52 protein-coding genes and 2 pseudogenes (2 of these 54 running past the window's edge) are annotated in these 55,632 nt (G+C 67.6%); 35 read left to right on the forward strand and 19 right to left on the reverse strand.

Annotated elements, in window-relative coordinates:
- On the reverse strand, positions 1–578 hold the 5' portion of the coding sequence (locus PEM_RS00555; protein WP_111174935.1) for a LysR family transcriptional regulator. 322 nt of this gene lie to the left of the window's left edge; the window shows 578 of its 900 coding nt (coding positions 1–578); the start codon lies at positions 576–578; its stop codon lies beyond the left edge, outside the window.
- Between the two features lie 227 nt (positions 579–805).
- Here PEM_RS00555 and PEM_RS00560 point away from each other — a divergent pair, with 227 nt between their 5' ends.
- Positions 806–1,984, forward strand: a complete 1,179-nt coding sequence (locus PEM_RS00560) for a serine hydrolase domain-containing protein (RefSeq protein ID WP_111174933.1) — start codon at positions 806–808, stop codon at positions 1,982–1,984.
- Positions 1,981–3,164, forward strand: a pseudogene (locus tag PEM_RS00565) (MFS transporter). Before PEM_RS00560 ends, PEM_RS00565 begins: the two are co-directional and overlap by 4 nt.
- Before the next feature lie 67 nt (positions 3,165–3,231).
- On the opposite strand, the gene PEM_RS00570 reads toward PEM_RS00565, so the two are convergent.
- Positions 3,232–4,848 (reverse strand): EAL domain-containing protein, encoded by a 1,617-nt coding sequence (locus tag PEM_RS00570; protein ID WP_111174934.1) that lies wholly within the window; start codon positions 4,846–4,848, stop codon positions 3,232–3,234.
- Positions 4,849–5,076: 228 nt separating this feature from the next.
- Here PEM_RS00570 and cycA point away from each other — a divergent pair, with 228 nt between their 5' ends.
- Together cycA and PEM_RS00580 are read left to right on the forward strand one after the other, a co-directional pair.
- The gene (gene cycA, locus PEM_RS00575; protein WP_111129577.1) at positions 5,077–6,450 is read left to right on the forward strand and encodes a D-serine/D-alanine/glycine transporter; all 1,374 of its coding nucleotides are present in this window, start codon (positions 5,077–5,079) and stop codon (positions 6,448–6,450) included.
- 211 nt (positions 6,451–6,661) lie between these two features.
- Positions 6,662–7,438 (forward strand): lytic transglycosylase domain-containing protein, encoded by a 777-nt coding sequence (locus PEM_RS00580; RefSeq protein WP_005415084.1) that lies wholly within the window; start codon positions 6,662–6,664, stop codon positions 7,436–7,438.
- A 7-nt stretch (positions 7,439–7,445) separates the two neighbouring features.
- On the opposite strand, the gene PEM_RS00585 is transcribed toward PEM_RS00580, so the two are convergent.
- Positions 7,446–8,966 (reverse strand): hypothetical protein, encoded by a 1,521-nt coding sequence (locus PEM_RS00585; RefSeq protein ID WP_119706057.1) that lies wholly within the window; start codon positions 8,964–8,966, stop codon positions 7,446–7,448.
- Between the two features lie 167 nt (positions 8,967–9,133).
- Here PEM_RS00585 and PEM_RS00590 point away from each other — a divergent pair, with 167 nt between their 5' ends.
- A complete protein-coding gene (locus PEM_RS00590; RefSeq protein WP_111129575.1) occupies positions 9,134–11,215 on the forward strand; it encodes a gluconolaconase in 2,082 nt (693 codons plus the stop codon).
- On the opposite strand, the gene PEM_RS00595 is transcribed toward PEM_RS00590, so the two are convergent.
- A complete protein-coding gene (locus PEM_RS00595) occupies positions 11,193–11,600 on the reverse strand; it encodes a YciI family protein (RefSeq protein ID WP_053499021.1) in 408 nt (135 codons plus the stop codon). The genes PEM_RS00590 and PEM_RS00595 overlap by 23 nt on opposite strands.
- A gap of 472 nt (positions 11,601–12,072) precedes the next feature.
- Here PEM_RS00595 and PEM_RS00600 point away from each other — a divergent pair.
- From PEM_RS00600 to PEM_RS00665, 14 genes and pseudogenes are all read left to right on the forward strand, one after another.
- Positions 12,073–13,014 (forward strand): annotated as a pseudogene (locus PEM_RS00600) (IS481-like element ISStma12 family transposase); the annotation flags it as partial.
- Positions 13,015–13,356: 342 nt separating this feature from the next.
- A complete protein-coding gene (locus PEM_RS00605) occupies positions 13,357–13,770 on the forward strand; it encodes a YciI family protein (RefSeq protein WP_053500761.1) in 414 nt (137 codons plus the stop codon).
- A gap of 67 nt (positions 13,771–13,837) precedes the next feature.
- Entirely contained in the window at positions 13,838–14,260 is a 423-nt protein-coding gene (locus PEM_RS00610; protein WP_005415090.1) for a VOC family protein, read from the forward strand.
- 40 nt (positions 14,261–14,300) lie between these two features.
- Complete coding sequence (locus tag PEM_RS00615; RefSeq protein ID WP_005415091.1) at positions 14,301–14,711, forward strand: VOC family protein; 411 nt, start codon at positions 14,301–14,303, stop codon at positions 14,709–14,711.
- A 24-nt stretch (positions 14,712–14,735) separates the two neighbouring features.
- Positions 14,736–15,092 carry a DUF1428 domain-containing protein gene (locus PEM_RS00620; protein ID WP_111126871.1) on the forward strand — a complete coding sequence of 119 codons (357 nt, stop codon included), beginning with the start codon at positions 14,736–14,738 and terminating at the stop codon, positions 15,090–15,092.
- Between the two features lie 45 nt (positions 15,093–15,137).
- Positions 15,138–16,400 (forward strand): sigma-70 family RNA polymerase sigma factor, encoded by a 1,263-nt coding sequence (locus PEM_RS00625; RefSeq protein WP_111126873.1) that lies wholly within the window; start codon positions 15,138–15,140, stop codon positions 16,398–16,400.
- A gap of 106 nt (positions 16,401–16,506) precedes the next feature.
- Positions 16,507–17,703, forward strand: coding sequence for a hypothetical protein (locus tag PEM_RS00630; RefSeq protein WP_005415094.1), 1,197 nt, complete (start codon positions 16,507–16,509; stop codon positions 17,701–17,703).
- Complete coding sequence (locus PEM_RS00635) at positions 17,694–18,794, forward strand: hypothetical protein (protein WP_032953880.1); 1,101 nt, start codon at positions 17,694–17,696, stop codon at positions 18,792–18,794. The genes PEM_RS00630 and PEM_RS00635 overlap by 10 nt, the downstream gene beginning before the upstream one ends.
- A 100-nt stretch (positions 18,795–18,894) precedes the next feature.
- Positions 18,895–19,572 (forward strand): hypothetical protein, encoded by a 678-nt coding sequence (locus tag PEM_RS00640; protein ID WP_005415096.1) that lies wholly within the window; start codon positions 18,895–18,897, stop codon positions 19,570–19,572.
- A 16-nt stretch (positions 19,573–19,588) separates the two neighbouring features.
- A complete protein-coding gene (locus PEM_RS00645) occupies positions 19,589–21,241 on the forward strand; it encodes a CsgG/HfaB family protein (RefSeq protein ID WP_111126875.1) in 1,653 nt (550 codons plus the stop codon).
- A 360-nt stretch (positions 21,242–21,601) separates the two neighbouring features.
- Entirely contained in the window at positions 21,602–23,251 is a 1,650-nt protein-coding gene (locus PEM_RS00650) for a M28 family metallopeptidase (RefSeq protein ID WP_111129462.1), read from the forward strand.
- A gap of 285 nt (positions 23,252–23,536) precedes the next feature.
- The gene (locus PEM_RS00655) at positions 23,537–24,796 is read left to right on the forward strand and encodes a histidine kinase (protein ID WP_021204365.1); all 1,260 of its coding nucleotides are present in this window, start codon (positions 23,537–23,539) and stop codon (positions 24,794–24,796) included.
- The gene (locus PEM_RS00660) at positions 24,786–25,556 is read left to right on the forward strand and encodes a LytTR family DNA-binding domain-containing protein (protein ID WP_111129464.1); all 771 of its coding nucleotides are present in this window, start codon (positions 24,786–24,788) and stop codon (positions 25,554–25,556) included. Before PEM_RS00655 ends, PEM_RS00660 begins: the two co-directional genes overlap by 11 nt.
- Positions 25,557–25,589: 33 nt before the next feature.
- Positions 25,590–25,934 (forward strand): hypothetical protein, encoded by a 345-nt coding sequence (locus PEM_RS00665; RefSeq protein ID WP_111129466.1) that lies wholly within the window; start codon positions 25,590–25,592, stop codon positions 25,932–25,934.
- Positions 25,935–25,973: 39 nt separating this feature from the next.
- Here PEM_RS00665 and PEM_RS00670 read toward each other — a convergent pair whose 3' ends face one another.
- On the reverse strand, positions 25,974–26,588 hold the full coding sequence (locus PEM_RS00670; RefSeq protein WP_049411437.1) for a hypothetical protein: 615 nt from the start codon (positions 26,586–26,588) through the stop codon (positions 25,974–25,976).
- A gap of 309 nt (positions 26,589–26,897) precedes the next feature.
- Here PEM_RS00670 and PEM_RS00675 point away from each other — a divergent pair, with 309 nt between their 5' ends.
- Positions 26,898–27,827, forward strand: coding sequence for an oxygenase MpaB family protein (locus PEM_RS00675; RefSeq protein WP_019336401.1), 930 nt, complete (start codon positions 26,898–26,900; stop codon positions 27,825–27,827).
- A 110-nt stretch (positions 27,828–27,937) separates the two neighbouring features.
- Here the strand turns inward: PEM_RS00675 and PEM_RS00680 are convergent, their stop codons facing one another.
- Positions 27,938–30,049: a M13 family metallopeptidase gene (locus tag PEM_RS00680; protein ID WP_111129468.1), complete on the reverse strand. Its 2,112-nt coding sequence runs from the start codon at positions 30,047–30,049 to the stop codon at positions 27,938–27,940.
- 176 nt (positions 30,050–30,225) lie between these two features.
- Here PEM_RS00680 and PEM_RS00685 point away from each other — a divergent pair, with 176 nt between their 5' ends.
- Positions 30,226–33,288: an EAL domain-containing protein gene (locus PEM_RS00685; RefSeq protein WP_111129470.1), complete on the forward strand. Its 3,063-nt coding sequence runs from the start codon at positions 30,226–30,228 to the stop codon at positions 33,286–33,288.
- A gap of 95 nt (positions 33,289–33,383) precedes the next feature.
- On the opposite strand, the gene PEM_RS00690 is transcribed toward PEM_RS00685, so the two are convergent.
- Complete coding sequence (locus PEM_RS00690; RefSeq protein ID WP_111129472.1) at positions 33,384–34,265, reverse strand: LysR family transcriptional regulator; 882 nt, start codon at positions 34,263–34,265, stop codon at positions 33,384–33,386.
- Between the two features lie 95 nt (positions 34,266–34,360).
- Between PEM_RS00690 and PEM_RS00695 the strand changes: the two genes are divergently transcribed.
- The 3 genes from PEM_RS00695 (at position 34,361) to PEM_RS00705 (ending at position 37,358) form a co-directional block, all read left to right on the forward strand.
- Positions 34,361–34,771 carry a DoxX family protein gene (locus PEM_RS00695; protein WP_065186682.1) on the forward strand — a complete coding sequence of 137 codons (411 nt, stop codon included), beginning with the start codon at positions 34,361–34,363 and terminating at the stop codon, positions 34,769–34,771.
- 31 nt (positions 34,772–34,802) lie between these two features.
- Complete coding sequence (locus PEM_RS00700; protein ID WP_111129474.1) at positions 34,803–35,591, forward strand: class III extradiol ring-cleavage dioxygenase; 789 nt, start codon at positions 34,803–34,805, stop codon at positions 35,589–35,591.
- 117 nt (positions 35,592–35,708) lie between these two features.
- Complete coding sequence (locus PEM_RS00705; RefSeq protein WP_005415111.1) at positions 35,709–37,358, forward strand: Na+/H+ antiporter; 1,650 nt, start codon at positions 35,709–35,711, stop codon at positions 37,356–37,358.
- 79 nt (positions 37,359–37,437) lie between these two features.
- On the opposite strand, the gene PEM_RS00710 is transcribed toward PEM_RS00705, so the two are convergent.
- Positions 37,438–37,686 (reverse strand): DUF3297 family protein, encoded by a 249-nt coding sequence (locus PEM_RS00710; protein WP_005415112.1) that lies wholly within the window; start codon positions 37,684–37,686, stop codon positions 37,438–37,440.
- 90 nt (positions 37,687–37,776) lie between these two features.
- On the opposite strand from PEM_RS00710, the gene PEM_RS00715 reads away from it, so the two are divergent.
- Positions 37,777–38,319 (forward strand): hypothetical protein, encoded by a 543-nt coding sequence (locus PEM_RS00715; protein WP_053498070.1) that lies wholly within the window; start codon positions 37,777–37,779, stop codon positions 38,317–38,319.
- A 108-nt stretch (positions 38,320–38,427) separates the two neighbouring features.
- On the opposite strand, the gene PEM_RS00720 is transcribed toward PEM_RS00715, so the two are convergent.
- The 5 genes from PEM_RS00720 to msrB all read right to left on the reverse strand — a co-directional run bounded on the left by PEM_RS00720 (position 38,428) and on the right by msrB (position 41,664).
- The gene (locus PEM_RS00720) at positions 38,428–38,703 is read right to left on the reverse strand and encodes a DUF4031 domain-containing protein (RefSeq protein ID WP_111129476.1); all 276 of its coding nucleotides are present in this window, start codon (positions 38,701–38,703) and stop codon (positions 38,428–38,430) included.
- Positions 38,704–38,716: 13 nt separating this feature from the next.
- Complete coding sequence (locus tag PEM_RS00725; RefSeq protein ID WP_005415115.1) at positions 38,717–39,211, reverse strand: hypothetical protein; 495 nt, start codon at positions 39,209–39,211, stop codon at positions 38,717–38,719.
- Between the two features lie 97 nt (positions 39,212–39,308).
- The gene (motB, locus tag PEM_RS00730) at positions 39,309–40,247 is read right to left on the reverse strand and encodes a flagellar motor protein MotB (protein ID WP_053498068.1); all 939 of its coding nucleotides are present in this window, start codon (positions 40,245–40,247) and stop codon (positions 39,309–39,311) included.
- A gap of 3 nt (positions 40,248–40,250) precedes the next feature.
- Entirely contained in the window at positions 40,251–41,105 is an 855-nt protein-coding gene (motA, locus tag PEM_RS00735; RefSeq protein ID WP_005407915.1) for a flagellar motor stator protein MotA, read from the reverse strand.
- A gap of 91 nt (positions 41,106–41,196) precedes the next feature.
- Complete coding sequence (msrB, locus tag PEM_RS00740; RefSeq protein ID WP_111129478.1) at positions 41,197–41,664, reverse strand: peptide-methionine (R)-S-oxide reductase MsrB; 468 nt, start codon at positions 41,662–41,664, stop codon at positions 41,197–41,199.
- A 140-nt stretch (positions 41,665–41,804) separates the two neighbouring features.
- On the opposite strand from msrB, the gene PEM_RS00745 reads away from it, so the two are divergent.
- Together PEM_RS00745 and PEM_RS00750 are read left to right on the forward strand one after the other, a co-directional pair.
- Entirely contained in the window at positions 41,805–42,176 is a 372-nt protein-coding gene (locus PEM_RS00745) for a classical arabinogalactan protein 4 (RefSeq protein ID WP_111129480.1), read from the forward strand.
- Positions 42,177–42,319: 143 nt separating this feature from the next.
- Entirely contained in the window at positions 42,320–42,493 is a 174-nt protein-coding gene (locus tag PEM_RS00750) for a lana protein (RefSeq protein ID WP_111129482.1), read from the forward strand.
- Between the two features lie 111 nt (positions 42,494–42,604).
- Here the strand turns inward: PEM_RS00750 and PEM_RS00755 are convergent, their stop codons facing one another.
- Entirely contained in the window at positions 42,605–43,084 is a 480-nt protein-coding gene (locus PEM_RS00755) for a winged helix-turn-helix transcriptional regulator (protein WP_005407919.1), read from the reverse strand.
- Between the two features lie 149 nt (positions 43,085–43,233).
- On the opposite strand from PEM_RS00755, the gene PEM_RS00760 reads away from it, so the two are divergent.
- Together PEM_RS00760 and alr are read left to right on the forward strand one after the other, a co-directional pair.
- Positions 43,234–44,538, forward strand: a complete 1,305-nt coding sequence (locus PEM_RS00760; RefSeq protein ID WP_111129484.1) for a D-amino acid dehydrogenase — start codon at positions 43,234–43,236, stop codon at positions 44,536–44,538.
- Positions 44,517–45,584 (forward strand): alanine racemase, encoded by a 1,068-nt coding sequence (alr, locus tag PEM_RS00765; RefSeq protein ID WP_111129486.1) that lies wholly within the window; start codon positions 44,517–44,519, stop codon positions 45,582–45,584. Before PEM_RS00760 ends, alr begins: the two co-directional genes overlap by 22 nt.
- Before the next feature lie 88 nt (positions 45,585–45,672).
- On the opposite strand, the gene PEM_RS00770 is transcribed toward alr, so the two are convergent.
- Positions 45,673–46,236 (reverse strand): DUF3016 domain-containing protein, encoded by a 564-nt coding sequence (locus PEM_RS00770; protein WP_032953886.1) that lies wholly within the window; start codon positions 46,234–46,236, stop codon positions 45,673–45,675.
- Between the two features lie 244 nt (positions 46,237–46,480).
- Here PEM_RS00770 and PEM_RS00775 point away from each other — a divergent pair, with 244 nt between their 5' ends.
- Both PEM_RS00775 and PEM_RS00780 read left to right on the forward strand, forming a co-directional pair.
- On the forward strand, positions 46,481–48,469 hold the full coding sequence (locus PEM_RS00775; RefSeq protein WP_005415123.1) for an ATP-binding protein: 1,989 nt from the start codon (positions 46,481–46,483) through the stop codon (positions 48,467–48,469).
- 43 nt (positions 48,470–48,512) lie between these two features.
- The gene (locus PEM_RS00780; RefSeq protein ID WP_005415124.1) at positions 48,513–48,806 is read left to right on the forward strand and encodes a DUF3247 family protein; all 294 of its coding nucleotides are present in this window, start codon (positions 48,513–48,515) and stop codon (positions 48,804–48,806) included.
- Between the two features lie 70 nt (positions 48,807–48,876).
- On the opposite strand, the gene PEM_RS00785 is transcribed toward PEM_RS00780, so the two are convergent.
- Positions 48,877–49,140: a hypothetical protein gene (locus PEM_RS00785; RefSeq protein WP_005415125.1), complete on the reverse strand. Its 264-nt coding sequence runs from the start codon at positions 49,138–49,140 to the stop codon at positions 48,877–48,879.
- A gap of 158 nt (positions 49,141–49,298) precedes the next feature.
- Between PEM_RS00785 and PEM_RS00790 the strand changes: the two genes are divergently transcribed.
- Genes PEM_RS00790 through PEM_RS00800 form a run of 3 tightly spaced genes read left to right on the forward strand, consistent with a single transcriptional unit; the run spans position 49,299 to position 51,741 of the window.
- The gene (locus PEM_RS00790; RefSeq protein ID WP_111129488.1) at positions 49,299–50,363 is read left to right on the forward strand and encodes a class I SAM-dependent methyltransferase; all 1,065 of its coding nucleotides are present in this window, start codon (positions 49,299–49,301) and stop codon (positions 50,361–50,363) included.
- Positions 50,360–51,061 (forward strand): pseudouridine synthase, encoded by a 702-nt coding sequence (locus PEM_RS00795; protein WP_053498050.1) that lies wholly within the window; start codon positions 50,360–50,362, stop codon positions 51,059–51,061. The genes PEM_RS00790 and PEM_RS00795 overlap by 4 nt, the downstream gene beginning before the upstream one ends.
- Positions 51,058–51,741, forward strand: coding sequence for an HAD family phosphatase (locus PEM_RS00800; protein ID WP_065196188.1), 684 nt, complete (start codon positions 51,058–51,060; stop codon positions 51,739–51,741). Before PEM_RS00795 ends, PEM_RS00800 begins: the two co-directional genes overlap by 4 nt.
- A gap of 95 nt (positions 51,742–51,836) precedes the next feature.
- On the opposite strand, the gene fabB is transcribed toward PEM_RS00800, so the two are convergent.
- Positions 51,837–53,045 (reverse strand): beta-ketoacyl-ACP synthase I, encoded by a 1,209-nt coding sequence (fabB, locus tag PEM_RS00805; protein WP_005415129.1) that lies wholly within the window; start codon positions 53,043–53,045, stop codon positions 51,837–51,839.
- Positions 53,045–53,560: a 3-hydroxyacyl-[acyl-carrier-protein] dehydratase FabA gene (gene fabA / locus PEM_RS00810; protein ID WP_005415130.1), complete on the reverse strand. Its 516-nt coding sequence runs from the start codon at positions 53,558–53,560 to the stop codon at positions 53,045–53,047. The genes fabB and fabA overlap by 1 nt, the downstream gene beginning before the upstream one ends.
- 190 nt (positions 53,561–53,750) lie before the next feature.
- Here fabA and dinB point away from each other — a divergent pair, with 190 nt between their 5' ends.
- A complete protein-coding gene (gene dinB, locus PEM_RS00815) occupies positions 53,751–54,845 on the forward strand; it encodes a DNA polymerase IV (RefSeq protein WP_111129490.1) in 1,095 nt (364 codons plus the stop codon).
- A 293-nt stretch (positions 54,846–55,138) separates the two neighbouring features.
- Here the strand turns inward: dinB and PEM_RS00820 are convergent, their stop codons facing one another.
- Positions 55,139–55,632, reverse strand: partial view of an MBL fold metallo-hydrolase gene (locus tag PEM_RS00820; protein WP_111129492.1) — the 3' portion only. It continues 418 nt past the right edge of the window; 494 of the gene's 912 nt are visible here — the last part of the coding sequence; the start codon falls outside the window, past its right edge — the gene reads right to left on this strand; it ends in the stop codon at positions 55,139–55,141.

Consider the following 55,632-nt stretch of genomic DNA (forward strand, 5'->3'; position numbering starts at 1 on the left):
TAGTGCAGCAACGTGTGCTGCAGCAGGTCGGCCGGCGTGCGTGGAACGCCGCGACGCTGCAGGTAGCCCGGCGAGGCGACGACACGCCGCGGGAATACCCCCAGCCGGCGTGCGTTCATCCGCGAGTCGCTGGGTTCGCCAACGCGCAGCACCGCATCGAAACCTTCCTCGATGACATCGACCAGCCGGTCGCTGAAATCCAGGTCGAGGCGGATGTCCGGATACGCGGCCATGAATTCGGCCATCAACGGCAGGGTAAGGTCGCCTACCAGTGGCAGGCTGATCCGCAGCGTGCCGCTCGGTGCAGCGTGCGGTTGCGCCAGTTCGGTGCGCGCGGCATCGCGTTCGTCGAGGATGCGCCGGCAGCGCGCCAGGAACAGCTGGCCCTCGGCGGTGAGGGTGATGCTGCGCGTGCTGCGGTGGAACAGGCGCACGCCCAGTGCGTGCTCCAGCCGCGCAACGCACTTGCCGGCGGCCGATGCGGAGATGCCCTGCAGGCGCCCGGTCTCGACGAAGCTGCGGGTGTCGGCGGCGTGGACGAAGGTCTGCAGGTTGGCGAGGTTGTCCAGGACTGACATGGGCGTACCGGCAATGAAAACGGCAGGGTAGGGGCGGGTGATCGCGGCACGCGGCGCGGCCATCGCAACACTGTGGTGCGGGGCCTCGGGCAGCCCTTGCGGCGTTGCAGTTCCGGGCATGATGCCGATTGCGGACTGCACGGTCCATGATGCCCGGAGCGGCAACCGGCTTTTTGCAGCGCCGCGCGCTGCCTAACGTGGCGGGCCTCTCCCCACGGATCACCATGATGAATGCCGCTCTTTCCCTTGAACCTGCACCGACGCTGCCTTCGGTGCAGCGGCTGCTGCAGCAGGTCCATCCGTTGCGCCTGGTTGGTGCGGTGGTGCTGGTGCGCGAGCACGGCGTGCTGCGCCATGCCAGCGCGAGCGGACTGGCCGACCGCGAGTCGGCCAGGCCGATGCAGCGCGATCAGCTGTTCCGGCTGGCATCGGTCAGCAAGCCGTTGCTGGCCACGGTGATCCTGCGCCTGGTGGCTGAAGGCGTGCTCGACCTCGACGTGCCGGTGCAGCGCTGGCTGCCGGACTTCCGCCCGGCGCTGGCCGATGGCAGCACGCCGCCGATCAGCCTGCGCCAGCTGCTCAGCCACAGCAGCGGACTGGGCTATCGCTTCCTGGAGGCGGATGCGGAGGGACCCTACGCGCGCGCTGGCGTCAGCGATGGCATGGACGCCAACCCGTTGACCCTGGCCGAGAACGTGCGCCGCATCGCGCAGGTGCCACTGCTGTTCGCACCGGGCAGCCAGTGGCTGTACTCGCTGGGCGTGGACGTGGCCGGTGCGGTGGCCGAAGCCGCGACCGGTGAAACGCTGCAGGCGCTGTTCCAGCGTCTGCTGGCTGCCCCGTTGCGCCTGCGCGACACCGTGTTCGCCACGCGCGATGCAGAACGGCTGGCCACGCCGTATGTGAGCGACGCGCCGCGGCCGCATCGCCTGCAGGAAGGGGAGGTGGTCGCGCCGTTCGAAGGCACGGTGGGCATTGAGTACAGCCTTGCGCGTGCCACCGACGCCAGCCGGTTCGCTTCGGCCGGCGCCGGCCTGGTCGGTACCGCCGATGAGGTGATGGCGGTGCTCGAGGCCTTGCGCGACGTACAGCGCTCTGGCCTGCTGCCGCCCGCGCTGGCGGCAGAGATAGCCAGCCCGCAGGTGGGCGAGCAGGGGCCGCCGGAACCGGCCGGCTGGGGCTTCGGGCTGGGCTTTGCGGTACTGCGCGATGCCGCCGCCAGCGGCACACCACAGCGCGAAGGCAGCTGGCGCTGGGGCGGTGCCTACGGGCACAGCTGGTTTGTCGACCCGTCGCGTGGGCTGAGCGTGGTGGCGCTGACCAACACCCTGTACGAAGGGATGGATGGCGTTTTTGTCGATGCACTGCGCGACGCGGTCTATGCCGACCTGGAGACTACGCGATGAGCGGCCATGCCATCGATGCCGCCAGTCCGGCCGGCGAGGCCACGCGCCTGCCGTGGGCGGGCCTGCTTGCCTTGGCCGGTGGCGGCTTCATCACCCTGTTGACCGAGACCCTGCCGGCGGGTGTGCTGCGGCCGATGGGCGAAAGCCTGGGCGTGAGTGATGCGGCGGTCGGCCAGCTGGTGAGCGTGTATGCGCTGGGTTCGGTGATGGCCGCACTGCCGATGACCGCGCTGACCCAGCGCCTGCCACGGCGTCCGCTGCTGCTGGCGGCCATCGCCGGCTTCGTGGTGGTCAATACGCTGACCGCGTTGAGCAGCAGTTACGCGCTGATCCTGGCTGCGCGCTTCCTGGCCGGTGTGAGCGGTGGATTGCTGTGGTCGCTGGTGGCTGGCTACGCCGCACGCATGGTGGTGCCGTCGCTGCAGGGACGGGCCATCGCAGTGGCGATGGTCGGTTCGCCGCTGGCGCTGTCGCTGGGGGTGCCGGCCGGAACGCTGCTTGGCCAGCAGATCGGCTGGCGCTGGGCGTTCGCGTTGATGAGCGTGCTGGGTCTGCTGCTGCTGGCCTACGCGCGCTGGGCGTTGCCTGCGCTGCCGGCCGCTGGGGCCGGGCAACGCACTTCGCTGGCGACCGTGTGGCGCCTGCCCGGTGTACGCAGTGCACTGCTGGTGATGGCGCTGTACGTGCTGGCGCACAACGTGCTGTACACCTACATCGAGCCGCTGGCCGTCGACGCGGGTGCCGGTGCGTGGCTGGACCGGCTGCTGCTTGCTTTCGGCATGGCGGCGATTGCTGGCATCGCGATGGCCGGCTGGGGCGTGGATCGCTACTGCATGCGCTGGTGTGGGCGGCGGTGATCGGTTTCATCGTTCCGGTGCTGGCCTTGCTGGTGTGGCCAGGCGTGGCGAGCGCGCTGCTGCTGGCGACGATCCTGTGGGGCGTGGCGTTCGGCGCCGTGCCGACCCTGTTCCAGACCGCCTTGGCACGGCGCGCCGGGGCCGCTGCGGACCTGGCGCAGTCGATGCTGGTGACCGGCTGGAACCTGGCCATTGCGGCCGGCGGCGTGGCAGGCGGGGTGCTGCTGCAGGCCAGCGGCCCACGCCAGCTGGGATGGCTGCCGTTGCTGTTGCTGGCGGTGACCGCCGCGTGGTTGCTGGCACGGCCGAAGGCGTGGGCGTAGCTATTGATCAGTGATGACGCGGTGCCGGCGAGCGGCCGGCACTACCGTGGGCCTTGCTTTTGCCTTGCTAATCCAGCGGTACCTGCTCGATCGGCACGCTGCGCGGGTTCTGCATGTGTTCGCGTGCAGCGCCGTACTGCTGTTGCCGCTTCTGATGGAAGGCGACGAACTCATCGCGCGGCAACGGCCGCGAGAACAGCCAGCCCTGTCCGAATTCCACATGCCGGCTGTGCAGGTAGGCCAGCTGCGCTTCGGTTTCCACGCCCTCGGCCACCACCCACAGGCCCAGCTCCTTGGCCATGTCGATGATGTGCGGCGTGACCGGGCTGGTGGCGCTTTCGGTACCGATCGCATCGATGAATGATTTGTCGATCTTCAGCGCATCCAGTGGCAGCTGCTGCAGGTATTGCAGGCTGGAGAAGCCAACCCCGAAATCATCGATGGCCACGCTGTGGCCGGCGCGGCGGGCGGCGGCGAGCATGGTGCGCGCGCGGTCCAGATCGAGGAAGCCACGTTCGGTGGCCTCCATCCAGATCTGCTGCGGCAGGATGCCGCTGCCGGCCATGTGCCGGGAGATCATCTTCAGGGCGCGACCGCTGCTGATGTCTTCGGCGGCGAGGTTGATCGCGATGTGCGCGCTGCGGTCGGCGACCAGCAGCTCGCGCATGTCGCGCACCACGTTCTCGATCACCAGGTCGGTGACGTCGGCGATCATGCCGGCCTCTTCGGCAAGTGGAATGAACAGGTCAGGGCGCACCTGGGTGCCATCCGGGCGTTGCCAGCGCACCAGCGCCTCGGCGCCGACGCAGATGCCGGTGTCCAGTTCGATGATCGGCTGGTAATGCAGGTACAGCTCGCGGCGACGGATGGCGGTGGCCAGTTCGCCGCGCAGGGAAAGGCGGCGCCGCGACAGCCAGATCACCAGGCCGGCCCCGGCGGCGGCCAGCAGCAGGCCGGCCGGCACGTACAGCCAGGCCTGTTGGCGGAAGGCCGCGGCAAGCGCGGTGCGCGGCGTAGTGGCGACGGCCAGCCATTCCTCGTTGCGCGCGGTAGCGAACAGCGTGGTGTGGTCCAGGCCTTCGCCCGGGTCGCGCAGCAGTGCCTGCAGCAGGTCCGGTTCCAGGCCGGGCTGTTTGGCCAGCAGGCGTCCATCGGGGCTGGCCAGTGCCAGCCGCACATTCGGGTCGGCGATGACATCGACGAAGCGGCGTGGGTCCACCAGAGCGTCGTAGGACCCATACAGGATCGCCAGTACCTGGCGTCGCCCGCTGATTTCCGGGCGCACGTCCACTGCGATGCCGGCGCCGTCGCTGGTGACGTGGTCCGGCCTGGGCTGATCCACATCCGACAGGAACGGCCCCCAGGAGGTGCAGCGCAGCTTGCCTCCTTCGAAGTAGCCCATCTGGTCAATCGATGGGGTGGTCATTACCAGGGTCTGCATGCGCCGGATGTGCTCGGGGCTGCAGGACACGTAGGCACCGGCTTCGGCGGATTTCAGCGCCGCCAGCGCCTCCTGGTAGGACAGGTCGGAGCGGCGCAGGGTGCGATCGGCGATGTCGCGCAGGCGCTGCTGTTCGACGCTGACCGCGCGGTCCCAGGTGGCGTAGGCCATGACCGCGATCGGCACCGCAGCGGCCAGCAGGGCCAGTGCGGTACCGCCGATGATGACGCGCAGGCGGCTCATGGCCGGGGCTCCAGCAGGGCGGGCGGGGCAGGGCGCATGGTCGGGCCGGTCCTTGGGCAGGTGCGGCTATCTGAGCATGGCACCGGGCCGGGCGGAATGGGATCAATACGGTATTCGGTCACATTGTGGTGAAAGCGGCCTGATTTGACGCAATGGGGCCGTCTGGCGCTGGCGCTCGGCGCCGCGGAGGACTACCGTCGAACGCTTCGCCCGCCCCTTCCCGCGCCCATGACCGAGCCCGCCACGCCCCCCGAGCACCTGCGCCGCAGCCTGTCCAACCGCCACCTGCAACTGATCGCCATCGGCGGTGCCATCGGCACCGGCCTGTTCATGGGCTCGGGCAAGACCATCAGCCTGGCCGGCCCGTCCATCGTCTTCGTCTACCTGATCATCGGCGCGATGCTGTTCTTCGTGATGCGTGCGATGGGCGAGCTGCTGCTGTCCAACCTGCAGTACAAATCCTTCATCGACTTCTCCACCGACCTGCTCGGCCCGTGGGCCGGGTTCTTCTGTGGATGGACCTACTGGTTCTGCTGGATCGTCACCGCGATTGCCGACGTGATCGCGATTGCCGCCTACGCACAGTTCTGGTTCCCCGGGCTTGAGGCCTGGAAACCGGCGCTGGCCTGCGTGATGCTGCTGCTGGCGTTGAACCTGGTGACGGTGAAGCTGTTCGGTGAAATGGAATTCTGGTTCGCGCTGATCAAGATCGTGGCGATCTGTGCGCTGATCATCACCGGCACCGGGCTGGTGGCGTGGGGCTTCACCTCACCCAGCGGCCACACCGCGTCGCTGTCGAACCTGTGGAATGACGGTGGCATGTTCCCGATGGGCCTGGTCGGCTTCTTCGCCGGGTTCCAGATTGCGGTGTTCGCCTTCGTCGGCATCGAGCTGGTCGGCACCACCGCCGCCGAAACCGCCGATCCCGAGCGCAACCTGCCCAAGGCAATCAACTCGATCCCGGTGCGCATCATCATCTTCTATGTGCTGGCGCTGATCGCGATCATGGCGGTCACCCCGTGGCGCCAGGTGGTGCCGGACAAGAGCCCGTTCGTGCAGCTGTTCGTGCTGGCCGGCATTCCCGCCGCCGCCAGCCTGATCAATTTCGTGGTGCTGACCTCGGCCACGTCCTCGGCCAACAGTGGCATCTTCTCCACCAGCCGCATGCTGTACGGCCTGGCCGAAGAGGGTCACGCCCCGCGCGGGCTGTCGAAGTTGTCACGCGCTGCCGTGCCCGCCCGAGGCCTGCTGTTCTCGTGCCTGTGCCTGCTGGGCGGCACGCTGCTGATCTACCTGATTCCGAACCTGGTGACCGCCTTCACCCTGGTGACGACGCTGGCCACGGTGCTGTTCATCTTCGTCTGGTCGCTGATCCTGGTGGCCTACATGGCCTATCGCCGCCGCTACCCGGAGCGCCACGCTGCCTCGATCTTCAAGATGCCCGGCGGCGTTGCCATGTGCTGGGCCTGCCTGGTGTTCTTCGCCGCCGTGCTGGTGCTGCTGAGCCTGCAGGGCGACACCCGCCAGGCGCTGATCGCCAGCCCGGTGTGGTTCGTGCTGCTGGGCGCGGGGTATTGGGTGCGCCGGAGGGCCGCGAAGTGATCCAACGTCTCCGTTCCATCGATTGATCCATCGTCTCCAGAGAGTTTCATCCACGCATGGCGTGGATCTACTGTCAGCCGCAGGAAATCGGCCGCTGCCGTTGCCGTTGAGGTTGCCGGCCAGCGGCCGGCACTACCGCGGGTGCAGGGCGTAGCCCTGCCGGCCCCCATTCACCCAACATTCGCGGGCGCGGCCGGATCATCCGGCCGCCATGTCCCATCGACCTCTCCTGCTTGCACTGGTGCTGCTGCCCATCCTGTGGCCCGGGATGGCTGCCGCGCGCACGGTCTATCGCTGCGTGCAGGGCAACACCGTCAGCCTGGCCACCGCACCGGAGCCGGGATCGCGGTGCACGCCGAAGGAGATCGACGACAACGCCATCCAGGCCCCGAACCTGTGGGGCAACATGGGCGTGTTCAGTGGTGTGCTGTACGAGCGCGAGCAGGACGGCGTGCTGGTCTATTCCACCCGCAACCTGCCCGGCTCGCGGGTATTCCTGAAGTTCACCGTGGCCACGCCGCCGGGCGAGCCGGCGCACGAGGGCCTGGGCAAGGTCGGCAAGCCGCAGCTCGCGCAGCACGCCAGGCAGTTCAAGGCCGCGGCCAAAGCCACCGGCGTCGATGATGCCTGGCTGCGCGCGATCGCCCATGCCGAAAGCAATTTCGATCCGCTGGCGGTCTCGACCAAGGGCGCACAGGGCGTGATGCAGTTGATGCCGGAGACCGCACAGGAATATGGCGTGCGCGATCCGTTCTCGCCACAGCAGTCGATCGAGGGCGGCGCACGCTACATGCGCGCGCTGCTGCGCCGTTACAACGGCGATCGCCCGTTGGCGGCGGCTGCCTACAACGCGGGCATCGGTGCGGTCACCCGCTACAAGGGCGTGCCGCCCTACGCCGAAACCCTGGCCTATGTGGACAAGGTGATGGCGCTGTACGCGCGCTACCGCGAAGCGATGGGCATCCGCACCGAAGTGCCAGCCCGCTAGCAGGGACTCAGCGCGAGGTGGAAGTGCTGACCAGGTCGTAGCGCTCGATGCGGCCGACGCGTGCCACCTCCGCCTGCACGTCGGCACGCTGCTTGAGTGCACGCCACGCGGCATCGATGCGCACATCGCCCGGCAATGACGGATAGGTGCGCATGTCCTGCAGGCTGGCCAGGGCTTCACCGCGTTCAACCGGCGAGCGCAGCTGTTCGATCAGCACGGCGGCGGCACCGTCCAGGTCGCCTTCCTCCAGCAGCATTTCGCGATGGAACAGGCGGGCATCGTCGCGCTGGGCCAGGATCACCGCGCGTGCTGCATCGCGCGCCTTGGCATCGCCGCGCTCGCGGGCGGCGGCGAACTGCAGCAGCGCCTGTGCGGCCTTGCCGTAACCGGCGAGGCCCGGCATGTCATTCACGGCCTGCGCAGCGTCCTGCATGCGCCCCAGCGAACTGAACACGAAGCCGACATTCATCTGGTGCTCGACACCATCCGGGCCGAGCGCGCCGATGCGGGCGGCCTGTTTCGCCGTGGCCAGTGCCTCATCGGTGCGGCCCAGCCGGCGCAGTGCGGTGAGCCGGCTGTTGAGCAGCCAGGCCACCCATTCCGCCTCCGCGGCGGCAGGCGATTCGCCGTTGCTGGCGGCACCGGCCATGCCCTCGGTCAACGACAGCACTTCCTCGTTGCGGTCCAGCATCAGCAAGGTGGTGCTGAACTCGGCCATGCGCGCGTCCAGTGCGCGGTCGAGCAGGCCGGAAACATGCAGTTCATCGAGGTGGCGCTGTGCCGCCTGCACCGGATCGAAACGCGCGTCACCGCGATCGACATAGCGATCAAAGCGCTTGTCGCTGCGCAGGCGGATGATCTCGGCCGGGCTGTCGATCCGCGCCAGCGTGGCCGGAATGCTGTCGCCACGGCCGTTGTCGGCCTGCAGCGTGGCCAGCGCCAGCCACAGCCCGGTGGGTTCCAGGCCGCCACTCTTCCAGCCGTTGTCAAACAGCGCCTGCAGCAGGTCCATGCGCTTCTGCGGCTGCTCACGCAGGCGGTACTGCAGGTAGTTGATGGCGTGGTGATCGATCGGCAGCGGTGCGTCGGCGTGCTGCAGTGCCTTCACCAGGAAAGTGGTGGCTGCGGCCGGCTGGTTGTCCGACAGTTCCACCGACACCTGGGTGAGCAGGATCTGTGCATCCTCCGGCAGGGCCTCCTGCGCCCGCTGCAGGTAGCGGCGGGCCTGGTCCGGCTTCTTCTGCATCAGCGCGGTCCAGCCGGCGACCTGCGAGGCGCGGCCGCGATGCTCGGCATCGAAGTCGTCCAGCAACGGATCTTCCATCAGCCGCTCCATGCTGATCAGCGCACCCAGCGTGTTGCCGTCGCGTGCCTGCTGGATGGCTTCATCCCAACGCGTGGCGTACGCCGCGTGTACTGCATCGGCGGTGGCCGATGGCTTCTGCGGGGCCACCGTGATCGAAGCGGAGGCGGGCGCACTGGCCAATGCGGCCAGCAGCAGTGCGGTGAGGGGGAGAGCGCGGGGCATGGAGAATCTCCATCCGTGGGAACCGCATTGAACCTGCTACGGCCAGCGAGGACAAGCACGACGAAGCGAATCCTGGCGTTCAGCCGCATGATCGGCCGTGGCGGATCGCACGCGCAGCGTCTATTGTCGGTGCCTCTTCAAGCAGCAGGCAGAGGCAGCGCAACACGATGGCACGGTGGCAATGGATGGCGGCAGGGGTGGCGTTGGCAACGGCGGTGGGCTTGGCTGCAACCTGGTGGGATACCCCGCTGAAAACGCTGGCCGGCCCTGCCGGCCCGGTGCCCACGCCGCTGGCCTGGACCGCGCAGATCGAGCCGCTGGCCGGCGATGGTCACCCCGGCGACCGCGACGGTGCGTCCGCGCAGGCGCGCTTCGCCGACCCGTATGCACTGCTGCGCGGCACCGATGGCAGTGTCTATTTCACCGATGCCGGTGACAACAACCGGATCCGCCGCCGCCTGCCCGATGGCCGCGTTGAAACCGTGGCCGGGCAGGGCGAGGGCCGTGTCGATGGCCCTGCGCTGCAGGCCAGCTTCAATACGCCTTCGGGCATTGCCGGCGATGCGCAGGGCAACCTGTACGTGGCCGACACCGGCAACCATGCGATCCGCCGCATCGGCACCGATGGCCAGGTGACCACGTTGGCCGGTGGTGAACAGGGCCACGCCGACGGCCCGGCCACGCAGGCGCGCTTCGATGCACCGATGGGCGTTGCGGTGGACGCGCAGGGCCAGGTCTACGTGGCGGACACGTTCAATGACCGCATCCGGGTGATCGGTACCGATGGCAGTGTGCGCACCCTGGCTGGTGGTGATCGGCCAGGCTTTGCCGATGGCGTGGGCGCCGCTGCGCGTTTCGATACGCCAGTGGCGCTGGCCTTCGACGCGCAGGGTGCGTTGCTGGTGGCCGATCTGTTCAACAACGCCGTGCGCCGGGTGGGGACCGATGGCACGGTCAGCACCGTGGTCGCCGCCGGTGGCGTGATCAATGGGCCGCTGTCGCTGGCCACCACCCACGACGGCGTGCTGTACGTGGGGGATATGGATGGCCGCATCGTGCAGGTGACGCCGCAGGGCCACCAGATCGCGCTGGTCGGCAATGGCCGCCTGCCGCGCCTGGCCCGCCCGAGCGGGTTGGCGCTGGATGCCGATGGCAGCGTGCTGGTGGCCGACGCCGCAGGCTACCGCCTGCATCGCCTGCGTCCGCTGCCGGTGGGCGAACTGCCGGCGCCGGCACTGGTCGGCCCGGCCGCCGATGCCGCGCTGCCGAAGACGGGCGGCCGTTGGCCGCTCGCACCGCAGGACGGCTGGCACGAAGTGGTCGGCACCCTGGGTGAAGTGCGCGGCAACTTCAGCGGTGAGAGCCGCCACCACCTGCATGGCGGCTTCGACGTGCGCGGTGATGTGGGCCAGACCGTGCTGGCGATTGCCGAAGGCAAGATCAGCAGTCCGGTGGCAGCCTGGAACCTGGGCGAGCAGGCCGAGGGCCTGGCGGTGGACCGCCTCAAGTACATCCACATGCGCGTCGGCCGCACCCCGCGCGATGTGCCGTTCGACGCGCGCTGGCAGGCGTTGTACGACGAGCAGGGCAAGCTGCAGCGGATGCGCGTGCGGCGTGGCATGCGCATCCATGTGGGTGACCGCCTGGGCAGCATCAACAACCAGGCGCACGTGCACCTGGCGGTGGGTACCGGTGGTTTCGAGACCAATGCGGTGGCGCTTGGCTTCCATAACTACGCCGATCACTTCGCACCGCGCATCACTGATGTCGCACTGCTGGACGACAACGACCAGCCGATGGCCGCAGGCAGCGATGGCGTGGTAATGGTCGCGCGGCAGGGGCGTGGCGTGCAGATCGTGGTGGAGGCCTGGGACCAGGTCGACAACAATCTGCCACGACGCCGCCTGGGCATGTACCAGGTGGGTTACCAGATCCTCGATGCTACGGGACAACCGCTGCAGGGCTACGAGCAGCCGCGCTGGAACATCGTGTTCAACCGCATGCCGCCGCAGCGGGAAGCGGTGCGCGTGGCCTACGCACCGGACAGCGGCATCACCGTGCATGGCAGCGCGGTGACCCGGTTCCGCTACCTGGCCACCAACACCGTGCGTGATGGCCTGATGGAAACCGGACGCTGGCAGCCGGCGGCGTTGCCGCCGGGCGAGTACATCGTGCGTGCCAGCGTGCGCGACTACAGCGGCAACGAAGGCGTCGGCCCGCGCGAGATCAGAGTACGGCTGCTGCCATAGCCGCAGCCGGGGCGCCGCAGCGTTCGCGCTCGGCGTCCATGTCTTCCAGCGGCCGCACTTCGATGCTGCCGAAGCGTGCCCACGGGAAGTCGCGGGCGATGCGCATGGCGTCGTCGCGGTCGCGCGCCACGATCAGGTTGAAGCCGGCCAGCAGCTCGCGGGTTTCGGCAAACGGGCCATCGAGCACGCGGCTGTGTCCATCGCGCACGCGCAGGGTCTGTGCGGTATCGACCGGCTGCAGCTTCTGTGCGGCCAGCAGCGTGCCTTCGGCCTGCAGCTTGTCGGCATGGGCCAGGCAGTCGCGCATCAGCGCGTTGAATTCTTCGGTGGGCAGGGCCTGCAGCAGGGCAGGCTCGATGTAGATCAGAAGCAGGTACTGCTGCATGGCATGGTCCTGGCGGGGGCGGGGGTCCATGATCGCGCAGGATTGCGCACGGGCATGTTGCAGCGCAGAAGCGCGCCTTCGGCGGGGATCGGCGAACGGCGGAGCCCCTCCGTGGTGGGGTGGGGTTGGTCGCTGAAAGCGGGTTTGCTGAGGGTGGGCCGGGTGGGTAGGGGGGGCGGGGGACGCCGTAAACCCATCCGTGGGGGCTTAGCCGCGGCATCCATGCCGCGGACTGATCTGGCCCCCTGAAAACGGACGCCATGAAGCCGTTTCAGGCGGCAGCCCGGAGCTGCCGGGCGTAGTTGTTAGGCGAGTGGTAGCCCAGCGCCGAGTGTAGCCGGGCTGGATTGTAGAAGCCGTGGATGTAAGCAGCGATGGACTGGCTGGCTTGTGATCTCTCGGTAGGTTGTTCATCCGGGGCATCTTTGGAAAATGGTGGTTACCACACCTATCCAGTCCCCAAAGAGCCCGGATGAACCATCATAAAAATGCCCGTTTGACGCCGTTTAGTCGAGAACTTCTTGTCCGCCGCATCACTGAGCAAGGCCTTCGGCCAGAAGAGGCCGCCCAGGCTTGCGGGGTGAGTGTACGCACGGCTTACAAGTGGCTGGCCCGATATCGAGCCGAGGGCCTGATTGGGCTGCAGAACCGCAGCTCTCGGCCCAGCCGCAGCCCCCATGGCACCCCCGAGGCACTGGTAGAGCAGATCGTCCAGCGTCGACGTCAACGGCAAACCTACCTGACCATTTCCAAGGCACTGGGTGTGGCTCACAGCACCATTTCACGACTGATGCGCCGACGAGGACTCAATCGCCTGTGCCTTCTGGACCCACCGAAGAAGGCGGTCCGGTATGAGTACGACAGCCCGGGCGGCTTGCTGCACTTGGATATCAAGAAACTCGGCAACTTCCACCGACCCGGACACCGGGTCGATCCGAATCGGCGTGGCAATGCTGGCGGCGGTGGCTGGGGCTATGTCCATGTGGCCATTGATGACCACTCCCGAGTCGCCTTCAGCAGCGTTCACACCGATGAGAAGGGCCCAACGGCCTGCCAAGCGCTGCTGGCCGCTTTGGCGTACTACAAGACGCTGGGGGTCACCTTCCAGCGTGTCCTGACTGACAACGGCGCCTGCTATCGCTCCGGCGTCTTCGCTCGACTCGTCGCCTCGTTGGGCATGAAGCACTATCGGACCAAGCCCTACACCCCGCGAACCAACGGTAAGGCCGAGCGCTTCATCCAGACCAGCTTGCGCGAATGGGCCTACGCCTGCGAGTACGCTTCGTCAGAGCAACGCGATGCCGTGCTACCTGAATGGCTGCATCACTACAACTGGCACCGACCCCACATGGGGATCGGCAGCCAGCCGCCTATTTCCAGAATCCCGCTGAACAACGTGGTGGGTTTACACACGGGTGATACGGGACATAAGGGACCTCCAAGTGCGATCAAAGTATCGCTTCTTGGCGTCCGCTGACGGGGGGCCAGATCAATCCGCGCCATGGATGGCGCGGCTAAGCCCCCACGGATGGGTTCACGGCGTCCCCGCCAACCCCGCCCGCCCGGCCCACTCCCAGAAAACCAGCTTTCCGCGACCAACCCACACCACCGCGGAGGGGCTCCGCCGTTCGCCGACCTCCGCCGAAGGCGCGCTTTCCACGGAAGAAATAATTTTCAGAGGACGTGTCGATTCCCAGCCCCCTGGTTCGTTGTACCCAGTGAAGGGCACGCACCACGCGTCCCACGGGAGACCGAAATGAAAGTGATGGTGATCGTGAAGGCCAACGCCGACTCCGAAGCCGGCCGCATGCCCAGCGAACAGGAACTGTCCGAAATGGGCGCCTTCAACGAACAACTGGTGGCGGCCGGCATCATGCTGGCCGGTGAAGGCCTGCACGCCACCCAGCGCGGCCGTCGCATTCATTTCGGCGGCGGGGCACCCAAGGTCGAGGCCGGTCCGTTCGGTCCTGCCAGCGAACAGATCGCCGGCTTCTGGCTGTGGGAGGTGCGGTCGCTGGACGAGGCCGTTGAATGGGCCAGCCGTGCGCCGTTCGGCGAGGGCGGCACGCTGGAACTGCGTCCGCTGATCTCCGCAGAAGACTTTGGTGAAGCCTTCACCCCCGAATTACAGCAGCAGGAACAGCGTCTGCGTGCACAGCTGGAAGGCTGATCCGATTCCTCTCCCTGCCGGGCACGCCCCGGCACTATCGCCCTGAACCGCACAACGGAGTATTGCCATGAGACTGATTCCCTTCCTCGGCTTCAGCGGCCAGGCCCACGAGGCAATGGCGTTCTATGCCAAGGCACTCGGTGGCCAGGTCACCTCGGAAATGAAGTACCGCGACATGCCGCCCTCCGATGGCTCGCCGGGCTGCAACGAAATGCCGCCGGAAACCCTCGACCACGTTGCGCACAGCCAGCTGGAAATCGGCAGCGCCATCGTGATGGCGGCCGACGGTCCCGGCGGTGGCGAGGGCGGCTCGACCACCATCAATGTCGACGTCGACAGCATCGAAGAAGCCGAACGCGTGTTCGCTGCGCTGGCCGAAGGTGGCCAGGTGCAGATGCCGATCGCCGAAACGTTCTGGGCACATCGCTGGGGCATGCTGATCGACCGTTACGGCAAGCCGTGGATGGTCAATTGCATGAAGCAGCCCTGATCCCTCCCTCTTTCCTCTTCATCCGCAAGGAGCGTTACCAATGAGTGCACCACAACCGCAGATGATCTTCGTCAACCTGCCCGTGCAGGACCTGGAGAAGTCGAAGGCGTTCTTCACCGCGCTGGGCTACAGCTTCAATCCTACCTACACCAACGACGACGCGGCCGGCATGGTCATCAGCGAAAGCATCTACGTGATGCTGCTGACCCAGCCCTTTTTCCAGCAGTTCACCAACAAGCCGATTGCCGACGCGCACACCCACACCGAAGTGATCAATGCACTCTCGGCACCCAGTCGCAAGGCCGTTGACGAGTTGGTGGACAAGGCCCTGGCTGCCGGCGCCAGCGAACCGCAGCCGGCGCGCGACTACGGCTTCATGTACCAGCGTGGCTTCCAGGACCTGGACGGCCATCTCTGGGAGATCGCACACATGGACGGCGAGCCGGGCTGACGGCCGCCGCAAGGGAGGACCCTCATGGCTTACGTGGATGCGTACGTGCTGCCGTGCCCGCAGGACAAGGTGGCGGCCTACCGCCGCCTTGCCCGCAAGGCCGGCGTGGTGTGGAAGGACCATGGCGCGCTGCAGTACATGGAATGCGTGGCCGACGATGTGGAACCGGGCAAGAGCACCTCGTTCCCGCGCGCGGTCAAGGCGAAACCGGGCGAGACGGTGATCGTCGCCTTCGTGGTGTTCCGCTCGCGTGCGGCACGCGACCGCATCAACGCAAAGGTGATGGCCGACCCGCGGCTGGCGTCGCTGGGCCCGAAGGACATGCCGTTCGATACCCGGCGCATGTTCTGGAGTGGCTTCAAGCCGATTGTTGAAGCGTGAGCTGCGGCGCTTGTGCGGGCCGGGCGTGCGTGCTGTGATCGGCGCATGCTCGAGCCCGCACTGACGCAGCGTCTGGAAACCCTCTGGCGGATGGAGTCGCCAGTGCTGATCGCGCGCCTGGCGCGGCTGCTCGGTGGCGATGTCGGCCGTGCCGAGGAACTGGCCCAGGACACCTGGCTGGCCGCGCTGGAGCGTTGGCCGGAGCAGGGCATCCCGGACAACCCCGGAGCCTGGCTGATGACCACCGCGCGCAACCGTGCCATCGATGTGCTGCGCCAGCACCAGCGCGTGGCGCAGCAGCACGCGCAATGGCGCGAGGAACTGCATCCGGCGGCGCTGCCGGCACCCGATGACAACCAGGCGCTGGAGGATGATCTGGGCGATGACCTGCTGCGGCTGATGTTCGTGGCCTGCCATCCCGTGCTGCCGGCCGATGCGCGCGTGGCACTCACCCTGCGCCTGCTCGGTGGCCTGACCACCGTGGAGATCGCACGCGCGTTCCTGCAGCCGGAACCGACCATCGCCCAGCGCATCGTGCGCGCCAAGCGCACCCTGGCGCAGAAGCAGGTGCCCTATGAAGTGCCGCGCGCGGAGGCGATGCCGGAGCGCCTGGCTTCGGTGCTGGAGGCGATCTACCTGGTGTTCAACGAAGGCTATGCGGCCAGCGCCGGCGATGACTGGATGCGCCCGGCACTGTGCGAGGAAGCGCTGCGCCTGGCCCGCATCCTGGCCCATCGGTTGCCGGTGCCGCCGGTACTGGGCCTGCTGGCGCTGATGGAGCTGCAGGCCTCGCGTGCAGCGGCGCGGGTGGACGCGCAGGGCGCGCCGGTGCTGCTGGACCAGCAGAACCGCGCGCGCTGGGATTGGCTGCAGATCGAACGTGGTCAGCAGGCACTGGTACGTGCGCTGGCCGCAGGCGGCGGGCAGGATCCCTACGTGCTGCAGGCACGCATCGCGGCCTGCCATGCGGCTGCGCGTCGCGCTGACGCCACCGATTGGCCGCGCATTGCTGCGCTTTATACACAGCTTCTGCAGGTGCAGCCTTCGCCAGTGGTGGCATTGAACCGGGTGGTGGCGATCCTGCGCAGCGACGGTCCCTTCGCCGCGTGGGCGCAACTGCAGCCCTTGCTGGTCGACGCGCGCCTGCGTGACTACGCGCCACTGCAGGTGGTGCGTGGCGAGCTGTTGCAGGCACTGGGGCGCGAGCAGGATGCGCGTGACGCTTTTGGCGAGGCGGCTCGGCTCAGCCACAACCAGGCCGACCGCGGACTGCTGCGGCAACGGGCCGGCCTGCCCCCCACGGACTGAGCCGACAAGGACAGCACTTGTCGCCGCGCGCCTGAGCGGCTATGTTTCGCGCCCAGCGGACGCATCAGCGCCCGCATTCCGTGCGTATTGACCGAGGAGCGGTTGGATGTATTCAAGGACGAAGAGCGCATCGCGCGCTTTTGCGCGCCTGCTTGCCTGTGCCCTGTGCCTGGCCGTATGGCCGACGGCCGTGCAGGCCGCGGACAAATCGCAGCAGGCCTATTGGGCCGGTTTTGCCTATACCGCTGACGCCGCCGCCGTGCAGGCGACCACGCCGCATGCGCATGCGGTGCTGGAACGGCGTGGCCTGGTCCCGCTGAACCAGACGCTGGCGCAGTCGCTCAAGCGCCGCGCACCGGCCCACCTGGAGCTGATCGACCAGCCGGTGGCGATGCTCGACGGCACCACCAGCGCCACCGTGCTGGCCGCCGCGCTGGACCGCGAACTGGTCTCGGTCGAGCCGATCGGTGACCAGTACAAGGTGCTGGTGGAAGTGGCGCTGCAGGCGTTGTTCTTCGACTTCCGCGAGCGCCAGGTGATCGCGTCCTATCCGCTCACGCTGCAGCGCATCGACGTGCAGGATTACCGACCGGACAACGACGATATCGACGCGATCGTCGCCGATCTGCTGTATGGCGGCGCCGATACCAGCCTGTCGCAGGTGCTGGCGGCCAGCCTTGCCCAGGCCAGGTTGCCCGACGCGGCGGTGCGCCGTCTGCAGGTCGGTGGAGTAACCCTGTCCGACGCGGTCCGCGCCAAGCTGCCCGACCCGAAGTGGGAAGCGCCGCTGCGCGCCACGCTGGCCCATGAACTGTCCAAGACGCTGTCGTCCAACACCGGCGTCGGGCTGCTGCCGCCGGCCTCGGGCCAGGCGATCGGTGGCGCGATGGCTGCCCGCTTTGCCGACGGCAAGGTCTACCAGCTGAAGATTCCCGAACCCGACTACGTCATCAACCTGCAGGTCGATGCATTGAAGAACGGCGTGATCGAGGAAACCCCGGCGATGAAGACGATGCTGTTCGGCGCCTTCTTCACCGCCAAGGTGACCGAGCCGTTCTCGGGGAAGGTCTATTTCGAACAGCCGCTGCGCAAGGGGGCCACCAAGGTGGTTCCGGCCACGCAGTGGCAGGTCGACCAGTGGTCGGCCAGCTACGAAACCCTGCTGGCCGGGCTCGATGCCTTCGCCGGCGCCGCCGCCAAGCGTGCCGATTCGCGCGCCTGGCTGGACGAACAGAAGCCGGGCGGCCGCCCGTTGCAGCAGCAGACCCAAGCCCTCCAGGAGTTGATCAAGTCATGTCGTTGATGCGTACCATCCTGCTCATCCTCATCGCGCTGGTGGTGGCCTCGCCGGTCGCTGCGCAGACCGCGAGTTCGCGCGGCACCGGCTCGGCCAGCTACGGCCTGCGCCTGAGTGCCGATACCCGTGCCCAGGCCCTGAACAAGGCCAAGGTCAATGCCCTGGAGGCGTACATCGCCGAAACCGGTGCGGCCAAGCTGCGCCTGTTCGAAGCGCGCCGCGCCGAGTTCATCGGCGAGATCGACCGCTACGTGCTCAGCGCGGTGCAGCTGTCGGACACCGAAGACAAGAAGGCCAAGACCTACACCGTCACCGTCCGTGCCGAGATCAACACCACCCTGCTGCAGACCAAGCTGGATGCGGGTTCGGCCGTGGCCGGTGCCACCGCCGCGCAGCGCTCGCTGCTGACCTTCCTGTTCATGGCGCGCTCGCAGGACACCGTGCAGTCGTTCCAGGACAAGGAATACCGCCGCGTCGACGCCAGCAGCAGCTACAGCGAGAACACCCGTGAGGGCGACAGCTTCCGCGGCAACTCGGTCAGCACCAACGGCAGCATCAACCAGAATGGTTCGGTGTCGGTCACCAGCGGCGGCAGCACCACCGCGCGCGCCGACAACATCACCTGGAAGGTGGCCAACGCCGCCGAGGTCAACACCGCGATGACCGGGGCCTTCAGCGCCGCGGGCTACGAAGTGGTTGAAGCCGAATACGTGGAAGGCGAATCGCGTGGCCTGCTCAGCATCGAGCGCATCCGCAAGGACTTCAGCACCGGCAACGACCTGGCCCCGGCCACCCTGCGTGACACCGCCAACGGCATCCGTGCGGCCAACATTCCGTACATCGCCGTCGGCACCCTCGACATCGGCATGCGCGACCGTGATCCGGCCAGTGGCAACACCCGCGTGTTCGTCACCGTCACCGGCAAGGTGCTGGATGTGACCGGTCGTTTCCCGCGCACCGTGTCGTCGGTCGGCCCGGTGCAGTTCTCCGGTACCGGCCCGAATGAAACCGTGGCCCGTACCAACGCACTGCAGCTGGCTGCCGAAAAGGCCGCCCAGCAGATGATCAACGAACTGAACGTCAAGGCAGTGCGCTGATCCGCCGCCCCGGTGGGTGCCGAGCGCGCTCGGCATCGCCCCGGGGCTCACCGATTCCCCACGTGCCGCACCGCGGCCGTCTCTCCCAAAGGACTCTCACATGATCCGCAATACCGCTCTTGTCCTGGCCATCGCGGCCGCCACCCTGTCGATGCCGGCGCACGCTGGCCTGGGCAAGCTGAAGGACCTGGCCGGCGCCGCCACCGGTACCTCCAGCAGCAGCGCCTCCAGCGCCGCCGCACCGGATGAAGCCGCGCAGGAAGCACTGGTGCGTCGTTTCGTCAGCTCGCAGTCGCACTCGCTGCAGGCCCAGACCTCGTTCGCCCGTGCCTTCGGCCTGGCCGAGCAGGTGCAGCTGCTGGAAGCCGAGCGCCAGGCGCTGTCGTCGGGTTCGGTCAGCGTCGATGCGATGAAGAAGTCGGTGTCGGTCAGCGAAGCCGCCCAGGCCGCGATCGACGAGCGCCAGGCCGCGCAGCCGGAGCTGAACGCTGAATCCAAGCAGCACTATGCCGAAGGCCTGGTCTCGCTGCTGGCGTCGGCTGCCGAAGCGCAGAAGCTGGGCGGCGAAGCCAGCAACTTCACCGCCGGCATGAAGAACCTGGGCGCCACCCAGATGGCCACCGTCGGCCGCAAACTGGCTGCCGGTGCATGGGTGGCCAAGGAATCGCCGGGCTTCATCCAGGGCCTGTACGGCTCGACCAAGTCGGCCGTGACCTTCGCCAAGAAGAGCAAGGTGAAGGTGCCGTCGAACGCCGATTCGATGCTCGACTCGATCTGATCCGAGGATCAACCCCATGCGTACGACCTCCCGTTTGATCGGCCTGGGCCTGGCCGCCGTGCTGCTTGCAGCCTGCGGCAAGCAGGACACCCCGGCCGCCGATGCGCCCACACCCGCCAAGGACAAGGCAACCAGTGCACTGGCCAGCAATGCGCCAGTGGAAGCAGCGCCCCTGCGTGGCACGCCGGATTTCGGCGGCACCACCCAGGTCGCGCGCGAGGCCGACGGCATCGGCAGCACCCCGGAACTGGCGGTGCTGGCGGCGCTGCAGTCGGCGGTGGCGCAGGTCAACGGTGTACGCGTGGCCAGCCAGATGCAGGGCCTGCGTGCAGGCCTGCATGTGGATGTGGATGACGAACACGTCGGCGATATCCGCGCCGACGCGTTCACCCAGCAGATGATCGCCGGCTCGCAGGGCGCGGTGCTGGGCTATGAAATCCTGTCGCAGGACGAAGTGCGGCAGCTGGACGAGGAAACCATCGCGCGCGTGCGCGCCAGCGATGAAGGCTGGAGCTTCAAGGGTTCGGCCTCTGCCAGCGCCTCTGGCGAAGCCACGGCCAAGGGCGGCGGTGCCTCGGCCAGTGTCAAGGAGCGCTACGACGAGAAGGTCAGCGTCGATGCCAAGCGTGGCGCAAGCTCGTTCGATTCCGACGTGACCCACCGCAGCATGCGCAGCTACTGGAAGGTACGCGTGCGTGCCCAGATCGCCCAGTACCGCGCACCGGACGAGCAGGGCAAGCCGAAGATCGTGGTCGCGCTGCCGCGTACGAAGGCCGGCAGCTATGCCGTGGGCGATGGCCGCGTGAGCGCCGATGAAGTGGCCGACGCGATCCGCGCACGCCTGTCCGACACGCTGACCCAGACCCAGCGCTTCATCGTGCTGGATCGCGAGTTCGGCGACGAACTGCAGGCCGAGATCGACCACATCAACAGCGGCAACGTGCGTTTGCAGGACACTGCCCGCGTCGGCCAGCAGCTGGCGACCGACCTGATCCTGATCCCGACCATCGAACGCTTCGAGTACCCGCGCAGCGTGCGCAACCTGCGCATGTCCGACCGTCAGGTGACCTCATACTCCGGTGGCGGCCGCATCACCCTGCGCCTGGTCAACGCCACCACTGGCCAGGTGGTGATGTCCGACAGCTTCGATCACCAGTTGGCCTCGACCGGCCCGAGCACCCTGCCGCGTGTGGTCAACGGCCGCAACATGGCTGCGGCGATGATGGAATCGCTGTCCGGCCAGATCGGCACCAGCATCGTCACCACGCTGTTCCCGGTGTCGGTGGTGTCGGTGGACGGTGACCAGGTGGTGCTGAGCCAGGGCGGTGACACCGTGCAGGCCGGCCAGCGCTGGCAGGCTGTGCGCCTGGGCGAGGAACTGAAGGACCCGCAGACCGGCCGTTCGCTGGGCCGCAGCGAACACCCATGCTGCACCATCCGCATCGACCGCGTGGCTGCACAGACCTCGTACGGCACCATCGAAGACGGCGTTGACGCGATGCGCGGCGGCTTCCGTCCGGGCCAGATCGAACTGCGCCAGAAGCTGGGCAGCAAGCCGGCTGCCGCCGCTGCTGCGGGCGCGACCGCCCCGGCTGCAGCCGCCGCCCGCCCGGCCGCCAAGCCGAAGCCCAAGCCTGCTGCCGCCCCGGCCGAAGACCCGAACTGGTAACACGCCCAAGCAACACACAGATGGGGTCAGAGCCCTTTCCCGCCGGGAAAGGGCTCTGACCCCTTCGTGTTTCCGTCCGTGTCGACCAAGGTCGACACCCACCAACAGCAGCAGAGATCTGTCGAAGGCGGGGTGGGTCCGGTTGCGGGGGTGTCCGCGGCATGAATGCCGCGGCCAAGCCCCCAAGGACGGGTTTACGGCGTCCCCCGCAACCGGACCCACCCCGCCATCCCACCGAATGCCTGCTTCTGCTGTTGCTGTTGCTCCAGCTGTTGCTGCTGCCCTGGCTTCGGCGGGTGCAGGGCGCAGCCCTGCCGAATCCCATTACACTCCAGAGAGATTTCCCTGCTGGAGAGAGCAATGAAGCGAGTAGCACTGGGCCTGCTGGCCTTGTCAGTGTCGAGCGCACTGATGGCGGCCACCCCGAAATTCGATGGCGCGCGGATCTCCGCCGACGTCAAGGAACTGGCCTCCGACGCCTACGAAGGCCGCTCGCCGGCCACCGCCGGCGAAGAGAAGACCATCGCCTACCTCAGCAAGCAGTTTGCCGACGCCGGTCTGCAGCCGGGCGGCGACCTCAAGGACGGCAAGCGCCTGTGGACCCAGGCCGTGCCGCTGCGCAAGGGCGACATCGTCGGCACACCGCAGCTGGCGCTGCACCAGGGCGGCAAGACTGTTGCGCTGGAGCAGGGCAAGCAGATTGCCGTGCGCGCCGCCATGAACGGCGCCAGCAACGTCGACATCAGCAAGGCCCCGCTGGTGTTCCTCGGCTATGGCGTGAAAGCGCCGGAGCGCAACTGGGACGACTTCAAGGGCGTGGACCTGAAGGGCAAGATTGCCGTCGTACTGATCAACGATCCGGACTTCGAGACCGGCCAGGGCGACTTCGACGGCAAGGGCATGACCTACTACGGCCGTTGGACCTACAAGTACGAAGAAGGTGCCCGCCAGGGCGCGCTGGGCGTGCTGATCGTGCACGAGACCGCACCGGCCTCCTATGGCTGGGCCACCGTGGCCGGCTCCAACACCAACACGATGTTCGACGTGGTGCGCGACAACCCGGCCGAAAGCCACCCGCTGCTGGAAGGCTGGATCCAGCGCGACCTTGCCGTGGAGCTGTTCCGCTCCGCCGGGCAGGACTTCGAGGCGCTGAAGAAGAAGGCGCAGCAGCGCGACTTCACCCCGGTGCCGCTGACCGGCGCCAGCCTGGACGCGAAGTACGCGGTGAAGACCGAAGTGATCACCTCGCACAACGTGGCCGCACGCCTGGAAGGCAGCCGCCATCCGGATGAGACGATCATCTACAGCGCGCACTGGGACCACATCGGCGTGGGCGAGCCGGACGCGCGCGGTGACCGCATCTTCAACGGCGCACTGGACAACGCCAGTGGTACCGCCTCGCTGCTCGAGCTTGCCCGTGGCTTCGCCAAGGAAACGCGCCCGCAGCGTTCGCTGCTGTTCCTGGCGGTCACCGCCGAGGAGAAGGGCCTGCTGGGTTCGGAGTACTACGCCACCCATCCGCTGTACCCGCTGGAAAAGACCGTGGCGGTGATCAACATGGACGGCATGGCGCCGTTCGGCCCGTCGCGTGACTTCGGCATCTACGGTGCCGCGCGTTTCGAGCTGCTGGACCAGCTGAAGGACGTGGCCAAGGGCTGGGACATCCGCTACACGCCGGACCCGAAGCCGGAAGCGGGCCTGTTCTTCCGCTCCGACCACTTCCCGTTCGCCAAGCGTGGCGTGCCGGCGCTGTCCTGGTCGGCCGGCCAGGACTGGGTGGACGGTGGCGTCGCCGCAGGCAAGAAAGCCTCCGAGGACTACACCGCCAAGCGTTACCACCAGCAGGGCGACGAATGGCAGCCGGACTGGGTGTTCGCCGGTGCCGCCCGCGACCTGGAAGTGCTGTACACGCTGGGCAACCAGCTGGCCAACTCCCGTGCCTGGCCGAACTGGAGCAAGGACGAGTCGTTCCGCGCCGTACGCGACGCCAGCGCCGACCAGCGCAAGTAAGGGCGTTCGGTAGTGCCGGCCGCTGGCCGGCAACCGCACTCGGTCCGGGCAACCGTCCCCTGAGTCAGGGGGCGGCGCCATAGGCGCGGGGATGTGGGTGCTGGTGAGATGGGGCCCACGGCTTGCGCAGGCGAGCCGTGGGAGCGCCAGCGCGAATGCGCAGGCGCGTTCCCGGCATTTCCATAGCGGCTTCCATCCGCACTTTCCGGCCCTTCGTCGCAGGCCGCTTGCTTGCCCGGCGGGCCGCCCTATGCTCGGCTCACCCCCTTCCTCCAAGGCGCCGCCGTGTTCGCCAGCCTTTCTCTCCTGTTACGTCATCTGCTGGCCTGGGCTGCGGCGCTGTTCGTCGCAGGCATGGTCTGGAGCGGCATCTTCAGTGGCATGAACGATGGCCCGGGCTGGATTTTCGGCCTGCTGGCGATGTTCCTGATCATTTCCGCGCTGGGCAGTGCCATCACCCATATCCGCCGGGTCTGGCTGGTGGCCGGTCGCCTGGATGCCACCACCTTGTCCGGGCGCCAGCGCCGCCAGATAGAACTGCCGATGGACGCCGGCCACGCGTTCTCGGTAGTGGAAGCGGCGATCGCCGAACTTCCCCGCGTGGAGGATGTGGAAAGCTCGGCCGGCAGCCTGCAGGTGCGCGCCTATGTTCGCCGCGTGGATCTCTGGAATGGGCGTCAGCCCTCGCGCTGGAACCTGCCGGCGCGGCTGGCGATCAAGCGCAACAGCGTGCTGGCCACGGTCACGCCGGGGCAGGGCACCAGCACCGTTACCCTGCTGTTCGAACCCGATGCCGGCTGGTGGGCCGACCTGCTGGCGCTGGACGAGGGCAGCAACTTCGAGAACGCCGAAGCAGTCACCCGCGCGATCAGTCGCCGCGTCGCCGACCAGCGCCGCGACGAACAGGCTGCGGCCGAACAGACCCAGGTGGAAAAGGAACTGTCGGTGGCGCGGCTGAACCTGCTGCATGCGCAGGTGGAACCGCACTTCCTCTACAACACGCTGGCCAACGCGCAGGTATTGACCCGCACCGACCCGGCACGGGCCGAACAGATGCTCGGCCACCTGATCCAGTACCTGCGCAGCTCGTTGCCACAGGTGGACGAATCGGTGTCCACGCTGGGCGTGGAGCTGGAACGCACCCGCGCCTACCTGGAGATCCTGCGCATCCGTATGGGCGCACGGCTGGCGGTGGAAGTGCAGGTGCCCAACGAACTGCATGGCGTGCACCTGCCGGCGATGGCGCTGCAGACGCTGGTGGAAAACGCGATCAAGCATGGCCTTGAACCCAAGCCCGGCGGAGGCACGATCTGGATCCTGGCGCGCGGCTTCGATGACCACGTGACGGTGACCGTGGCCGACGATGGGCTCGGCTTCGGCCAGGGCACCAGTGGTACCGGCATCGGCCTGAAGAACCTGCGCGAGCGCCTGCGCCTGACCTGCGGTGAGCAGGCCGGCGTGGCGATCGTCGCCAACTTCCCCAGCGGCGTGGCAGCGACCATGACCCTGCCGCAGTCGCACAAGGAGCGCAGCCATGCCGCTTGAAGCCCTGATCGCCGAAGACGAGGACCTGCTGCGGCAGTCACTGGTGGAGCAGCTGGGCCGGCTGTGGCCGGACCTCGCGCTGGTGGCCGAGTGCGAGGATGGTGCCAGCGCACTGGAGCAGCTGGCCGAGAAGCAGCCGGACATCGCCTTTCTCGATATCCGCATGCCTGGCATCAGCGGCATCGAGGTGGCGCGCTCGCTGTCCGAGCTGAGTCCGCGCACCCAGGTAGTGTTCGTCACCGCCTACGACCAGTACGCCATCGATGCGTTCGAGCAGGGCGCGATGGATTACCTGTTGAAGCCGGTCAGCGACGAGCGCCTGCTGGCCACCCGCGAGCGCATCCTGTCGCGGCTGCCATCGACGCGCCAGGACGATGCCGTGCTGGAGCGCCTGCTGCAGCGGCTGGGCCCATCGCAGGGCGCTGCCGAGCGCCCGCCACTGGCCTGGATCACCGCCAGCAACGGGCGCGAGACGCAGCTGATCATGCTGGAAGACGTGGCCTACTTCCGCGCGGACAACAAGTACACGACCGTGGTCACCGCCAGCGGCGAAAGCCTGCTGCGCACGCCATTGCGCGAGCTGCTGGAAGTGCTCGATGCGCAGCACTTCCGCCAGATCCATCGTTCGACCATCGTCAACATGAAGGCGGTGGCGGCGGTCAGCCGCGACGATACCGGGCGCGGCGTGCTGCGCCTGCGCGGGCGCACGGAGACGCTGGTGGTCAGCCAGCCGTTCATGAGCCTGTTCCGCGGCATGTAGCCGCAGCAGCATCCCCTTCACCGAGGAACGAACATGCCCCGACTGTTGATTGCGTGCATTGTCGTGCTGGCGTTGGCCGGCTGCGAAAGGTCCCGCAACACCTCGATCACGCGCACCCACGCCAACGGCGTGGACACGCTGTACAGCAAGGCTACCGTCGTCGATGGCGAGGCTCGTTTCCAGTGCATTGCCAGCAGCAGTGGTGCCTGCCACTACCTGGTGCTCGATCCGGGCTGCAGCCCCGATGCGGCGTGTACCACACCGCCGCTGCGCCGGTTCGCAGTTGCGGCAGGCAAGACCGAGGCCATGCGTGGCCTGCCCGGCGGCTTCCGCCAGTGCGTCAGCCAGGACCCGATAGAACACTGCCACCGTGAGTGATCACGGTGGCAGTGTGGGTCCCCCCGCTTCCCTGAAGGCTCAGTAGGCAGGTTGCAGTGTCAGGTCGTGATGGTGCTCGGTCTCGCCCACATGGTTGAGGCGGCCGACCAGTTCGGAGTGCTGCTTCATCCGGCCGATCTCGGTCATGATGCGGATGTCCTCGTGGCGCAGTTCGCGCCTGGCGGTGACCGCCTGCTTGTAGTCCAGCACTTCCGGGTAGTGCTCGGCCAGGTCCAGCGCCTCGGCCACGTGTTCGACGCTGTCGGCCTTGGAACTGATGCGGGCGCGGCTGTTGAACGCCTTCATCCAGCGCTCGAAGCCGGCCTGCTGATCGAACATGTTGGCCATGAACCAGATCACGAACAGGATCGAGACCCACGAACCGAACACGATCACCACGCGGGTGAAGGTGATATGGAAGTCATCGCGCCACAGGTAGTTGGCGATCAGGCCCAGGATCAGCAGCGAGGCCGCCTGCCAGCCGACGATCGAGGCGATCAGCCACTGGCACTTGGCCTGGGCCAGCACCGCCACTTCATCGCGGATCTGCTGCTCGCTCAGGTTGCGCCAGTGCGCCACCTGTTTGTCGAACGGGCTGCTGTAGAGCTCGTTGTCGCGAAGCAGAATTCCCAAACCCTTGAACAAAGCAATCATGGCTGGCTCCTTGTGGAACGTGCGTCGATCAGCATTGGACGGTGTGGCAGGTCCAGTTCTAGCACTTCCAGCGGGCCGTGCAACGGGGGCAATGCCAAGCGGCGCAAGGGTTTGCCCGGCGGGGGTGAAAATTGATGCATTGCATCATCGCAGTCGCAGCCTGCGACAGGATGTCGCAGGGTGAAACGTGCTGCGGCCGCACATGAAACCGTCGCTGAGCGGGGAGGCTCGCCGCCGGAGGCGTGATCGCCGAGAATCGGAGCCAACCGCGCAAGACGCGACTGTTCTTCCGCCTTTCCTGGACCTGTGATGCCGGCTTTGCTGCAGCGACTCTCCCGCCCCGTCACCGCGCCGATCCGACGCTGGGTACTGGACGCCTTCCCGCGCGGCCAGAGCGGCATCGATTACGACCATCCGCAGGGCGACCCGGGCTGGTTCGGCCCGGACAGCGTCACCTGGCGGCTGCACGCCGAATTCCCCTCGATGCTCGCCGGTGGCCTGTGCGCGCTGATGCTGCAGACACTGCACCCACGCGCGCTGGCCGGGGTCTATGACCACTCCAATTTCCGCCAGGACCTGGTGGGTCGGCTGCGCCGCACCACGGCCTTCGTTGCCGGCACCAGCTATGCGCCCAGCGGCGAGGTGGAGGCGCTGGTGGCCAGGGTGCGCCGCATCCATGCGCAGATCCGCGGGCAGACCGCGCAGGGCGAGCCCTACGCCGCCGACGATCCGCAACTGCTGACCTGGGTGCACGTGACCGAAGCCTTCGGTTTCCTGCAGGGTTTCCGACGCTACGGGCGCGAGGTGCCGGCGCACATCGCCGATCGCTATTACGACGAGTACCGTTGCGTGGCCGAGGCACTGGGCGCGGTGGATGTGCCGCGCAGCGAAGCGGAAGTGGCGGCGTACTTCTGTGCACGTCAGCCGGAGCTGCGTGTGGATGAGCGCTCGCGCGAGGTGCTGGAGGTGCTGTCCGGCGTGCGCCTGCCGGTACCGGTGCCGGGGCTGTCGCGCGAGGTGTTCCTCGGTGCGGGCGCGGCGCTGCTGCCGGACTGGGCCGAAGGCATGCTTGAACGCAGTGGCCGCCAGCGCGCGCAGGCGGCGGCGTCTGCGAAGCTGATGCAGGGCATGGCGCCGCTGTTCCGCCGCGCACTGCCCGATGGCCTGGCCAGTCGCGCCTGTGCACGCATGGGCGCTCCGGTGGAGATCCTGCGCGAGTGGCCCGCGGTTGCCTGGTAGGTGCCAAACTTGGTTGGCACGCCTTTCACGCGGTGCCGCGGAAGCGCCAACCAAGGTTGGCAGCTACCCGCAAGTGAAACGGGCGCCTTGCGGCGCCCGTTCCGGTTACATCACCACACCTTGACCCGCTTGTCCGGGGCCAGGTACAGCTTCTGGCCTTCCTTCACCTCGAACGCCGGGTACCAGGCGTCGATGTTGCGCACGGTCAGTGCGCGGAACTGGCCCGGTGCATGCACATCGGTCAGCAGCGAGTTGCGCAGCGCCTGCTCGCGGCTCTTGCTGCGCCAGGCCTGGGCGAAGCCGAGGAAGAAGCGCTGGTCCGGGGTGAAGCCTTCCAGGGTCTGGCCCGGCTTGCCCTGCAGCGACAGCTGGTAGGCATCGTAGGCGGTGCCCAGGCCGGCCACGTCGGCGATGTTCTCACCCAGGGTCAGCTTGCCGTTCACATGCACGCCCGGGAACGGCTCGTAGCTGCTGAACTGCGCGGCCAGCGCATCACCGGCGGCGTTGAACTGCTTCAGGTCCTCGGGGGTCCACCAGTTGTGCAGCTTGCCGGTTTCATCGAACAGCGCACCGGCGTTGTCGAAGCCATGGCTGATCTCGTGGCCGATCACCGCGCCGATCGCACCGTAGTTCACCGCGTCGTCGGCGGCGCCGTCGAAGAACGGCGGCTGCAGGATCGCCGCCGGGAACACCAGGCGGTTTTCCAGCGGTACGTTCATCGCATTGATGGTCTGCGGCAGCATCGCCCACTCGCTGTGGTCGACCGGCTTGCCCAGCTTGGCGATGTTGCGCTGGTACTCGAACAGCTCGGCGCGCTGCGCATTGCCCAGCGGGTCATCACGGCGAATCTCAAGGCCGGTGTAGTCGCGCCACTTTTCCGGATAGCCCATGCCCACGGTCAGGCCGGCCACCTTCGCCTTGGCGCTCGCCTTGGTCTGCGGCGACATCCACGCCAGCGCGTCGATGCGCTTGGCGAAGGCGGCAATGATGTTCTTGGCCATCTCGTCCGCGCGTTCCTTGGTCTTCGCGTCGAAGTGCTTTTCGACGTAACGCTTGCCGATCGCTTCGCCGACGGCATGGTTGGCATCATCCACGGCGCGCTTCCAGCGGTCGCTCTGCTGCGGCGTGCCGCTCAGCGCGGTGCCATGGAAGGCGAAGCGGGCATCGGCGAACTTCTTCGGCAGGTAGGCGGCGGCACGGTCCAGCGCGTGGAAGGCCAGGTAGTCCTTCCAGGCGTCCAGCGGCTCGGTGGCGACCAGCCTGGACAGGCCGGCCACGGCCTTGGGCTGCCACACGATGAAGTCCTGCTGGTTGCCCAGCGCGGCCGCATCGAGGAACGCGCTCCAGTCCATGCCGGGCGCCTTGGCATTGAAGTCGGCCTGGGTCCACGGATTGGCACCCTTGGTCACATCATTGGTTTCTTCCTGGGTGGCATGCGCCTGCGCGATCTTCGTTTCCAGCGCCAGGATGCGCTGCGCCTTGCCAGCCGGGTCGGCCACACCGGCCAGTTGCAGCATCTGCGCGATGTAGGCCTGGTACTGCTTGCGCAGCTCGGCCATGCGGCCATCGCCCAGGTAGAAGTCACGGTCGGGCATGCCCAGCCCGCCCTGCACCAGGTACGGCGCGGTGCGGTCCGGCTGCAGCAGGTCCACCGAGACCCACAGGCCGAACAGGCGGTCGGTGTAGAAGTTGGTGGCGTTGAGCAGGTCGACGTCGGCGCGCAGGTCGCCGCCGAGGGCGCGGGCCAGCCCGGCCTTGTCGGCGATCGCATCGATGGCCTTCAGCTGCGGCTGCACCGGCGCCAGACCGCGCTGCTCGATGCCAGCCTCGTCCATGTAGGCGGCGTAGTAATCGCCGATCAGCTTGTCGTCACCGCTGGCCTTGGTGTTGCCGGCCGCCCCTTCAAGGATGGCGCGGGTGTCGGCCAGGGTCTTCTCGGCAATGACGTTGAAGCTGCCGAAGCGCGAGCGGTCGGCCGGAATCTCGGTGTTCTTCACCCAGGAGCCATTGGCGAAGCCGAAGAAGTCGTCGCCGGCGGCGATGCTGCGATCCATGCCGCTGGCATCGAAGCCGAAACTGCCCAGCATCGGCTTGGCCGCAGCGGGGGCGGCATCGGCCGGCGCGGTGGCACCGGCGGCCGGTTCGGCCGGGCGGTCACAGGCGGCCAGGGACAGGCTGGCAACGATGGCCAGCGCCAGGGTGGGACGGCGCAGCTTGGACATGGACTTCTCTTGCAGCGGAAAACCCCAAGTCTAATCCGCTCCGGCGCCACTGGCCGCGTCCTTGCGCCGCCCGTCCTGTGCAGGATCTGGCTGAACGCGCAGACGCGATCTTCACGCCGTCACCGGGGTGGTGCATGCTGGACCCTGGAGCCCTGCGCGGACACGGGGAGGTGGCCATGCGGGGGCGGGTCAGGCGTCAAGAATGGCGTCCACCGGCCGTTGAGGTCGGGGACGTGGAGGATTCGTTCGCGCATGAAGCCAGCCGACTGCACAAGGAAGATCAACCGATGCCCGCGCTGAAACGGGCGTTGGCCCGCCCGCTGCGCGCCATTACCTGGGGCGGAGTGCTGCTGGGCGTGCTGCTGGTAACCGGCCTGACCCTCATGCTGGTCAATGACTACCACCGCCGCCTGGAAGCGGCACAGCGGCAGAGCCGGGCGCTGGCGGTGGGCAGCGAGCGCCTGCTGGCGCTGGAACTGCGCAACCTGGAGCGCGCCCTGTCCGGCATCGCCGCCGACGCCGCCGAGCTGTTCCGCAGCGTGCCGGCGCAGGCGCCGGCCTTGATGGATGCCTCCATCGGCGGCGTGCTGGGCCGGCATGCCGAACTGCACAGCATCGCCGTGCTCGACCGCCATGGCCGACCGTTGACGGCCGGCGAGGGCGACCTGCAGCTGCCGCTGTGGACCGACCCGCAGCGTCGTGGCCAGGGCAGCGCTTTGTACATCGGCCCGCCGCAGCGGGCCAGCGATGGCGGTTGGGTGGTGCCGTTGGCGCTGCCGATGGCCGGCGAACGCTGGCTGCTGGCACGGCTGCGCTGTGGCGAACTGCAACGCATCGTCGGCGGCCTCGATGTCGGCCCCAACGGACTGGTCTCGATCAGCGATGCCGAGGGTTACATGCTGGCCCGCGTGCCTGATCCGCACGGCACGGTGGGCCGCCGCTACGACCTGCCGCGCCGTGACCTGCTCGGCACGCAGGCGGTGGTCGAGCTGGGAAGCGTGCCGGGTGTGGTCGACGGCGTACCGCGCATCATCACCATCAGCACGCTGGAACACAGCCCGCTGGCGGTGCAGGTCGGCCTGGCCGACGAAGACGTACTGGCGCCGTGGTGGCCGTACCTGCAGGCGTCGGTGGCGATCGTACTGGCTTACATCGCGGTGTTGCTGGTGCTGCTGTACGCCGTGCGGCGCAGCACCCGCAGCCAGCAGGCCATGGCCGAGGAGCTGAAAACAGGCCACGCCGAGCTGCGTCTTGCGCACCAGGTCGGTCGTGTCTGTACCTGGTACGTGGATGAGGACGCCGCACTGCTGCGCTGGTCGCCGCTGGCGCGCGAGATCTTTGGCGTGCAGACCGATGCGCTGCCGGTGGCCGATTTCTTCGCACGCGTGCACCGCGACGATGCCGCGCGCCTGCAGCATGCCTTTGACCAGGCATTCGCCGGCAGCGCCGTGCTCGACCAGGTGTTCCGCCTGGTATTGCCCGGGGGCGAGGTGCGCTGGGTGGGCGCACGTGGGCAGCGGGTGGAAGTGGCCGACAGCGAGCGGCGCATGATCGGCGCGCTGACCGACCTGAGTGAGCGTTACCAGGCGCGCGAGCAGGTGAGCGAGGTCGAGCGCCGCTTCCGGCTGCTGTTCGACCGCAATCCTGCACCGTTCTGGGTGTTCGACCCGGATACGCTGCGCTTCATCGAGGTCAACGACGCTGCGGTGCGCCAGTACGGCTACAGCCGCGACGAGTTTCTGTCGATGAGCATCCTCGACATCCGCCCGCGCGAAGGCTGGGACGAAGTGCGTGGTGCCATCCAGCGCGCACAGGTGGGCGATCCACCCGACGCGACCGTGCGCCTGCACCGGCGCAAGGACGGTAGTGTGTTCGAGGTGCGCGCACACCTGTCCAAGCTCGATTTCGACGGACAACCCGCGTGCCTCGTGCTGGCCGAGGATGTCAGCGAACGGCTGGCCTACGAGCGTGACCTGGCCTATCGGGCACGGCACAACCCGGCCACTGGCCTGCTCAACGTGCGCGCCCTGACCGAACAGCTGGACGAGCAGCAGCAGGGCTACACCATCGCCTTCGTGCAGTTGCGTGGCCTGCAGCTTGTGGCCGATACGCTGGGCCGTGAGATCGGCGATGCGGTGCTGCAGTCGATGGCGACCCGGCTCGGTGGACTGGGGGCGCGTTGCGGCACGCTGGCATTCCAGCCGGCGGAAGACTTCGTGTTCGCGATCGGGGCCGAGCACGATACCCAGCGCGTGCTGGATGACCTGCTGCAGATCGTGTCAGCGCCGATGCGTGGCAAGGATTCACTGCACCAGTTCGAACCGCGCATCGGTGTGGCCGTGCACACTGCCGGTGACGGCCACAGCGCCGAGCAGGTGATCGGCATGGCCGCGCAGGCCGCGCACGCGGCGCGTGCCGAGGGCAACGTGGTGGTCTGGTTCGATGCGGCAGTGACCACGCGGCTGGCCGACCGCCTGCGCCTGGCCGGGCGCATCCATGCCGCCATCGACAACGAGTTCCAGCTGTACTTCCAGCCGATCCGGCACGCCAGCGATGGCAGCCCGGCCGCGCTGGAGGCCCTGCTGCGCTGGCCGCAGGCCGATGGCAGCTTCATCCCGCCCAACGAGTTCATCCAGCTGTGCGAGGACACCGGGTTGATCCTGGCACTGGGCCGCTGGGTGATCCGCGCCGCGGCGAAGGCACAGCGGCGGCTGGTCGAGGCCGGTTGGGGCGAGCTGCCGATCGCGGTCAACGTGTCGGCAGTGCAGTTCTTCAACAGCGACCTGGTGGCCGAGTTCACCCGCGTCCAGCAGGAGTTCGGACTGGCCCGCGGCGCACTGCACGTGGAGCTGACCGAGAGCAGCCTGATGCGCAAGCCGGCGCAGGCGATGCAGACCATGCAGCGCCTGCACGAGCAGGGCATCAGCGTGTCGCTGGACGATTTCGGCACCGGCTATTCCAGCATGTCCTACCTGCAGCACCTGCCGCTGGACATCCTGAAGATCGATCGCAGTTTCGTCGCCGACGTGGAAACCAATCCGCGCAACGCCTCGATCTGCCGCGCATTGCTGTCGCTCGGCCACAGCATGGGCCTGACCATCATCGCCGAGGGCGTTGAAACGCCGGGGCAGCTGGACTGGCTGGCCGCGCACGGCTGCGACCAGGTGCAGGGCTACCTGCTGGGGCGGCCGGCGCCGCTGGAGCGGATCATCGACGCGCTGGATGAGGTGGCCGCCTAGGTGGTAGTGCCGGCCGCTGGCCGGCATTCGCCCAGGACCGGGACGCGCCTGATTGCCGGCCAGCGGCCGGCACTACCGGCAAACGCCAGACTCGGCTACACCCCGGTTTCCACCAGGTGGTCGATGAAACTGCGCACCTTCGGCGCCAGGTGGCTACGGCTGGCATACACCGCGAAGATGCCGATCGGCGAGGCCTCCCATTCCGGTAGCACGCGTACCAGGCGGCCATCGGCCAGCGCGTCTTCCAGCAGGAAGTCGGGTTGCAGGATCACACCCATGCCGGCGATCGCCGCTTCGCGCAGCACGTCGCCGTTGTTGGCGTGCAGCAGGCTGTTCACCGCCACCTTCACTTCACCGCCGGGTCCCTGCAGCGGCCAGTGGTCGCCAGCGGCCCAGTAGCTGTAGCTCAGGCATGCGTGATCCTGCAGATCCTGCGGCGTCTGTGGGGTACCGCGTGCAGCCAGGTAGGCCGGCGCCGCGCACAGGCTCACCCGCGATTCGCCCAGCCGGCGCGCGATCAGCGCCGGGCTCGGCTCGCGGGTGATGCGGATGGCCACGTCGTAGCCTTCCTCGACCATGTCCACCAGGCGGTCGGACAGGGCCAGGTCCAGTTCCACCTGCGGGAAGCGCTCGCGGTAGCTGGCCAGCAACGGGCCAAGGCGGGCGATGCCCCAGCTGACCGGTGCGTTGATGCGCAGCGTGCCCGAGGGTTCCAGCGCTTGCGCGCCGATGCTGGCCTCCAGCGCGTCGAACTCGGCCAGCAGGCGCACGCACTGGGCGTAATAGGCGGCGCCGGTGCTGGTGGGGCTGACCCGCCGCGTGGTGCGGTGGAGCAGGCGGGTGGACAGGCGCTTTTCCAGTGCCGCGACCTGGCGGGTGACGCCGGCGGTCGACATGTCCAGGGCCTGTGCCGCGGCACTGAAGCCGTTGCGCTCGACCACCGCTACGAACACGCGCATCGCCTCGAGGGTGTCCATTGTTGCGCCTTATGAAATAAATACCGTCAGACGATCGTATTTATCGGCTCGTGAAGTAGCAATAACCTGTATCCACTCCCTTCAAGGTGCTTCCCATGCACACCGCCCCCCCTCCCGTTTCGCCGCTGGCCCCGTACGGTGCCACCCTGCTGCGCCTGGCCCTGGGCGTGCTGTTCCTGGTCCATGCGCTGATCAAGCTGCTGGTGTTCACCCCGGCGGGCACGGCGGCATTCTTCGAATCGCTGGGCCTGCCCGGCGTGCTGGGTTACCTCACCATCGGCGCCGAGCTGGTGATCACCACTGCGTTGCTGCTGGGCATCTACGCGCGCTGGGTCGGCCTGGTCGGCGTGCCGCTGCTGCTGGGCACCATCGTCACCGTGCACGGCGCCAACGGCTTCGGTTTCGCCAATGCCGGCGGCGGCTGGGAATACCCCGCGTTCTGGGCACTGGCGCTGGTGGTGCTGTTCCTGGTCGGCGACGGCAAGTGGACCCTGCGTTCGCGCTGATCGCCGCCTGATCCTGCAACTGGAGCATTCCATGTCCCGCCTGCCTTCGTTGTACATCTCCCACGGCTCGCCGATGACCGCCCTGCATCCGGGCCAGGTCGGCGTGCGCCTGGCCGAGCTGGCGCGCGACCTGCCGACGCCGCGCGCCATCGTGATGGCCTCGGCGCACTGGCTGGGTCGGCAGCCGCTGGTCGGCGCGCATCCGCAGCCGCCGACGATCCATGACTTCGGCGGCTTCCCGCGCGCGCTGTTCGAACTGCAGTACCCGGCGCCCGGCGATCCGGCGCTGGCCGAAGAAGTGGCCCGCCGCATCGCCGCTGCCGGCCTGCCGGTGGCGCTCGACCCTCAGCGTGGCCTCGACCATGGCGCGTGGGTGCCGCTGCGGCTGCTGCGCCCGCAAGCCGACATCCCCGTGGTGCCGCTGTCGATCCAGCCGTTGCTCGGCCCCGGGCACCAGTTCGCGCTGGGCCGCGCGCTGGCGCCACTGCGTGAGCAGGGCGTGCTGCTGGTCGGCTCGGGCAGCATCACCCACAACCTGCACGACTGGGGCGACTACCAGGACGGCAAGGAAGCGCCGTACGTGCGGCCCTTCATCGAGTGGGTCGAGCAGCGCCTGGCCGCCGATGATCGCCAGGCCCTGTTCGACTACCGCCGGCAGGCACCGTTCGCCGAACGCGCGCACCCGACCGACGAGCACCTGCTGCCGCTGTTCTTCGCGATGGGCGCAGCCGGCGAGGACGGCTTCGGTGCACGCCGCATCGATGCCGGCATCGATGCCGGCTTCCTCGCCATGGACCTGTACCGCTTCGACGGGGCATGAGCCGGGGCTGACGCGCGACCGCCCCGGCCGTCGCGCTCATGGCCGCATGTGGTAGTTTTTTCCGGGTTTCCGGCGCTGGCCTTCGAGCCTCCCCGCGCGCCGCTTCCTGGAAGAAGCATGCATACCATTGAAGTCGTCCTGGCGATGCTGGTGGCCGTTGTCGCCAGCGGCTACCTGGTTCGCGTCCTCCCGTTCTCGTTGCCGCTGCCGCTGGTGCAGATCGGCCTGGGCGCGGTCATCGCCGGGGTGTTCAACCGCGGCCACGCGCTGGAGCCGGAGGTGTTCTTCCTGCTGTTCCTGCCGCCGCTGCTGTTCCTTGATGGCTGGCGCATCCCCAAGCAGGGTCTGTTCCGCGACAAGGGCGCGATCCTCGAACTGGCGTTCGGCCTGGTGGTGTTCACCGTCATCGGTGCCGGCCTGCTGATCCACTGGATGATTCCGGTGATGCCGCTGGCGGTGTGCTTTGCGCTGGCGGCCATCGTCTCGCCGACCGACCCGGTGGCGGTCGGCGCGATCGCCTCCAAGGCACCGATTCCCAAACGACTGATGCACATCCTGGAAGGCGAATCGCTGCTCAACGATGCGTCCGGCCTGGTCTGCTTCCGTTTCGCGGTGGCGGCGGTGATGACCGGCTCCTTCTCGCTGGCCACGGCCTCGCTGACCTTCCTGTGGGTGGCGGTGGCCGGCCTTGCGGTGGGCGTGGCGGTCACCCTCGGTGTCTCCACCTTCCAGCGCTGGTTGTGGCGCCGCTTCGGCGAGGAACCGGGTGCGGCGATGCTGGTCAACCTGCTGATTCCGTTCGCGGCCTACCTGCTGGCCGAAGAAATCCATGCCTCGGGTATCCTCGCTGCCGTAGCGGCCGGTATCGCGATGAGCTACGTCGAGCTGACCGGCCGTGTCTCCGGCAGCATGCGCGTACAGCGTGCGGGCGTCTGGAACATGCTGCAGTTCAGCTTCAACGGCATCATGTTCGTGCTGCTGGGCGAGCAGCTGCCCGGCATCGTCGAGCGTGCCACCACCACCATGAACGAGTCCGGCCACCAGAGTGCATGGTGGCTGCTGGTGTACGTGGTGGTGATCAACCTGGCGCTGATCCTGTTGCGCCTGCTGTGGGTATGGCTGTCGCTGCGCTGGAACCTGCTGCGTGCACGCCGCCGAGGCCTGGAACGCGGCGAGGCACCGAACTGGCGCATCGTGGTGGCGACCTCGGTGGCCGGCGTGCGCGGCGCGATCACCCTGGCCGGCGTGCTGACCCTGCCGTTGTTCCTGCCTGATGGCAGCGCGTTCCCGGCGCGCGACCTGGTGATCTTCCTGGCCGCGGCGGTGATCCTGTTCTCGCTGGTCGGCGCCAGCGTGGCGCTGCCGCAGCTGCTGAAGGGCCTGCAGCTGCCGGCCGATTCGGGCGAGCGCAAGGAAGAGGACCTGGCACGCCGGCTGTCGTCCAAGGCTGCGCTGGCCGGGGTCGAGCGCATGCGCCAGCAGCTGGTGATGAACCAGAACACCGAGAACGTGCAGCTGTACAACGACGCTGCCTCGCGGGTGAGCCTGCTGTATCAGCGGCACCTGGAGAAGGACAACGACGGGCCCGACGTGGACCCGGAGAAAGTGCGGCGCATGGAGCTGGGTTACCGCCAGCTGCGCAGCGCCGGCCTCAATGCCGAGCGTGAGGAGCTGTTCCGGTTGACCCGGCGCGGGGTGATCTCCGATGAGATCTCGCGGCGCCTGATCCGCAACCTGGACCTGCTGGAATCGCGCAAGCGCGAGTGACTCGGCGGCCATGCGCCGTCGAGCGGGGTCAGATCCCTTTCCGCAGGAAAGGGATCTGACGCCAGCTCGGAACAGCCGGTTATTCCGGCTTCTGGTCCAGGAAATACACCTCGACCTTGCCCTTGACCTTGATCGTCATCGGGTTGCCGCGGCGGTCGCGGGCCTTGCCGGCCTGCACGCGGATCCAGCCTTCGCTGACCGAGTATTCCTCGACGTTGTCGCGCTCGACGTCGTTGAAACGCACGCCGACGCCGCGCTCCAGCGCCTGCGCATCATGGAAGGGGCTGGCCGGGTTGATCGCCAGGTGGTCGGGAGGGGTATCGCTCATCGCTTCATTCACAGTGACGGCCACCAAGGCCGGCTTCAGCGGCACAGGATAAACCGTAGAATGCCGGCCTGCCCCAGAGGACGTTCCGCCATGCCCGACAACAGCGACTATTTCGACTTCGAGGAAGACATCCACGACTTCGACGAGGATGGATTCGAGGCGCGGGTCTGGAACCTGCTGGTGCTGATCAACCCGGGCGACGAAGAGTTGGCCCTGCAGCAGTTCAACCGCTGGCGCGAGCACCTGTCCGAGGACGGGCAGCCGCTGGAAGCGGACAGCGACTGGTTGCCGGCGCTGTTCACTGCCATCGCCTGGCAGTCCGGTTTCGAGGTGGAGCGCGACGACCTGGAATCGCTGCAGTCGGCGGTCAACGAGCTGTCGGCGCGCTTCAACCTGCAGCTGGACTGGGGCGGCGACCTGGATGACGAGGACTTCGCCGAGGACCTGGACGGTGTGCAGCTGATGTCCACCGCCTTTGACCGCCTGCGCGAGCACAACTACACGCTGTGGAGCGTGGATACCGGCAGCGACGGCTTCACCGGCGTGATGGCGCTGACCCGTGACGACGACGCGATGCTGGCGCTGTGCTCGCTGCTGAACGTGGAGATCCGACTGGGCAGCGACCCGTTCTGAGCGGGCAGGCAGCGCTGCGCATGTAGAGCCGAGCCCGCGCTCGGCTGCAGTCCGCGAACAGCAGCCGAGCATCGGCCCGGCTCTACAGGAGGCAAACGGCAGCCGAGCCTATGGCCGGTATTGCGCCCGGGCGTTGGCGATCACCGCCTTGACCAGTTCGCGCTCGGTGTGCCGGGAAATCGCTCGCGCGCCAAGCGCGATCGCCTGCGTACGCAGCTCGGCCGTGACATCGTAGTGGGCACCGCTGGCCTTGTTCTGGAAGGCCCGCGGTGGGATGCCGAGCTGCGCCGCCATCGCGTGCAGCTCGGTCAGGGTGTCGGCCATCAGGTGCGCCCAGCGCTGTCCGCGCCAGGGATGCACCGCGTCATCGACGTAGACCGTCACCGCCGCGGCCGGTTCAGGCCTGCGGCTTGCTGTCGCTGTCAGCGGCCGGGCTGGCCTCGGCGTCGGCAGCAGCTTCAACCACATCGCCTTCGGCGGCCTCAGTGGCTTCTTCGCCTTCTTCGGCTTCCACGGTCTCGAACTCGGACACCAGCTTGTCCAGGTACTCGTCAGCGGTCTGGCCGGATTCGGCGGCCAGGGTGTCCAGCAGCTTCTGCAGCAGCTCGGAATACTCCAGGTTGACCTTGCGGCCTTCCTTTTCCTGCACGTTGGACAGGTGCTTGAGCATGGCCAGCATCGGCACCGGGTTCTCGGCGTTGCCCATGGTCTGACCACCGATGGCCAGCAGCCATTCGCGGCCCTGCAGGCCGATGGCGGCGACCACCTGGCCGTCTTCGTTGGTCAGCACGGCATGGTTCTGCACCTGCTGCTGGGCATTCAGGCGCAGGAACGGGCGCTTGGCCTGCTGCTTCTTGCGCTTGTCGCGCTTGGCCTTGGAGTTCTGGGACATGGGGTGGGGTCACCTGGAAACGGAAAGACCGCCATTGTAGCGGCCGCACGCAGGTGGGGTCAGATCCCTTTCCAGGGGAAAGGGATCTGACCCCGGTTCAGTGCGCCTCACCCTGCGCGGCCTGCACGTCGGGGTCAGCGGCAGGTGCCGACAGCCCGACCTGCGGGCCGGCGCCGGCCAGAGCGGCCGCTTCGGCGGCCTGGGTCATCACCACGATGCTGATGCGGCGGTTGATCGGGTTCTGCGGGTCGGCCTTGTCGAACAGCACCGATGAAGACAGGCCGACCACGCGGGTGATCTTGTTGTCCTCCAGGCCGCCGTCCACCAGCGCGCGGCGGGCGGCATTGGCACGATCGGCGCTCAGTTCCCAGTTGCCGTAGCCACGTGCAGCCGAATAGGCGGTGATGTCGGTGTGGCCGGTCAGGCTGATCCGGTTCGGCACGTGGTTCAGGTAGTTGGCCAGCTCGTGCAGGATCTGCTGCGTGTACGGTTTCAGCGTGGCGCTGCCGAGGTCGAACATCGGCCGGTTCTGCTTGTCCACGATCTGGATGCGCAGGCCCTCCGGGGTCAGGTCCAGCAGCAGCTGGTCCTTGAACGGCTCCAGGGCCTGGCTCCTGCTGATCGCTTCCTGCAGCTCCTTCATCAGTGCTTCCAGCTGCTGCTTGTCGCGCTGCTGCTGGTCCACCGGCTGCGGTACCGCTTCCTTCTGGTTCTGGAAGGGGTCGTTGCTGTTGCCACGCGAAATGTCGGTGGCACCGCCCAGCTTGATCATCGAGGTGCTGGCGCCGCCCGGGCCGGCCATGCCGGGCGCCGGCGTGGCGCTCTGACCGCTCAACGGGCTGGGGTTGCGGAAGTACTCGGAAATGGCCGCACGGTCGTTCTTGTTGGTGGTGGCCATCAGCCACAGCACCAGGAAGAACGCCATCATCGCGGTCACGAAGTCGGCATAGGCCACCTTCCACGAACCACCATGATGGGCGGCGTGGCCGGCCTTCTTGACCCGGCGGACGATGACGGTGGGCTTGTTCTCGGCCATGGCTTACTTGACCGTCTTCAGGTGCTGCTCGAAATCGGAGAAGGCCGGGCGCACGTTCGACGGCAGGGTCTTGCGGGCGAACTCCAGTGCGATCTTCGGGTTGTAGCCGCGCAGGCAGGCCAGCAGGGCGGTCTTGACCGATTCGTAGATGCGGCTGTCCTGCTCGGCGCGGGCCTCCATCGCGGCGGCCATCGGGCCGACGAAGCCGTAGCCCAGCAGGATGCCCAGGAACGTACCGACCAGCGCGCCGGCCACGTGGCCACCGACCTCGACGATGTCGCCACCGATCGAGCCCATGGTGATGACGATGCCCAGCACCGCGGCGACGATGCCGAAACCGGGCAGCCCGTCGGCGACCTTGGTCAGCACCTGTGAGGGTGCCATGGCCTCGGCGTGGTGCTTTTCCAGCTCCAGTTCCAGCAGCGGTTCCAGCTCATGCGGCTCGATGTTGCTGCCGATCATCAGGCGCAGGCAGTCGGTGATGAAATCGATCAGGTGGTGGTCGGCCTGCACCTTGGGGTAGTTGCCGAACAGCGCGCTTTCGGCCGGGCGCTCGACATGGTCTTCCAACGCCATGAAGCCTTCGCGGCGGGCCTTGTTGAGCAGTTCATAGAGCAGGCTGAGCACATCAATATAGTCCTGCTGCTTGTAGCGCGGGCCCTTGAACACACCCACCATGGCCTGCAGGGTCTGCTTGACCGTCTTGGCCGGGGTACCGACCAGGAAGGCGCCGAGCGCGGCGCCGCCGATGATGACCAGCTCATAGGGCTGCCAGAGGGCACCCAGGCGGCCGTGGGCACCGAGGTAGCCCCCGATCACGCTGATGATGACGACCAGGAATCCAACGATGATGAGCATGGGGCGACGCAAGGAGAGGGGATATCTCCTTGTCGGCCCGTCGCCCGGTTTTCTGAAGAGGGAATTCTGTGAAATCGGTCAGCGGGGTGTTTCAGCCCGCCACGCCGCTTTCTGCGCCGCCACGCTGCAACGGATCGAGCCAGGGCTCGCCATTGCCGGTGAACGAAAGTGAGACGGAGTTCAGGCAGTGGCGCTCGTAGGTGGGCGGCGGACCATCCGGGAACACGTGGCCCAAGTGGCTGCCGCAGCGCGCGCAGGTGATCTCGGTGCGGACCATGCCGTGGCTGGTATCGCGGATCTCGCGCACGTGCGCCGGGTCGAATGGTGCGAAGAAGCTGGGCCAGCCGGTGCCGGAATCGAACTTGGTGCTGGAGCGGAACAGCGGCAGTGCGCACAGCCTGCAGCAGTAGACCCCCTCGCGCTTGTTGTCGAGGAACACGCCGCAGAACGGCGCCTCAGTGCCGTGCTGCAGCAGCACGCGGCGCTCCTCGCTGCTGAGGCCAGCGATCAGCGCCTCGGTCTGGGTGGCAGTGGGGGGCGTCAGGTCGAAGGCGGTCATGGCGGCGCTCCGTGGGGTCGATGGCCTGGGGATGGCGGAAAACGTGGGGGTGAAGACGCGACCTTGCAAGTGTGATGGCCGTTCATGGGCGGCACACAGGGGCGGGCGCAAGGTGAACGCGATCCACGCCGGAGCGTGCCATGAAACCGATCCTTCCCCTGCTGCTGGCCCTGTTGCCCATCGTCGCGCTGGCGCAGGTGCCGACCGCCGACCCGACTGCGACCCGCAGCGCGACCACCGTGGCGCCGCAGCCCGTGGCACCACCGCCACAGGCCGCTCGCCCGCAACCGCAGGTGCTGCCGTCGCCGCAGCCGGCGCAGCCGATCAGATCCACCGGTCCGGCCCGGGTCGCGCCGACGCCGGTGCCGAAGCCGGCCGACAAGGTCTATGACCGCAAGGGCCGCATCGTTCCGGGCGTGCGCCCGGCCGGCCCGAACCGCGTGTTCGATTCGCGCACCGGCCGCTATTACGACAGCGTGCCGGCCGGCGATGGGCAGCAGATCAAGCGCTGAGTCCTGGTGCCACCAAGGTTGGCTGCCGGCTGGCGCTGAGCGGGCTGAACGCACGAAAACAACATCCAGCCGATCACTGCTTTTTCGCCTGCGATTAACCGTTCCGGGACCACCGTGGCCCTGCGCCGGCATCCCGCCGCCGCATGTCCTTCGTCCACTGGATCGCGACCATGAAAAACCAGCAGAACCGTCATCCCGGCAAGGAACCGCAGGGCCGCAACCCGCAGCAGCAACAGCAACAGATGGAGCCGCAGCCGCCGCACAAGGGCGGCAAGCAGCAGGAGCAGCGCTCGCAGAAGCATCCGCAGCAGCGCTGACTGTCGCCATGACCGGGGTCAGAGCCCGCTGCGCGGGATCCGACCCCTTGCCAGATGCCGACCGGGGTCGGATCCCGCGCAGCGGGCTCTGACCCCAACCGGGTCCCAGCTTCAATCCGGAATCGGCAGGCTCAGCGTCTCCTTCACCTCTTCCATCACGATGTAGCTCTTCGACTCACGTACATGCGGCAGTGTAAGCAACGTGCTGCCGAGCAGCTTGCGGTAGGAAGCCATTTCACTGATCCGTGCTTTCAGCAGGTAATCGAAGTCGCCCGACACCAGGTGGCACTCCAGCACGTTGGGCAGCTTCAGCGCGGCGCGCCGGAACTCCTCGAAGATGTCGCCGGACTTGTAGGCCAGGCTGATCTCCACGAACACCAGCAGGCTGGCCTTTACCGCGGCCGGGTCGAGGTGGGCGTGATAGCCGGTGATTACCCCTTCGCGTTCCAGGCGGCGCACCCGCTCGGTGCACGGGGTGGTCGACAGGCCGACCCGCTCGCCCAGCTCGGTGAAGGAGATGCGGCCTTCGGCCTGCAGGATGCGCAGGATCTTGCGGTCGATCTTGTCCAGTTCGCGGGTACGGGTGGCCATGGCCGTCAACCTTGGGGAATGAATTGCAGGAGAACATCCTGCCGGTTGATTTCAATTCAGGCAAATCAACTGGTATTGGCTGTCTATACTTCCCCAATTATGGCCCCGGCACGCTCCAGTGCAGGGAATGATCGGGTTGGAGAAGTCCCATGCGAGTCCTAGTTCTCGGCAGCGGCGTGATCGGCACTACCAGTGCCTGGTACCTGCGACAGGCCGGGTTTGAAGTCACGGTCATCGACCGCCAGCCCGGCCCGGCGCTGGAGACCAGCTTCGCCAATGCCGGCCAGCTGTCATTCGGCTACACCTCGCCGTGGGCGGCGCCGGGCGTGCCGAAGAAGGCGATCGGCTGGCTGTTCGAGAAGCACGCGCCGCTGGCGATCAAGCCGGGCATGGACCTGGCCCAGTACCGCTGGCTGTGGCAGATGTTGCGCAACTGTACCCACGAGCGTTATGCGATCAACAAGGCGCGCATGGTGCGCATGTCCGAGTACAGCCGCGACTGTCTGAACGAGCTGCGCGCGCAGATCGGCATTGAATTCGAAGGCCGCGACCTGGGCACCACCCAGTTGTTCCGCACCCAGCAGCAGCTGGATGCCTCGGCGCAGGACATCGAGATCCTGGCCCAGTACGGCGTGCCGTACGAGGTGCTGGACCGGGCCGGCATCATCCAGGCCGAACCGGCCCTGGCCCACGTCGATGGCCTGGTCGGCGCGCTGCGCCTGCCGCGTGACCAGACCGGCGACTGCCAGCTGTTCACCCGCCGCCTGGCGCAGATGTGCGTGGATGCCGGCGTTGAATTCCGCTTCGACCAGGACATTACCGGCCTGGAGTTCGATGGCGACCGCATCACCGGCGTGCGCATCGACGGCAAGCTGGAAACCGCCGACCGCTTCGTGGTTACGCTCGGCAGCTACTCACCGGCGCTGGTCGCACCGCTGGGCATGCGCCTGCCGGTGTACCCGCTGAAGGGTTACTCGCTGACCCTGCCGATCACCGACCCGGCGATGGCGCCGACCTCGACCATCCTCGATGAGAGCTACAAGGTGGCGGTGACCCGCTTCGACGACCGCATCCGTGTCGGCGGCATGGCCGAGGTGGCCGGCTTCGACCTGTCGCTGTCGCAGCGCCGCCGCGAGACCCTGGAACTGGTGGTCCGTGACCTCTACCCGAAGGGCGGCGACCTGTCGCGCGCGCAGTTCTGGACCGGCCTGCGCCCGGCTACGCCGGACGGTACGCCGGTGATCGGCGCCACGCCGTTCCGCAACCTGTACCTCAACACCGGCCACGGCACGCTGGGCTGGACCATGGCCTGCGGCTCGGGCCGCTACCTGGCCGACCTGATGAGCGCGCGACAGCCGCAGATCAGCACCGAAGGCCTGGATATTTTCCGCTACGGCCAGTACGGTCACGCGCCGCAACACGAGAACCGCACATGCGTCCTGCCCGCGCGCTGATCGATCTGGGCGCCCTGCGCAGCAACTACCGGCTCGCGCGTGAACTGGGCGGTGGCAAGGCCCTGGCGATCATCAAGGCCGATGCCTATGGGCACGGCGCGGTGCGCTGTGCGCAGGCGCTGGAAGGCGAGGCCGATGGATTCGGCGTGGCCACCATCGAAGAGGCACTGGAGCTGCGCCAGGCCGGCATCCGTGCGCCGATCCTGCTGCTGGAAGGCATCTTCGAGCCCAGCGACATGGCGCTGGTGGCCGAGCATGACTTCTGGTTCGCCGTCGGTTCGCCGTGGCAAGTGGAGGCACTGGCGGCGTTCGACAGCCCGCGCCCGTTGACGGTGTGGCTGAAGCTGGACAGCGGCATGCACCGCCTCGGCCTGGACGTGGACAGCTTCCGCGCGGCGCATGCACGCCTGTCGGCGCTGCCGCAGGTCGAGCGCATCGTGCTGATGACCCACCTGGCACGTGCCGACGAACTGGACAGCGAGCGCACCCGCGAGCAGGCCGCGACCTTCGCGCGCGCCATCGACGGCCTGCACGGCGAGACCAGCGTGTGCAATTCGCCTGCGCTGCTGGGCTGGCCAGAGGTGCGCAGCGATTGGGTGCGGCCCGGCCTGATGCTGTACGGCGCCAACCCGCTGCCGGACAGCACCGCGCTGACCGCGCGCCTGCGCCCGGTGATGACGATGCAGTCCAAGGTGATCGCCGAGCGCTGGATCGAAGCCGGTGAACCGGTGGGGTATGGCGCGCGCTTCGTGGCCAAGGCGCGCACCCGCGTAGGCGTGGTTGCACTCGGCTATGCCGACGGTTACCCGCAGTTTGCACCGAATGGCACCCCGGTGCTGATCGACGGCCAGCCCGGTGCGCTGATCGGGCGCGTGTCGATGGACATGCTGACGGTGGACCTGACCGCGCATCCGCAGGCCGGCATCGGCAGCGTGGTGGAGCTGTGGGGCTCCGCGCCGACGCTGTCGGAGCTGGCGCCGCGCTGTGGCGTGAGTGCCTACCAGCTGCCGTGCGCGGTCAAGCGCGTGGCGAAGCTGTACGTGTAGAGCCGAGCCCACGCTCGGCTTCAGTAGCAGCCTATCTTGGTTGGCGCTGTGAATGCGTGTCGACCAAGGTCGACACCTACCGATGGACCTACCGTGCTGCGGTGGCCTGCGCTGTCAGCTGCCGCTTCACCCAGTCGTCGATCAGGCGCTTCTCGTAGCGCAGTGGATCGCTGTCGCTCTTCAGGCCGATGTTGTGCAGGTAGCCGGTATCGCTCAGGCGCGCGTCGCCCTCGCTGATGATGCGGCCGCTGGCGTCCTTCAGCGTGTACTGCAGGCTGATCCGCGGTGGGTAGATGTCGCGCATGATCCGGATGTCGCGGCCGCGCGGGCCGTGCCACGGCTCGTAGTCACCGGCGCGCTTGATGTCGACCAGGGTCACATCAAGCGTCTGTCCCGGTTGCAGCGGTTTGGCGGCAGCGGTCTGCAGGTAGCGTGCCAGCTGCTGCACCCAGTCGCCACGCTCGGCCTCGAAGCGGTTGGTACTCTGGCGGATCTCGGTGAATTTGGCCGGATCGTCCCACTTCACGCTGACCGGGCCATCGGCCTGCAATGCGCGGGGAGCTTCCGGGTCGGTCACGGTGCGCGGTGCCGCACTGGCGCCGCCCGCCGCCAGGGCGCCTGCCAACAGGGCAATCGCGAGTGAGCGTTTCATCACGGTCTCCTGCGTCCCCTCGATGGGGGCGATGTTGATCACAGATCGAGTGTGATCCTGCTTCCCGGTATCGGCAATGGCCGCATGCGTCGTCTGCAAGAGCGGTTGCCGCCAATTCATCGACGTCAACCATGACTGACGGCGCTTGACGCTGTGAATACGCCCTTTGGAAGATGCTGTGCCTCCAACCTGGCCTGCACAGACACCCTTGTCCACACTGCCGCCCCTCGTGGAGCGCCCACCGATGACGGTGCCGGCGCCCGAACCCGACCTGCATCATGGCGTGCTTGAGCGCATCAACGCCGGTTTCTGCGTGATCCAGGTGCTGTTCGAGGGTGATCGTGCGGTCGACTACCGCTTCATCGAGGTCAACGATGCCTTCGAGCGCCACACCGGGCTGAAGGATGCGCGTGGAAAGCGCATGACGGCGCTGGAGCCCGGCCATGAGCAGGACTGGTTCCGCATCTATGGCGAGGTCGCACGCAGCGGCCGCCCGGCCCAGTTCGAGATGGAGGCGCGTGCGCTGGGCCGCTCGTTCGCGGTGGATGCGGTGCGCGTGGGCCGGCCGGGCGAGGACAAGGTCGGCATCCTGTTCTTCGACATCACCGCACGCAAGCAGATGGAAGTGGAGCTGGGCGAAAGCGAAGCCCGCTTCAGTGCGCTGGCCGACGGCCTGCCGATGCCGGTGTGGGTCTTGGACGAGCGCGGCCATGCCCGTTTCGTCAACAGTGCCTTCAGCGAGTTCTTCGGCGGTGACGAGACGCGCGTGCCGGAGGACGTCTGGCGCGGCCTGGTGCATCCGGACGACGCATCGGTCTTCGAGTATGAACTGCAGGAAGCATTGAAGGCGCAGCGCTCCATGCATGCGCTGGTGCGCGCACGCCGTGCCGATGGCCAGTGGCGCTGGCTGGAGATGAACGCCCGCCCGCGCTTCTCGCGCATGGGCCGCTTCATCGGCCTGGCCGGCAGCAGCCCGGACGTGACCGAACGCCGCGAGATCGAGCTGGCCCGCGAGGAACTGCTGCAGTCCGAGCGTGCCGCGCGCAGTGCTGCGGAAAACATGGCGCGGCTGAAGGATGAATTCCTGGCCACGCTGTCGCATGAGCTGCGTACGCCGTTGACTACCATCCTCGGCTGGAGCGAATTGCTTCTGCAGCGCGTGGACAACACCAGTCCGCTGTACAAGGGCCTGAACGTGATCGCCAACAGCGCCGGTGCGCAGAAGCGGCTGATCTCGGACATGCTCGACCTCAGCAGCATGCTGCTGGGCAAGGTGCAGCTGGAGGTGGAAGTGCTGGACCTGTGCGCGGTGCTGGGTGAGGCGATCGGCGCGCAGGAACTGGTGGCCGAAGGCAAGGCGCTGGACGTGCACCTGCAGCTGCCCACGCAACCCAGCCTGGTGCTGGGCGACGCCACGCGCCTGCAGCAGGTGTTCTGGAACCTGCTCTCGAACGCGATCAAGTTCACCCCGGCTGAAGGCCGCATCGACCTGCAGCTGCGGGCTGACGGCAACTACTGGGAGATCACCGTGCGTGACAGCGGTGATGGCATCGCACCCGAATTCCTCAATCATCTGTTCAGCCGCTTCCGCCAGGCCGACGGCACCACCACCCGCCGCCATGGCGGCCTGGGCCTGGGCCTTGCGATCGTGCAGCAGCTGGTGGAACTGCATGGTGGCACGGTCACTGCGGCCAGCGAGGGCCACGGCCACGGCGCGACCTTCACCGTGCGCCTGCCCCAGCATGTTCCCGATGCCGAACGGCGGCCGCTGCGTGAAGTGATCAGCGGGCCGATCCTGGAGCCGGTGATCGTCGAGCCGTATCCGCTGCGCGGCATGCATGTGCTGGCGGTGGAAGACCAGCCGGAAGTGCTGGAGTACTTGCGGCGCATGCTGGAAGAGCAGGGCGCCAGCGTGTCTGCGGCCAGTTCGGCCGGCGAAGCGCTGGCACTGCTGGCCGACACCGGCCACCTGCAATACCACGTGCTGCTGACCGACATCGGCATGCCGGGCATGGATGGCTATGGGCTGGTGCGCACGCTGCGCGAGGACATGGGCGTGGATGCGGCGACCTTGCCTGCGGTGGCGGTGACTGCACTGGCGCGTGCCGACGACCGCCGCCGCGCGCTGGCGTCGGGCTTCCAGGAGCATGTGGCCAAGCCGTACTCGGTAGCGCAGCTGGTGGCTGCCGTGCGCAAGGTGCAGGTGCCGCGCGCGGACAGCGCGCTGCACTGAACATTCACGGCCGATCGGCGACCCTGCAGTCAGGAGGTCGCCGATGTCCCGTATAGCTCCACGTATCCACACCGATCCGGCGCAGATTGCGCGCCTGGAAGCCCTGCTGCCGCAGCTGGATGGCGAAACGCAGGTGGAACTGATTCTGCACGATGGCCGCCGCCTGCTCGGCACGGTGGCGGTGAGGCCAACCGTGCAGCAATACCGCAACGAGGCCGGCGACGAAGGCAGCAACGGCCAGTTGCGCCTGGATGACTACGACACGCCGGTGCAGCAGCACCACGTGTGGCTGGATGAAATCGCCAGCATCAACCGCCTGCCACCCAAGGCGCCTTGATCGGATGTAGAGCCGAGCCCACGCTCGGCTGCACCGTCGCCCGAGCGTGGGCTCGGGCGCTACCGGTGTGTCAATGCTCGAACAACGTCGGCGTCGCCTCGAATCGGCGTGCGTACGCCCGCTCCTCTGCAACCCTCGCCACCTCGTCATCGGCCAGGTCCGGTGCCCCATAGACGGCGTAGGCAACGCTGCCGTCGGCACCATGACCGATCTGATGCAGCCGGTAGCGCGAGTGGCCGCCGCCGGTGTCCTCGGGGTAGTGCACGGGCGGATGGCTGCCTTCCAGGTCCATTTCACTGTTGTCGACCACGCCACCGACGAACAAGGCTCGCATGCAGGTTCTCCTGGGTTTTCGGGGGGAGCCTCTACCCTGAACGTTTCAATGTTTCTGGCGGATCAAGGCCCCGTTCGGGTTTCGCAAAGCGGGCCGCCGGGGCCGGCCCGGCCAAGCCGGTACAATGGACGGCCCTCACGCTTGAAGTACCCGCGCCGATGGCCTCCAGCGACGACGCCCCCCTGCAGACCCTGCTCCTGCCGTTCTCCCAAGGCGCCCTGCGCTGGCCTGAGGGCCCGGTGGCCTTCCTGCGTGCCCGCGATGGCTGGCCATTGCGCGAAGTGGCCGGCGATCGCGAGGTGCATTGCGAACAGAGCTTCGCCCCGTTCGCGCAACCGCTGCAGCAGGCTGCCGGCTGGACCGTCAGCGGGCAGCTGGATGACGTGGCCGGCAAGGGCCGCTACCCGTTGGTGCTGGTGCTGCCGCCGCGCCAGCGCGAAGAAGCCCGTGCGCTGTTCGCCCGTGCGCTGGCGCTGGTCGCCGACGGCGGCCGCATCGTTGCCTGCCAGTCCAACAACGAAGGTGCGCGTTCGGGCGAGGGCGACCTCAAGCAGTTGGCCGGTCTCGGTGGCTGCCTGACCAAGAACCACTGCCGCGTGTACTGGACCGCCCCGCTGCAGGGCCAGCACGACGTTGACCTGGCCAAGCGCTGGTCGGCGCTGGATGCGGTGCGCCCGATCGTGGGCGGTCGCTTCCTCAGCCGCCCGGGCGTGTTCGCCTGGGATCGCATCGATCCGGCGTCGGCGCTGCTGGCCGAGCACCTGCCGGCCGACCTGGCCGGACGCGCCGCCGACCTCGGCGCCGGCTACGGCTACCTGTCGCGCGAACTCCTGGAACGCTGCCCGAAGATCACCGCGCTGGACCTGTACGAGGCCGAGCAGCGCGCACTGGCGCTGGCCGAGCTCAATCTGGCGCCGCTACCGCGCCCGCTGCCGCTGCGCTTCCTGTGGCAGGACGTCACCGCCGGCATCGAGCCGGGCTACGACGTCATCATCAGCAACCCGCCGTTCCACACGCCGTCGCGCGCTGACCGCCCGGACATCGGCCAGCGCTTCATCGCCGTGGCTGCGCAGGCATTGCGCCCGGGCGGGCGCCTGTACGTGGTGGCCAACCGCCACCTGCCTTACGAGCACACCCTCAACGACAGCTTCGGCGCGGTGCGCGTGGTCGCCGAACGCGACGGTTTCAAGCTGGTGGAAGCCGTGAAGGGGAAGGGCAAGTGAAGCTGGTCAAGCACATCGCCAACCTGGGCTATGGCAGCCGCAAGCAGGTGCAATGGATGTTCCGCGAAGGCCGCGTCACCGACGCCGATGGCGAGGTGCTGTATGCCGACGACCAGGTGCCGCATGACGCCATCCGGGTCGATGGCGAGCCGCTGGACCCACCGCCGGGGCTGTCGATCGCGCTGCACAAGCCGGCCGGCTACACCTGTTCGACCAAGGACACCGGGCGCCTGATCTACGACCTGCTGCCGCCGCGCTTCCGCGACCGCGATCCGGTGCTGTCCACGGTCGGCCGCCTCGACCGCGAGACCAGTGGCCTGCTGTTGCTGACCGACGATGGTGGCCTGCTGCACCGGATCATTTCGCCGAAGTCGAAGCTGCCGAAAGTCTATGAGGTCGAGTTGAGCGAGGACCTGCGCGGCGACGAGGTGGCGCTGTTCGCCAGCGGCACGCTGATGCTGGAATCGGAGAAGACGCCCCTGCTGCCGGCTGAACTGGAGGTGCTGGATGCGCGCCGTGCGCGGCTGGTGCTGCACGAAGGCCGCTACCATCAGGTACGCCGCATGTTCGCCGCCACCGGCAACCACGTGCAGGCCCTGCACCGCAGCCGCGTCGGCGGGCTGGACCTGCAGGGGCTGGACGAGGGGCAATGGCGGCAGCTCACTTCCACCGACCTGGATACGCTGTTCGCTTCATGACCAACATTGCTGCGCTGCCGTTCCTCCCCGACGCCGTCATCTTCGACATGGACGGCCTGATGATCGACAGCGAGCGCGTTTCGCTGGCCTGCTGGAGCGAGGCGGCCGACGCATTCGGGCTGGGCTTGGACGAGGCGGTGTTCCTGCGCATGGTCGGCCTCGGCGACCGCGATTCGCACGCGCTGCTGCGTGCGCAGGGGATCGAGGACAGCGTGATCGAGGCGGTGGCTGCACGCTGCCATGAGCTGTACGAAGCACGCACCCAGACCGGCCTGCCGCTGCGGCCGGGCATCCTGGAACTGCTGGAGCTGTTGAAGGCGCACGCGGTACCGCGTGCGGTGGCAACCACCACGCGGCAGCCGCGGGCCAACCGCAAGCTGACGGCCGCTGGCCTGCTGCCGTACTTCGATGCGGTGATCACCAGTGGCGACGTGGCGCGGCCGAAACCGGCGCCGGATATCTACCTGCTGGCCGCGCAGCGGCTGGGCCAGGCCCCGGAACGCTGCCTGGCGCTGGAAGACTCACCGGCCGGTACGCGCGCAGCATTGGCGGCCGGCATGACCGTGATCCAGGTGCCGGACCTGGTGCATCCTGATGAAGAGCTGCGCGCACTGGGCCACCGCATCGTTGGGTCCCTGGTGGACGCGCACGCGCTGCTGCTGCCGTTGCTGCCGAAGTAAGGTAGGTGCCGACCGTTGGCCGGCACTGAGCCGAGCATGGCTCGGCTCTACATCTATTGGTGGGTGCCGACCGTTGGTCGGCACACCTGCCCCCATCACACCCGTCCGAACACCAACGCGGCGTTTGTGCCACCGAAGCCGAAGCTGTTGGACATCACCGTATCCAGTTTCTGCTCGCGGCTCTCGCGCAGGATCGGGAAGCTCTCCACCTTCGGGTCCAGCTCGCCGATGTTGGCCGAACCGGCAACGAAGCCATCGCGCATCATCAGCAGGCAGTAGATCGCCTCGTGCACGCTGGCTGCACCGAGCGAGTGCCCGGACAACGCCTTGGTCGAAGACAGCGGCGGCACTGCATCGCCGAACACTTCGCGGATCGCGTTGAGCTCGGTGACATCGCCCAGCGGGGTCGAGGTGCCGTGGGTGTTCAGGTAGTCCAGTGGGCGATCGACACCCTGCAGCGCCATCTTCATGCAGCGCACCGCACCTTCGCCGGAGGGCGCCACCATGTCGGCACCGTCGGAGGTGACGCCATAGCCGATCAGCTCGGCATGGATGTGGGCACCGCGTGCGACGGCGTGGTCGTAATCCTCCAGCACCAGCATGCCGCCACCACCGGCAATGACGAAGCCGTCGCGGTCCTTGTCGTACGGGCGCGAGGCGCTGGCCGGGGTTTCGTTGAAGCTGGTCGACAGGGCACCCATCGCATCGAACATCACACTCATCGACCAGTGCAGGTCTTCGCCACCGCCGGCGAACATGATGTCCTGCGCACCGTGCCGGATCATGTCCGCAGCGGCGCCGATGCAATGCGCCGAGGTCGCGCAGGCAGCCGACAGCGAGTAGCTGACGCCCTTGATCTGGTAGGCCGTGGCCAGGCAGGCCGAGACCGTCGAGCACATCGTGCGCGGCACCATGTATGGGCCGACCTTGCGCACGCCACGTTCGCGCAGCAGGTCGACGGCACCGATCTGCCATTCGCTGGAGCCGCCACCGGAACCGGCGATCAGGCCGGTGCGCAGGCTGCTGACCTGCTCGGGGCTGAGCCCGGCATCGGCGATGGCATCGCGCATGGCCAGGTAGGCGAAGGCCGCCGCGTCGCTCATGAAGCGCTTCTGCTTGCGGTCGATCAAGGCGTCCAGGTCGAGGTCGACGCGGCCTCCGACCTGGCTGCGCAGGCCTGCTTCGGCGTGGTCGGCCAGGGCGGTGATGCCCGAGCGTCCTTCACGCAGCGCGGCCGAAACGGTATCCAGATCATTGCCGAGGCAGGACGTGATGCCCATGCCGGTGATGACGACGCGACGCATCAGAAGCTCCCGGTTTCGGTGAACAGGCCGACGCGCAGGTCGCGCGCGCTGTAGATTTCGCGGTCGTCCACGTACATGCGGGCGTCCGACTGGGCCATCACCAGCTTGCGGTTGATGACCCGGCTGATGTCGATCTCGTAGCGTACGAGCTTGGCGTCCGGCAGTACCTGGCCGGTGAACTTCACCTCGCCACAGCCCAGCGCGCGGCCCTTGCCGGGCGCACCCAGCCAGGTCAGGAAGAAGCCGGTCAGCTGCCACATGGCATCCAGGCCCAGGCAGCCTGGCATCACCGGGTCGCCGATGAAGTGGCAGCCGAAGAACCACAGGTCCGGGCGGATATCCAGTTCGGCGCGTACCATGCCCTTGCCATGCGGTCCGCCGTCCTCGCGGATGTCGGTGATGCGGTCGAACATCAGCATCGGGTCGTTGGGCAAACGGCCGGCGGCGGTGCCGAACAGTTCACCGCGTGCGCTGGCCAGCAGCTGTTCGCGGTTGAACGCGTGGAGACGGGTCATGAAGCACAATCCTGGAAGCGGAGAACAGGGAAACAAGCGCCCGAGAATGCCCGTGGAAACTGTCCCGATCAAACATTTCAACCGTACGCAACCGTAGTGTTTTCAAGGGAATACGCGCATCCTGTTGATGTGCAACGACCATACTTCGGCGTGTGGCCCACCCGGCCCGGCCCCGCCTTTTCCACCTGACATGACCCGACTGCGCAAGATCATCCACGTTGACATGGACGCGTTCTACGCGTCGGTGGAGCAGCGCGACGATCCGTCACTGCGCGGCAAGCCGGTGGTTGTGGCATGGCGCGGCGCACGCTCGGTGGTGTGCGCGGCATCGTACGAAGCACGCGTGTTCGGCGTGCGTTCGGCCATGCCGGCAGTGCGGGCCGAACGCCTGTGCCCGGATGCGATCTTCGTGCCGCCCGACTTCGCACGTTACAAGGCGGTGTCACGCCAGGTGCGCGAGATCTTCCTGCGCCACACCGACCTGGTTGAGCCGTTGTCGCTGGACGAAGCCTACCTGGACGTGACCGAGCCGAAGAGCGGCATCGAACTGGCTACCGATATCGCCCGTACCATCCGCATGCAGATCCGTGAGGAGACCAACCTGACTGCTTCAGCCGGGATCGCGCCGAACAAGTTCCTGGCCAAGATCGCCTCGGACTGGCGCAAGCCCGATGGCCAGTTCGTGATTCCGCCGCAGCGGGTGGACGCCTTCCTGCTGCCGTTGCCGGTGAGCCGGGTGCCTGGCGTCGGCAAGGTGATGGAAGGCAAGCTGGCCGCGCGCGGCATCGCCACCTGCGGCGACCTGCGGCAGTGGGCACTGATCGATCTGGAAGAAGCGTTCGGCAGTTTCGGCCGCAGCCTGTACAACCGCGCACGCGGCATCGACGAGCGGCCGGTGGAACCGGACCAGCAGGTGCAGTCGATTTCCTCGGAGGACACCTTCGCCGAAGACCTGCTGCTGGAAGACCTGGGCGAGGCGATCGTGCAGTTGGCGGAGAAGACCTGGAATGCCACACGCAAGACCGAACGTGTCGGCCATACCGTGGTGCTGAAGTTGAAAACCGCGCAGTTCCGCATTCTCACCCGCAGCTTCACCCCGGAACGTCCGCCGGAGTCGATGGAAGAACTGCGCGACATCGCACTGGCCCTGCGCGCCCGCGTCGACCTGCCAGCGGAGACGCGCTATCGGCTGGTGGGTGTCGGGCTGGGCGGCTTCCGCGAAAAGGAACCGGTGGTGCAGGGGGAGTTGTTCGAGCACGACATGATCAATCCCACAGATACCTAATCATCAAATAGTGGGGTCAGAGCCCGTTACGCAGCAACGGGCTCTGACCCCGTGCCGACCAACGGTCGGCACCCACCATCAGCAGCAGGTTCCGACAGATAGCGGGAAACTGTCGAAGGCGGGGTGGGTCCGGTTGCGGGGGCGTGAGCCGCATGGATGCGGCGACCGAGCTTACATGGACGTACTTGCAGCGCCCCCCGCAACCGGACCCACCTCGCCTTCCCACCGATAGCCAGCTGTTGCTGTTGCCTCTGCAGGTGCAGGGCGCAGCCCTGCAAAAGAAAACTCCCACCTCATGGCCACTGCATCTCGCCCTTGGCCACCTTCGCACTCAGCTCCAGCGACGCCACGCCGGCCAGCGTCGGGTAGCGCGCCTGCATCGCCTTCACCAGTGCCGCGCTGTCCTTGGCCTTGGCCGCCTCGGCGTCGAACGCGCGGATGTAGTCCGCAGTGAAGCGCAGCGCACTGGCATCCAGCGCCGCACCCGGCGCGTAATGCCCCGGTACCACCACCTTCGGCTTCAGTGCCTGCAACCGCTGCAGGGTCTGCAGCCAGTCAGTGTGCGACTTCGTCGTCTGCGTGTCGGCCATCCACACGTGCTCACCGGCCACCACCGGAATGCCACCGACGATCGCACGCAGCGACGGCACCCACAGCACCGTGCGGTCCGGGGTCGGGCCGTCCAGGCCGATCAGCGGCAGGCGCTGACCTTCCAGCTGCAGGGCATCACCGTCCAGCACCTGCGGCACCACGATGCGCGCGGGCACGTCGGCACCCATCTTCGGTC

Source organism: Stenotrophomonas sp. Pemsol (assembly GCF_003586545.1).
Classification (GTDB): domain Bacteria; phylum Pseudomonadota; class Gammaproteobacteria; order Xanthomonadales; family Xanthomonadaceae; genus Stenotrophomonas; species Stenotrophomonas sepilia.

Bases quoted from the DNA above. Each gene is read 5' to 3' on its own strand.
- PEM_RS00560 (WP_111174933.1), top strand. From the start codon at position 806: ATGAATGCCGCTCTTTCCCTTGAACCTGCACCGACGCTGCCTTCGGTG.
- PEM_RS00570 (WP_111174934.1), bottom strand. From the start codon at position 4,848: ATGAGCCGCCTGCGCGTCATCATCGGCGGTACCGCACTGGCCCTGCTG.
- cycA (WP_111129577.1), top strand. From the start codon at position 5,077: ATGACCGAGCCCGCCACGCCCCCCGAGCACCTGCGCCGCAGCCTGTCC.
- PEM_RS00580 (WP_005415084.1), top strand. From the start codon at position 6,662: ATGTCCCATCGACCTCTCCTGCTTGCACTGGTGCTGCTGCCCATCCTG.
- PEM_RS00585 (WP_119706057.1), bottom strand. From the start codon at position 8,966: ATGCCCCGCGCTCTCCCCCTCACCGCACTGCTGCTGGCCGCATTGGCC.
- PEM_RS00590 (WP_111129575.1), top strand. From the start codon at position 9,134: ATGGCACGGTGGCAATGGATGGCGGCAGGGGTGGCGTTGGCAACGGCG.
- PEM_RS00595 (WP_053499021.1), bottom strand. From the start codon at position 11,600: ATGCAGCAGTACCTGCTTCTGATCTACATCGAGCCTGCCCTGCTGCAG.
- PEM_RS00605 (WP_053500761.1), top strand. From the start codon at position 13,357: ATGAAAGTGATGGTGATCGTGAAGGCCAACGCCGACTCCGAAGCCGGC.
- PEM_RS00610 (WP_005415090.1), top strand. From the start codon at position 13,838: ATGAGACTGATTCCCTTCCTCGGCTTCAGCGGCCAGGCCCACGAGGCA.
- PEM_RS00615 (WP_005415091.1), top strand. From the start codon at position 14,301: ATGAGTGCACCACAACCGCAGATGATCTTCGTCAACCTGCCCGTGCAG.
- PEM_RS00620 (WP_111126871.1), top strand. From the start codon at position 14,736: ATGGCTTACGTGGATGCGTACGTGCTGCCGTGCCCGCAGGACAAGGTG.
- PEM_RS00625 (WP_111126873.1), top strand. From the start codon at position 15,138: ATGCTCGAGCCCGCACTGACGCAGCGTCTGGAAACCCTCTGGCGGATG.
- PEM_RS00630 (WP_005415094.1), top strand. From the start codon at position 16,507: ATGTATTCAAGGACGAAGAGCGCATCGCGCGCTTTTGCGCGCCTGCTT.
- PEM_RS00635 (WP_032953880.1), top strand. From the start codon at position 17,694: ATGTCGTTGATGCGTACCATCCTGCTCATCCTCATCGCGCTGGTGGTG.
- PEM_RS00640 (WP_005415096.1), top strand. From the start codon at position 18,895: ATGATCCGCAATACCGCTCTTGTCCTGGCCATCGCGGCCGCCACCCTG.
- PEM_RS00645 (WP_111126875.1), top strand. From the start codon at position 19,589: ATGCGTACGACCTCCCGTTTGATCGGCCTGGGCCTGGCCGCCGTGCTG.
- PEM_RS00650 (WP_111129462.1), top strand. From the start codon at position 21,602: ATGAAGCGAGTAGCACTGGGCCTGCTGGCCTTGTCAGTGTCGAGCGCA.
- PEM_RS00660 (WP_111129464.1), top strand. From the start codon at position 24,786: ATGCCGCTTGAAGCCCTGATCGCCGAAGACGAGGACCTGCTGCGGCAG.
- PEM_RS00665 (WP_111129466.1), top strand. From the start codon at position 25,590: ATGCCCCGACTGTTGATTGCGTGCATTGTCGTGCTGGCGTTGGCCGGC.
- PEM_RS00670 (WP_049411437.1), bottom strand. From the start codon at position 26,588: ATGATTGCTTTGTTCAAGGGTTTGGGAATTCTGCTTCGCGACAACGAG.
- PEM_RS00675 (WP_019336401.1), top strand. From the start codon at position 26,898: ATGCCGGCTTTGCTGCAGCGACTCTCCCGCCCCGTCACCGCGCCGATC.
- PEM_RS00680 (WP_111129468.1), bottom strand. From the start codon at position 30,049: ATGTCCAAGCTGCGCCGTCCCACCCTGGCGCTGGCCATCGTTGCCAGC.
- PEM_RS00685 (WP_111129470.1), top strand. From the start codon at position 30,226: ATGCGGGGGCGGGTCAGGCGTCAAGAATGGCGTCCACCGGCCGTTGAG.
- PEM_RS00690 (WP_111129472.1), bottom strand. From the start codon at position 34,265: ATGGACACCCTCGAGGCGATGCGCGTGTTCGTAGCGGTGGTCGAGCGC.
- PEM_RS00695 (WP_065186682.1), top strand. From the start codon at position 34,361: ATGCACACCGCCCCCCCTCCCGTTTCGCCGCTGGCCCCGTACGGTGCC.
- PEM_RS00700 (WP_111129474.1), top strand. From the start codon at position 34,803: ATGTCCCGCCTGCCTTCGTTGTACATCTCCCACGGCTCGCCGATGACC.
- PEM_RS00705 (WP_005415111.1), top strand. From the start codon at position 35,709: ATGCATACCATTGAAGTCGTCCTGGCGATGCTGGTGGCCGTTGTCGCC.
- PEM_RS00710 (WP_005415112.1), bottom strand. From the start codon at position 37,686: ATGAGCGATACCCCTCCCGACCACCTGGCGATCAACCCGGCCAGCCCC.
- PEM_RS00715 (WP_053498070.1), top strand. From the start codon at position 37,777: ATGCCCGACAACAGCGACTATTTCGACTTCGAGGAAGACATCCACGAC.
- PEM_RS00725 (WP_005415115.1), bottom strand. From the start codon at position 39,211: ATGTCCCAGAACTCCAAGGCCAAGCGCGACAAGCGCAAGAAGCAGCAG.
- motB (WP_053498068.1), bottom strand. From the start codon at position 40,247: ATGGCCGAGAACAAGCCCACCGTCATCGTCCGCCGGGTCAAGAAGGCC.
- motA (WP_005407915.1), bottom strand. From the start codon at position 41,105: ATGCTCATCATCGTTGGATTCCTGGTCGTCATCATCAGCGTGATCGGG.
- msrB (WP_111129478.1), bottom strand. From the start codon at position 41,664: ATGACCGCCTTCGACCTGACGCCCCCCACTGCCACCCAGACCGAGGCG.
- PEM_RS00745 (WP_111129480.1), top strand. From the start codon at position 41,805: ATGAAACCGATCCTTCCCCTGCTGCTGGCCCTGTTGCCCATCGTCGCG.
- PEM_RS00750 (WP_111129482.1), top strand. From the start codon at position 42,320: ATGTCCTTCGTCCACTGGATCGCGACCATGAAAAACCAGCAGAACCGT.
- PEM_RS00755 (WP_005407919.1), bottom strand. From the start codon at position 43,084: ATGGCCACCCGTACCCGCGAACTGGACAAGATCGACCGCAAGATCCTG.
- PEM_RS00760 (WP_111129484.1), top strand. From the start codon at position 43,234: ATGCGAGTCCTAGTTCTCGGCAGCGGCGTGATCGGCACTACCAGTGCC.
- alr (WP_111129486.1), top strand. From the start codon at position 44,517: ATGCGTCCTGCCCGCGCGCTGATCGATCTGGGCGCCCTGCGCAGCAAC.
- PEM_RS00770 (WP_032953886.1), bottom strand. From the start codon at position 46,236: ATGAAACGCTCACTCGCGATTGCCCTGTTGGCAGGCGCCCTGGCGGCG.
- PEM_RS00775 (WP_005415123.1), top strand. From the start codon at position 46,481: ATGACGGTGCCGGCGCCCGAACCCGACCTGCATCATGGCGTGCTTGAG.
- PEM_RS00780 (WP_005415124.1), top strand. From the start codon at position 48,513: ATGTCCCGTATAGCTCCACGTATCCACACCGATCCGGCGCAGATTGCG.
- PEM_RS00785 (WP_005415125.1), bottom strand. From the start codon at position 49,140: ATGCGAGCCTTGTTCGTCGGTGGCGTGGTCGACAACAGTGAAATGGAC.
- PEM_RS00790 (WP_111129488.1), top strand. From the start codon at position 49,299: ATGGCCTCCAGCGACGACGCCCCCCTGCAGACCCTGCTCCTGCCGTTC.
- PEM_RS00800 (WP_065196188.1), top strand. From the start codon at position 51,058: ATGACCAACATTGCTGCGCTGCCGTTCCTCCCCGACGCCGTCATCTTC.
- fabB (WP_005415129.1), bottom strand. From the start codon at position 53,045: ATGCGTCGCGTCGTCATCACCGGCATGGGCATCACGTCCTGCCTCGGC.
- fabA (WP_005415130.1), bottom strand. From the start codon at position 53,560: ATGACCCGTCTCCACGCGTTCAACCGCGAACAGCTGCTGGCCAGCGCA.
- dinB (WP_111129490.1), top strand. From the start codon at position 53,751: ATGACCCGACTGCGCAAGATCATCCACGTTGACATGGACGCGTTCTAC.